The organism is Nocardioides lentus (assembly GCF_039529515.1).
In the GTDB taxonomy this organism is placed as follows: Bacteria; Actinomycetota; Actinomycetes; order Propionibacteriales; family Nocardioidaceae; genus Nocardioides; species Nocardioides lentus.
Window position 1 is genome coordinate 71,079 of sequence record NZ_BAAAMY010000004.1, and the last position, 57,671, is coordinate 128,749.

At 74.1% G+C, this 57,671-nt stretch carries 50 protein-coding genes and 1 tRNA gene (1 of these 51 only partly in view); 30 read left to right on the forward strand and 21 right to left on the reverse strand.

The features are described from left to right. The 3 genes from ABD158_RS07140 to ABD158_RS07150 all read left to right on the forward strand — a co-directional run. On the forward strand, positions 1-582 hold a 582-nt coding region (locus ABD158_RS07140), incomplete at its 5' end, for a sodium/proton-translocating pyrophosphatase (RefSeq protein ID WP_344005584.1). A gap of 31 nt (positions 583-613) precedes the next feature. Next, entirely contained in the window at positions 614-2,077 is a 1,464-nt protein-coding gene (locus ABD158_RS07145; protein WP_344005586.1) for a DUF7059 domain-containing protein, read from the forward strand. A gap of 31 nt (positions 2,078-2,108) precedes the next feature. Beyond that, positions 2,109-2,630, forward strand: coding sequence for a hypothetical protein (locus ABD158_RS07150; RefSeq protein ID WP_344005588.1), 522 nt, complete (start codon positions 2,109-2,111; stop codon positions 2,628-2,630). Between the two features lie 3 nt (positions 2,631-2,633). Here the strand turns inward: ABD158_RS07150 and ABD158_RS07155 are convergent, their stop codons facing one another. Further along, positions 2,634-3,380 carry a helix-hairpin-helix domain-containing protein gene (locus tag ABD158_RS07155; protein ID WP_344005590.1) on the reverse strand — a complete coding sequence of 249 codons (747 nt, stop codon included), beginning with the start codon at positions 3,378-3,380 and terminating at the stop codon, positions 2,634-2,636. A 156-nt stretch (positions 3,381-3,536) separates the two neighbouring features. On the opposite strand from ABD158_RS07155, the gene topA reads away from it, so the two are divergent. Next, complete coding sequence (topA, locus tag ABD158_RS07160; RefSeq protein ID WP_344005592.1) at positions 3,537-6,314, forward strand: type I DNA topoisomerase; 2,778 nt, start codon at positions 3,537-3,539, stop codon at positions 6,312-6,314. Between the two features lie 42 nt (positions 6,315-6,356). Here topA and ABD158_RS07165 read toward each other — a convergent pair whose 3' ends face one another. Beyond that, on the reverse strand, positions 6,357-7,361 hold the full coding sequence (locus ABD158_RS07165) for an aldo/keto reductase (protein ID WP_344005594.1): 1,005 nt from the start codon (positions 7,359-7,361) through the stop codon (positions 6,357-6,359). Between the two features lie 101 nt (positions 7,362-7,462). On the opposite strand from ABD158_RS07165, the gene tmk reads away from it, so the two are divergent. From tmk to ABD158_RS07180, 3 genes are all read left to right on the forward strand, one after another. Continuing rightward, on the forward strand, positions 7,463-8,104 hold the full coding sequence (gene tmk / locus ABD158_RS07170) for a dTMP kinase (protein WP_344005596.1): 642 nt from the start codon (positions 7,463-7,465) through the stop codon (positions 8,102-8,104). Continuing rightward, the gene (locus tag ABD158_RS07175) at positions 8,101-9,258 is read left to right on the forward strand and encodes a DNA polymerase III subunit delta' (protein ID WP_344005598.1); all 1,158 of its coding nucleotides are present in this window, start codon (positions 8,101-8,103) and stop codon (positions 9,256-9,258) included. The genes tmk and ABD158_RS07175 overlap by 4 nt, the downstream gene beginning before the upstream one ends. 64 nt (positions 9,259-9,322) lie before the next feature. Next, positions 9,323-10,924: an alpha/beta hydrolase gene (locus ABD158_RS07180; RefSeq protein ID WP_344005600.1), complete on the forward strand. Its 1,602-nt coding sequence runs from the start codon at positions 9,323-9,325 to the stop codon at positions 10,922-10,924. Between the two features lie 474 nt (positions 10,925-11,398). Here ABD158_RS07180 and ABD158_RS07185 read toward each other — a convergent pair whose 3' ends face one another. Continuing rightward, complete coding sequence (locus tag ABD158_RS07185) at positions 11,399-15,460, reverse strand: family 78 glycoside hydrolase catalytic domain (protein WP_344005602.1); 4,062 nt, start codon at positions 15,458-15,460, stop codon at positions 11,399-11,401. A 374-nt stretch (positions 15,461-15,834) separates the two neighbouring features. On the opposite strand from ABD158_RS07185, the gene ABD158_RS07190 reads away from it, so the two are divergent. After that, entirely contained in the window at positions 15,835-16,842 is a 1,008-nt protein-coding gene (locus tag ABD158_RS07190; RefSeq protein WP_344005604.1) for a hypothetical protein, read from the forward strand. A gap of 272 nt (positions 16,843-17,114) precedes the next feature. Here ABD158_RS07190 and ABD158_RS07195 read toward each other — a convergent pair whose 3' ends face one another. Next, positions 17,115-18,125 carry a LacI family DNA-binding transcriptional regulator gene (locus ABD158_RS07195; protein WP_344005606.1) on the reverse strand — a complete coding sequence of 337 codons (1,011 nt, stop codon included), beginning with the start codon at positions 18,123-18,125 and terminating at the stop codon, positions 17,115-17,117. A gap of 122 nt (positions 18,126-18,247) precedes the next feature. On the opposite strand from ABD158_RS07195, the gene ABD158_RS07200 reads away from it, so the two are divergent. The 10 genes from ABD158_RS07200 (at position 18,248) to ABD158_RS07245 (ending at position 29,983) form a co-directional block, all read left to right on the forward strand. Continuing rightward, positions 18,248-19,804, forward strand: coding sequence for a sugar ABC transporter ATP-binding protein (locus ABD158_RS07200; RefSeq protein WP_344005608.1), 1,557 nt, complete (start codon positions 18,248-18,250; stop codon positions 19,802-19,804). Further along, the gene (locus ABD158_RS07205; protein ID WP_344005610.1) at positions 19,801-20,841 is read left to right on the forward strand and encodes an ABC transporter permease; all 1,041 of its coding nucleotides are present in this window, start codon (positions 19,801-19,803) and stop codon (positions 20,839-20,841) included. Before ABD158_RS07200 ends, ABD158_RS07205 begins: the two co-directional genes overlap by 4 nt. Beyond that, a complete protein-coding gene (locus ABD158_RS07210; RefSeq protein ID WP_344005612.1) occupies positions 20,838-21,929 on the forward strand; it encodes an ABC transporter permease in 1,092 nt (363 codons plus the stop codon). The genes ABD158_RS07205 and ABD158_RS07210 overlap by 4 nt, the downstream gene beginning before the upstream one ends. Before the next feature lie 104 nt (positions 21,930-22,033). Next, a complete protein-coding gene (rhaS, locus tag ABD158_RS07215) occupies positions 22,034-23,095 on the forward strand; it encodes a rhamnose ABC transporter substrate-binding protein (RefSeq protein ID WP_344005614.1) in 1,062 nt (353 codons plus the stop codon). 206 nt (positions 23,096-23,301) lie between these two features. Then, positions 23,302-23,664 (forward strand): L-rhamnose mutarotase, encoded by a 363-nt coding sequence (locus tag ABD158_RS07220; RefSeq protein ID WP_344005616.1) that lies wholly within the window; start codon positions 23,302-23,304, stop codon positions 23,662-23,664. A gap of 11 nt (positions 23,665-23,675) precedes the next feature. Beyond that, on the forward strand, positions 23,676-24,866 hold the full coding sequence (gene rhaI, locus ABD158_RS07225; protein ID WP_344005618.1) for an L-rhamnose isomerase: 1,191 nt from the start codon (positions 23,676-23,678) through the stop codon (positions 24,864-24,866). Positions 24,867-24,935: 69 nt separating this feature from the next. After that, entirely contained in the window at positions 24,936-26,972 is a 2,037-nt protein-coding gene (locus tag ABD158_RS07230) for a bifunctional aldolase/short-chain dehydrogenase (RefSeq protein ID WP_344005620.1), read from the forward strand. A 2-nt stretch (positions 26,973-26,974) separates the two neighbouring features. Beyond that, a complete protein-coding gene (locus tag ABD158_RS07235; RefSeq protein ID WP_344005622.1) occupies positions 26,975-28,447 on the forward strand; it encodes a rhamnulokinase in 1,473 nt (490 codons plus the stop codon). Continuing rightward, positions 28,444-28,656, forward strand: coding sequence for a response regulator transcription factor (locus tag ABD158_RS07240; RefSeq protein WP_344005624.1), 213 nt, complete (start codon positions 28,444-28,446; stop codon positions 28,654-28,656). The genes ABD158_RS07235 and ABD158_RS07240 overlap by 4 nt, the downstream gene beginning before the upstream one ends. A 73-nt stretch (positions 28,657-28,729) precedes the next feature. Continuing rightward, positions 28,730-29,983: an alpha-hydroxy acid oxidase gene (locus tag ABD158_RS07245; protein WP_344005626.1), complete on the forward strand. Its 1,254-nt coding sequence runs from the start codon at positions 28,730-28,732 to the stop codon at positions 29,981-29,983. Positions 29,984-30,048: 65 nt separating this feature from the next. Here ABD158_RS07245 and ABD158_RS07250 read toward each other — a convergent pair whose 3' ends face one another. Both ABD158_RS07250 and ABD158_RS07255 read right to left on the reverse strand, forming a co-directional pair. After that, positions 30,049-31,392 carry an LLM class flavin-dependent oxidoreductase gene (locus ABD158_RS07250; RefSeq protein WP_344005628.1) on the reverse strand — a complete coding sequence of 448 codons (1,344 nt, stop codon included), beginning with the start codon at positions 31,390-31,392 and terminating at the stop codon, positions 30,049-30,051. Positions 31,393-31,485: 93 nt separating this feature from the next. Further along, the gene (locus tag ABD158_RS07255) at positions 31,486-32,403 is read right to left on the reverse strand and encodes a LysR family transcriptional regulator (RefSeq protein WP_344005630.1); all 918 of its coding nucleotides are present in this window, start codon (positions 32,401-32,403) and stop codon (positions 31,486-31,488) included. Between the two features lie 119 nt (positions 32,404-32,522). Between ABD158_RS07255 and ABD158_RS07260 the strand changes: the two genes are divergently transcribed. From ABD158_RS07260 to ABD158_RS07285, 6 genes are all read left to right on the forward strand, one after another. Next, on the forward strand, positions 32,523-32,729 hold the full coding sequence (locus tag ABD158_RS07260) for a hypothetical protein (RefSeq protein ID WP_344005632.1): 207 nt from the start codon (positions 32,523-32,525) through the stop codon (positions 32,727-32,729). Positions 32,730-32,811: 82 nt separating this feature from the next. Next, positions 32,812-32,884: transfer RNA gene (locus tag ABD158_RS07265), tRNA-Thr, on the forward strand. A 157-nt stretch (positions 32,885-33,041) separates the two neighbouring features. Beyond that, positions 33,042-33,689 carry a hypothetical protein gene (locus ABD158_RS07270; protein ID WP_344005634.1) on the forward strand — a complete coding sequence of 216 codons (648 nt, stop codon included), beginning with the start codon at positions 33,042-33,044 and terminating at the stop codon, positions 33,687-33,689. A gap of 34 nt (positions 33,690-33,723) precedes the next feature. Further along, positions 33,724-34,032 (forward strand): DUF3263 domain-containing protein, encoded by a 309-nt coding sequence (locus ABD158_RS07275; RefSeq protein WP_344005635.1) that lies wholly within the window; start codon positions 33,724-33,726, stop codon positions 34,030-34,032. A 20-nt stretch (positions 34,033-34,052) separates the two neighbouring features. Then, entirely contained in the window at positions 34,053-34,259 is a 207-nt protein-coding gene (locus ABD158_RS07280; RefSeq protein ID WP_344005637.1) for a hypothetical protein, read from the forward strand. Between the two features lie 271 nt (positions 34,260-34,530). Then, a complete protein-coding gene (locus ABD158_RS07285; RefSeq protein ID WP_344005639.1) occupies positions 34,531-34,701 on the forward strand; it encodes a hypothetical protein in 171 nt (56 codons plus the stop codon). A 251-nt stretch (positions 34,702-34,952) separates the two neighbouring features. Here ABD158_RS07285 and ABD158_RS07290 read toward each other — a convergent pair whose 3' ends face one another. Beyond that, on the reverse strand, positions 34,953-35,567 hold the full coding sequence (locus ABD158_RS07290) for a hypothetical protein (protein ID WP_344005641.1): 615 nt from the start codon (positions 35,565-35,567) through the stop codon (positions 34,953-34,955). 413 nt (positions 35,568-35,980) lie between these two features. Here ABD158_RS07290 and ABD158_RS07295 point away from each other — a divergent pair, with 413 nt between their 5' ends. Further along, positions 35,981-36,199: a hypothetical protein gene (locus ABD158_RS07295; protein ID WP_344005643.1), complete on the forward strand. Its 219-nt coding sequence runs from the start codon at positions 35,981-35,983 to the stop codon at positions 36,197-36,199. A 144-nt stretch (positions 36,200-36,343) separates the two neighbouring features. Here the strand turns inward: ABD158_RS07295 and ABD158_RS07300 are convergent, their stop codons facing one another. Next, a complete protein-coding gene (locus ABD158_RS07300; RefSeq protein WP_344005645.1) occupies positions 36,344-36,694 on the reverse strand; it encodes an FCD domain-containing protein in 351 nt (116 codons plus the stop codon). A gap of 59 nt (positions 36,695-36,753) precedes the next feature. On the opposite strand from ABD158_RS07300, the gene ABD158_RS07305 reads away from it, so the two are divergent. Continuing rightward, positions 36,754-37,881, forward strand: a complete 1,128-nt coding sequence (locus ABD158_RS07305) for a DUF1963 domain-containing protein (RefSeq protein ID WP_344005647.1) — start codon at positions 36,754-36,756, stop codon at positions 37,879-37,881. Here the strand turns inward: ABD158_RS07305 and ABD158_RS07310 are convergent. Continuing rightward, entirely contained in the window at positions 37,878-38,174 is a 297-nt protein-coding gene (locus ABD158_RS07310; protein WP_344005649.1) for a hypothetical protein, read from the reverse strand. The two genes, ABD158_RS07305 and ABD158_RS07310, sit on opposite strands and share 4 nt — an antisense overlap. A gap of 77 nt (positions 38,175-38,251) precedes the next feature. Between ABD158_RS07310 and ABD158_RS07315 the strand changes: the two genes are divergently transcribed. Further along, the gene (locus ABD158_RS07315) at positions 38,252-39,328 is read left to right on the forward strand and encodes an MBL fold metallo-hydrolase (RefSeq protein WP_344005651.1); all 1,077 of its coding nucleotides are present in this window, start codon (positions 38,252-38,254) and stop codon (positions 39,326-39,328) included. Positions 39,329-39,338: 10 nt separating this feature from the next. Here the strand turns inward: ABD158_RS07315 and ABD158_RS07320 are convergent, their stop codons facing one another. The 7 genes from ABD158_RS07320 to ABD158_RS07350 all read right to left on the reverse strand — a co-directional run bounded on the left by ABD158_RS07320 (position 39,339) and on the right by ABD158_RS07350 (position 46,336). Beyond that, a complete protein-coding gene (locus ABD158_RS07320; RefSeq protein ID WP_344005653.1) occupies positions 39,339-40,655 on the reverse strand; it encodes a cytochrome P450 in 1,317 nt (438 codons plus the stop codon). A 136-nt stretch (positions 40,656-40,791) separates the two neighbouring features. After that, positions 40,792-41,760, reverse strand: coding sequence for an MsnO8 family LLM class oxidoreductase (locus ABD158_RS07325; RefSeq protein ID WP_344005655.1), 969 nt, complete (start codon positions 41,758-41,760; stop codon positions 40,792-40,794). A gap of 110 nt (positions 41,761-41,870) precedes the next feature. After that, on the reverse strand, positions 41,871-43,127 hold the full coding sequence (locus ABD158_RS07330) for a GAF domain-containing sensor histidine kinase (RefSeq protein ID WP_344005657.1): 1,257 nt from the start codon (positions 43,125-43,127) through the stop codon (positions 41,871-41,873). A gap of 99 nt (positions 43,128-43,226) precedes the next feature. Beyond that, positions 43,227-43,586: a hypothetical protein gene (locus tag ABD158_RS07335; RefSeq protein WP_344005659.1), complete on the reverse strand. Its 360-nt coding sequence runs from the start codon at positions 43,584-43,586 to the stop codon at positions 43,227-43,229. Beyond that, complete coding sequence (locus ABD158_RS07340) at positions 43,586-44,698, reverse strand: glycosyltransferase family 2 protein (protein ID WP_344005661.1); 1,113 nt, start codon at positions 44,696-44,698, stop codon at positions 43,586-43,588. The genes ABD158_RS07335 and ABD158_RS07340 overlap by 1 nt, the downstream gene beginning before the upstream one ends. Before the next feature lie 82 nt (positions 44,699-44,780). Further along, positions 44,781-45,485 carry an NADPH-dependent F420 reductase gene (locus tag ABD158_RS07345; protein WP_344005663.1) on the reverse strand — a complete coding sequence of 235 codons (705 nt, stop codon included), beginning with the start codon at positions 45,483-45,485 and terminating at the stop codon, positions 44,781-44,783. Continuing rightward, on the reverse strand, positions 45,482-46,336 hold the full coding sequence (locus ABD158_RS07350) for an alpha/beta fold hydrolase (protein ID WP_344005665.1): 855 nt from the start codon (positions 46,334-46,336) through the stop codon (positions 45,482-45,484). Before ABD158_RS07350 ends, ABD158_RS07345 begins: the two co-directional genes overlap by 4 nt. 94 nt (positions 46,337-46,430) lie before the next feature. On the opposite strand from ABD158_RS07350, the gene ABD158_RS07355 reads away from it, so the two are divergent. Next, positions 46,431-46,904: a YdeI/OmpD-associated family protein gene (locus tag ABD158_RS07355; protein WP_344005667.1), complete on the forward strand. Its 474-nt coding sequence runs from the start codon at positions 46,431-46,433 to the stop codon at positions 46,902-46,904. Positions 46,905-46,925: 21 nt separating this feature from the next. Here ABD158_RS07355 and ABD158_RS07360 read toward each other — a convergent pair whose 3' ends face one another. Beyond that, positions 46,926-47,255 carry a hypothetical protein gene (locus tag ABD158_RS07360; RefSeq protein WP_344005669.1) on the reverse strand — a complete coding sequence of 110 codons (330 nt, stop codon included), beginning with the start codon at positions 47,253-47,255 and terminating at the stop codon, positions 46,926-46,928. Positions 47,256-47,583: 328 nt separating this feature from the next. On the opposite strand from ABD158_RS07360, the gene ABD158_RS07365 reads away from it, so the two are divergent. Together ABD158_RS07365 and ABD158_RS07370 are read left to right on the forward strand one after the other, a co-directional pair. Next, positions 47,584-48,291: a response regulator transcription factor gene (locus ABD158_RS07365; protein WP_344005671.1), complete on the forward strand. Its 708-nt coding sequence runs from the start codon at positions 47,584-47,586 to the stop codon at positions 48,289-48,291. A 74-nt stretch (positions 48,292-48,365) separates the two neighbouring features. Next, entirely contained in the window at positions 48,366-50,879 is a 2,514-nt protein-coding gene (locus ABD158_RS07370) for a sensor histidine kinase (RefSeq protein WP_344005673.1), read from the forward strand. On the opposite strand, the gene ABD158_RS07375 is transcribed toward ABD158_RS07370, so the two are convergent. From ABD158_RS07375 to ABD158_RS07390, 4 genes are all read right to left on the reverse strand, one after another. Then, entirely contained in the window at positions 50,804-51,178 is a 375-nt protein-coding gene (locus tag ABD158_RS07375) for a response regulator (protein ID WP_344005675.1), read from the reverse strand. The genes ABD158_RS07370 and ABD158_RS07375 overlap by 76 nt on opposite strands. Further along, on the reverse strand, positions 51,175-51,840 hold the full coding sequence (locus ABD158_RS07380) for a hypothetical protein (protein WP_344005677.1): 666 nt from the start codon (positions 51,838-51,840) through the stop codon (positions 51,175-51,177). Before ABD158_RS07380 ends, ABD158_RS07375 begins: the two co-directional genes overlap by 4 nt. A gap of 165 nt (positions 51,841-52,005) precedes the next feature. After that, positions 52,006-52,902: an AfsR/SARP family transcriptional regulator gene (locus ABD158_RS07385; protein WP_344005679.1), complete on the reverse strand. Its 897-nt coding sequence runs from the start codon at positions 52,900-52,902 to the stop codon at positions 52,006-52,008. Between the two features lie 132 nt (positions 52,903-53,034). Further along, positions 53,035-57,671, reverse strand: the 3' portion of a protein-coding gene (locus ABD158_RS07390; protein WP_344005681.1) for a peroxidase family protein. It continues 613 nt past the right edge of the window; 4,637 of the gene's 5,250 nt are visible here — the last part of the coding sequence; its start codon lies off the right edge, out of view; its stop codon occupies positions 53,035-53,037.

Genomic DNA, 57,671 nt, shown 5'->3' on the forward strand with positions numbered 1-57,671 from the left:
GTCGTCTACGAGGTGCGGCGGCAGTTCCGCGAGATCCCCGGGATCATGGAGGGCACCGGGCGCCCGGAGTACGGCAAGGTCGTCGACATCGTCACCCGCGACTCGCTGCGGGAGCTGGCCACGCCCGGCATCCTCGCGATCCTGTCGCCGATCGCGGTGGGCTTCGGCCTCGGCGTGGGTCCGCTGGCCGGGTTCCTCGCCGGCGCGATCGGCTCGGGCACGCTGATGGCGGTCTTCCTCGCCAACGCCGGCGGTGCCTGGGACAACGCCAAGAAGCTCGTCGAGGACGGCCACCACGGCGGCAAGGGCTCCCCGGCGCACGAAGCGACGATCATCGGCGACACGGTCGGGGACCCGTTCAAGGACACCGCGGGGCCCGCCATCAACCCGCTGCTGAAGGTGATGAACCTGGTCTCCCTGCTCGTGGTCGGCGCCGTCGTGTCGCTCACGCTCGGCGAGGACGCCAACCGCCCGGTCTCGATCGCGATCGCGCTGCTCGCGACCCTCGGCATCGCGGTGGCCGTGTTCCTGTCCAAGCGCCGCTCGGTCGTCATCGCCGACGAGGCGCCCGCGACCGTCTGAGCCCCGCGCGCGGTGCGGCAGGATCGACGCCATGAGCGACGACCTGCCGCACCGCCTGCGTGACGCCCTCGAGACCGCGGACTTCACCCACGACGCCGTCACCTCGCTGCTGGGCGTCGATGCGCACCGGGCGCTGGAGCGCAACCAGACCGTCCCCGCGCGCCGTCGTACGACGGGGGGCTCGCCGCTGGAGACCCTGACGAGGCTGTTCCTGCTCCAGCTCGCCGTGCCGCGCGAGCAGGCCGAGCGGGCCCTGCCCGGTCTCGTCGACGAGCTGGGCGTGGCCGGGCTGCTGGCCACGAGCGTCGGCGAGGTGGCCGCGCGCACCGACTGCCGGCCCTACGCCGTCACGGACCCCGACGGCACGCGCACCGACGGCTGGCTGGTCAGCGACCTCACGCCCGGCATGGACGGTCGTCCGCACCACGTCGGCACCGACCACGTCCTGGGCGTCAGCTCGGCCTCGACCTCCCTGGCGCAGCTGACGCTGCGTCACGACGTGACCGACGCCCTCGACCTCGGCACGGGCTGCGGCGTCCAGGCCTTCCACCTCGCCGGGCACGCCGACAGGGTCGTGGCCACCGACGTCAACCCCCGCGCGCTGTGGGCGGCCCGCTTCAACGCCGACCTCAACGACCTGCGGGGGGTCGAGGTCCGCGACGGCTCGTTCTTCGAGCCGGTGCGCGGCGAGCGGTTCGACCTGATCACCACCAACCCGCCGTTCGTGATCTCCCCGGCGACCGGCGAGCGCCTCGTCTACCGGGACTCCGGCATCCCGGGCGACCGGGTCGTGGAGGACATCGTGCGCCGCGCGCCGGACCACCTGCGCCCGGGCGGCTGGTGCCAGGTCCTGGCCAACTGGGCCCACCTCGACGGCGTCGGGTGGGACGAGCGGATCGCGGGCTGGCTCGCCCCCGGCACCGACGCGCTCGTCGTGCAGCGCGAGGTGCTCGACCCCGCGGCGTACGTCGAGCTCTGGCTCGCCGACGCCGGCGTCAGCGGCGCGACGGACGGCGCGGAGCGCGACCGTCGCTACGACACGTGGCTGTCGTGGTTCGACGAGCAGGGGATCACCGGCGTCGGCTTCGGGTGGATCAACCTCCGCACGGACGGCAGCGGGCGGCGCGAGCTGCTGGACTGGCCGTGGGACGTCGAGCAGCCGGTGGCCCCGGCGATCGCCGCCTGGGGCGCGGCGCGGGTCGGCGTGGGCCCCGACGACACGCTGCGGCTGGCCGCCGACGTGCAGCAGGAGACGGTCGGCCTGCCCGGCGCCGAGGACCCCGAGTCCGTCGTGCTGCGCCGGCGCACGGGCCTGCGCCGCGCGCGTCGGGTCGACACGGCGACCGCCGCCGTGGTCGGTGCCTGCGACGGCGACCTGCGCGTGGGCCAGATCCTCGATGCCGTGGCGCGGATCCTCGGCGAGGACGCCGACACGCTCGCCGCCCGCCTGCTGCCCGAGCTCGGCGAGCTGGCCGCGGAGGGCTACCTCCTCTGAGGATGTTGCGTAAGCGTGTAATGCTGTAATCATGATTACGACAGATACGCAGGACCGGGTCGCCGGCTGGTTCGCCGGCCGGCTGCCCGAGCAGTGGCAGGACGCTCCCGCCGAGGTCACCGTCGACCGCGAGGAGGTCGTCGTCCGGCTCTCGGTGCCGGACGTCGAGCTCGCCGCGGACGCCACCGACGCAGCCCGCGCCGAGGCGCGCGCCGGGCGCGCCAAGGCCTTCCGCGAGGACACCCGCGAGCAGCGGATGACGATCGCGACCGAGGCCGAGCACCGCTTCGAGACGAAGGTCAGCTGGGGCGTCACCGTCGGCGAGCACCGGGAGCTGTGGACCCACGTCGCGGCCCCCGTCATGACCCGGCTCCGCCAGCCCCAGCGCCTGGTGCTCGACACGCTCGTCGACTCCGGCGTGGCCCGCTCGCGCTCCGAGGCCCTCGCCTGGTGCGTCCGGCTCGTCGGCCAGCACGAGGGCGACTGGCTCGCCGAGCTGCGTGACGCGATGGGCGCCGTGGCCGACGTCCGCGGTCGTGGACCGGCCGCCTGAGGGCTAGCGCCCGAGCGCCGCGCGGAGCCGCTCGAGGGCGACCGGGCCCACCCCGTGCAGGGCGGCGAGGTCGTCGAGCGACCACGCCGCCGCCTGCTCGAGCGTCCTCACCCCGGCGGCCGTGAGGGCCCGCGAGGCGGGCGCGCCGACCTTCGGCAGCGGGGTGCCGCCCACCTCCGGGGGCGGCACGCCGAGCACGGCCGCGCCGCGCACGGAGAGGCGGTAGCCGATGTCGAGGGACTCGGTGAGGCCCTTCTCCTTGAGCTTGCGGACGTCGGTCTTGAACTCGGGCGTGGGGCGCCCGACGATCTCGGCGAGCTCGGGGGCGCGGCGCCCGGGGAACTCGTCGATGAGCGCGAGCGCCTGCCGCGTCCACGCGCCGTACGACGAGGCGCGGTCGAGGCGGTCGAGCCACGCGCGGAGCTCCACGACCTCCGCCTCGGTCGGCACGGTGGCGCGCAGCGCCTCGCGGGGGTCCGGGCCGGCGTGGGCCAGCCCGATCCGCCAGACCGGACCCGGGCGCCCCGCGAGCGCGTCGCGGAGCTCGGCCACCGAGGCGGCCCCGGCGCGGGCGGCGTCGGCGGCCGTCAGCGAGGACGCGGCGACCTGCTCCAGCGACGTGACCTCGACCAGGCCGACGGCCGTGCGCAGCCGCGTCCCCACCCTCACGCGGGGCCGCTCCCAGCGGCGGAAGGCGAGGTCGACCTCGCCGTCGCGGACCGCCGCGAGGACCGCGGGCCTGATCATCACGGGCCCGATTCTGCCCGAGCGGAGCGGGCGGTGCTGTGCACGGCCTGCACACTCGTAGGAGTACTCCGCGCTACGGTCACCCCGTGACCCGCCCGGGCCGTCCCCCTCCGGGCCCTCCGAGGCGTCACCCCCGACAGCAAGGCAGGAAGCAACGCAGTGGCACACAAGCTCGTCATCGTCGAGTCCCCCACGAAGGCCCAGAAGATCGGCGGGTTCCTCGGGTCGGGCTACGTCGTCGAGTCCTCGGTGGGCCACATCCGCGACCTCCCGCAGAGCGCCGCCGACACCCCGGCCAAGATCAAGGACAAGCCGTGGGGGCGGCTCGCCGTCGACGTCGACAACGGCTTCGTGCCCCACTACGTCGTGCCGGCGCGCCAGAAGGAGCAGGTCCGCAAGCTCAAGTCGCTGCTGAAGGACGCCGACGAGGTCTTCCTCGCCACCGACGAGGACCGCGAGGGCGAGGCCATCGCGTGGCACCTCCTCGACGAGCTGAAGCCGAAGGTCCCGGTCCGACGGATGGTCTTCCACGAGATCACCAAGCCCGCGATCCTGGCGGCCGCGGAGAACCCCCGCGAGCTCGACATGGACCTCGTCGAGGCCCAGGAGGCGCGCCGGATCCTCGACCGCCTCTACGGCTACGAGGTCTCGCCGGTGCTGTGGAAGAAGGTCATGTCCGGCCTCTCCGCCGGCCGGGTGCAGTCGGTCGCGACCCGGCTCGTGGTGGACCGCGAGCGCGAGCGGATGCGCTTCCGGATGGCGTCGTACTGGGACCTGGAGGGCACCTTCGACGCCGGGGAGCGCCACGACCCCCGCATGTTCCCGGCCCGCCTGCACTCCCTCGACGGGGTCCGGGTCGCCCGCGGCTCGGACTTCGGCACCGACGGACGGCTCAAGGAGAAGGCCGACGTCGTCCACGTCGACCAGGCCCGCGCCGACGCGCTGGTGGCCTCGCTCACCGAGACCGCGTTCGCCGTGCGCTCGGTGGAGTCCAAGCCCTACCGCCGCTCGCCGTACGCGCCGTTCCGCACGACCACGATGCAGCAGGAGGCCTCCCGCAAGCTCGGGATGAGCGCCTCGACCTCGATGTCGGTCGCGCAGCGGCTCTACGAGAACGGCTTCATCACCTACATGCGTACCGACTCCACGACGCTCTCGAGCGCCGCCGTGGGCGCGGCGCGCGACCAGGTCCGCGAGCTGTACGGCGCGGAGTACGTCCCCGACGCGCCGCGCACCTACGCCAGCAAGGTCAAGAACGCGCAGGAGGCCCACGAGGCGATCCGTCCCTCGGGCGACACCTTCCGCACGCCGGCCCAGACCGGGCTGACCGGCGACCAGTTCCGGCTCTACGAGCTGATCTGGACCCGCACCGTCGCCTCGCAGATGCGCGACGCCGTCGGCCAGAGCGTGACCGTGCGCCTCGGCGGGGCGACCGCGACCGGCGAGGACGTCGTCTTCAACGCCTCCGGCCGCGTGCTGACCTTCCACGGCTTCCTCAAGGCCTACGTCGAGTCCTCCGACGACGCCTCCGCGGCCCGCGACGACGCCGAGACCCGGCTGCCGGCGCTGGAGGAGGGCGAGACCGTGGTCGCGGCCGCGATGGCCGCCGACGGCCACGAGACGAAGCCGAAGGCCCGCTACACCGAGGCGTCGCTGATCAAGGAGCTGGAGGAGCGCGAGATCGGGCGGCCCTCGACGTACGCCGCGATCATCAAGACGATCGTCGACCGCGGCTACGTCTACAAGAAGGGCACCGCGCTCGTGCCCGCGTGGCTGGCCTTCTCGGTGATCCGGCTCCTCGAGGAGCACTTCGCGCGGCAGGTCTCCTACGAGTTCACCGCGCAGATGGAGGACGTGCTCGACGAGATCGCGGCCGGCAACAAGGACCGCAACGACGAGCTCGGCTCCTTCTACTTCGGCGACGACCAGGTCCACGGCCTGCAGCGCCTGGTCAACGAGCTCGGCGACATCGACGCCCGTGAGCTCGCGACCTTCCCCGTCACCGAGGACGACGGCACCGACGTCGGGATCCACCTCCGCGTCGGTCGCTACGGGCCCTACCTCGAGGGTCCCGACGACGAGGGCAACGCCTTCGCCAAGCGCGCCAACGTGCCCGACGACCTGCCGCCGGACGAGCTCAGCGTGGCGAAGGCCCGCGAGCTGCTCGCCAACCCCGCCGGCGAGGAGACCGAGCTGGGCCGTCACCCCGACACCGGCAACGTGGTGGTCGCCAAGAACGGTCGCTACGGCCCCTACGTCACCGAGGTCCTGCCCGAGGACGCGCCGAAGAACGCCAAGCCGCGCACCGGGTCGTTGTTCAAGTCGATGTCCCTCGACACCGTCACCCTCGACGACGCGGTGCGGCTGCTGTCGCTGCCGCGCGTGGTCGGCGTCGACACCGAGGGCCAGGAGATCACCGCCCAGAACGGCCGCTACGGGCCCTACCTCAAGCGCGGCACGGACTCCCGCTCGCTGACGAGCGAGGAGCAGCTGTTCAGCGTCACCCTCGACGAGGCGCTCGCGATCTACGCCCAGCCCAAGCAGCGGGGGCGCGCCGCGGCCGCGCCGCCGCTCAAGGAGCTCGGCAACGACCCCGTGTCGGGGGCGCCGATCGTGGTGAAGTCCGGCCGCTTCGGCGAGTACGTCACCGACGGCGAGTACAACGCGACCCTGCGCTCCGCCGACTCCGTCGAGTCGATCACCACCGAGCGCGCCGCCGAGCTGCTCGCCGACCGTCGTGCGCGCGGCCCGGCCAAGAAGGGCGCCAAGAAGGGCGCGAAGAAGACGACGACGAAGTCCGCCGCGAAGAAGACGGCCACGAAGAAGACCGCCACCAAGAAGACGGCCGCCAAGAAGACCGCAACCAAGAAGACGGCGGCCACGACGACCACCGCGAAGAAGGCGACGACGCGGAAGGCCGCGGCCGAGAAGTCCTGAGCCCCCCGCCCCCCGCCGGGGGACCGGGGGCGGGGCGGACGCTCAGGCCGTCCGCCGCCGGCGCAGGAACGGGTCGGTGAGCGCCTTCGGGGTGTAGCCCTCGTCGCCGGGCGAGACGTTGCGGCCCGGGGGCACGATCTCGTCGATGCGGTCGAGCACGTCGGTGCCGAGCCGGACGTCCATGGCGCCGAGCTGGCTCTCCAGCTGGCTCATCGTGCGGGGCCCGATGATCGGGGCGGTGACACCCGGGTGCTGCATGACGAACGCGAGCGCGAGGTGGACCATCGGGATCCCGGCGTCCTCGGCGAGCAGGTTGAGCTGCTCGACGGCCTCGAGCTTGGCGGGGTCGGAGAAGTAGCCGTCGAACATCTTCGAGCGGTTGGTCTCGGGGGCCTCCTGGCCCTTGCGCACCTTCCCGGTGAGCCACCCGCCGGCGAGCGGGCTCCACGGCAGGACCCCCATCCCGTGCTCCTGCGCGACCGGGAGCACGTCGGCCTCGATGCGGCGGTGGAGCAGCGAGTACGGCGGCTGCTCGGTGACGTAGCGACCCAGGCCGCGCCGCTCGGCGGTCCACTGCGCCGAGACCATGTGGTGGGCCGGGAAGGTGGAGGAGCCGAACGCGCGGATCTTGCCGGCGCGCTGCAGGTCGGTGAGCGCGGAGAGCGTCTCCTCGTCGGAGGTGAGGCCGTCGGGGCGGTGCACCTGGTAGAGGTCGATGTGGTCGGTGCGCAGGCGCCGGAGGCTCGCCTCGACCTCGCGCACGACCCAGCGCCGCGAGTTGCCCCAGCCGTTGGGGTCGCCCTGCTGGCCCATCGGCACGTCCATGGGGCCGTGGAACTTGGTGGCGAGGACGACCTGGTCGCGGCGGCCCTCGAGGGCCTTGCCGACGATCTCCTCGGACTCGCCCCGGGAGTAGACGTCGGCGGTGTCGACGACGTTGATCCCGGCGTCGAGCGCGGCGTGGATGATGCGGGTGCTCTCGGCGTGGTCGGGCTCGCCCCAGGCGCCGAACATCATGGCGCCGAGGCACAGCGGGCTGACCTCCATGCCGGTGGGTCCGAGGGGCGGTAGTCGGTGTGCGGGTCCATGCCGACCACGGTAGGTCGCCTCCCGGAGGCGGCGTCGGCGCCTGCGGCTAGGTTCGTCGCGTGAGCACCGAGGCCGCCCCGACCCGTGGGGTCTTCGTGTGCTTCGAGGGCGGCGAGGGCGCCGGCAAGTCGACCCAGTCGCGGCTGCTCGTCGACCGCCTCCGCGCCGACGGCCACGTCGTGCGGCCGACGTACGAGCCGGGTGACACGCCCGTCGGCGCCGAGCTGCGCCGGCTGCTCCTCGACCCCGCGACCGGCGACCTCGCGCCGCGCACGGAGGCGCTGATCTACGCCGCCGACAAGGCCGAGCACGTCGCCACCGTCGTCGAGCCCGCGCTCGCGCGCGGCGAGGTGGTCGTCACCGACCGCTACGTCGACTCGACCCTGGCCTACCAGGGGGCGGGCCGCACGCTGGCCACCGACGAGGTCGAGCGGGTGGCGCGCTGGGCCACCGGCGACCTGAGGCCCGACCTCACGGTGCTGCTCGACCTCGACCCGACCGCCGGCCTCGGACGGTTCTCCGGGCGCGACCGGATCGAGGGGGCGGGCGCCGAGTTCCACGACCGGGTGCGGGCCGGCTTCCTCGCCCTGGCCGCGACCGACCCGGCGACGTACCTCGTGCTCGACGCCCGCGCGCCGGTCGCGGAGCTCCACGAGTCGGTCCACGTCCGCGTGGCGGAGCTGCTGGGGGGCCGCCGGTGAGCGTCTGGGACCGGATGGTCGGCCAGCAGGCCACCGTGGAGGCGCTGCGTCCCGCGGTCGACGGGCACGGGATGACCCACGCCTGGCTCTTCACCGGGCCGCCCGGCTCGGGGCGCTCGGTCGCCGCGGTCGCCTTCGCGGCGGCGCTGCAGTGCGAGCGGGGGCCCGGCGAGCAGCGCGGCTGCGGGGAGTGCCCGGCGTGCCGGACGGTGCTCGCGGGCAGCCACCCCGACGTGACCCGGGTGCGGACCGCCAAGCTGTCGATCGGTGTCGACGAGGTCCGCGAGCTGGTCCGGCGCGCGGCGCTCACCCCGACCGGGCGCGGGTGGCAGGTGATCGTGGTCGAGGACGCCGACCGCCTGACCGAGCACGCCGTCAACGCGCTGCTCAAGGCGATCGAGGAGCCGGGGGTCAAGACGGTCTGGCTGCTCTGCACGCCCACCGTGGAGGACGTGCTGCCCACGATCCGCTCCCGCTGCCGGCTCGTGACGCTGACGACGCCGCCCGCCGCGGCGGTCGCCGCGCACCTGGTGGCGACCGAGGGCACCGACGAGACCACGGCGTCGCTCGCCGCCCGGGCCAGCCAGGGCCACATCGGCCGCGCGCGGGCGCTGGTGCGCGACGAGGCCACCCGCCAGCGCCGCGAGCAGGTGGTCGCGATCCCCGGCCTGCTGACGGGCCTGGGCGCGTGCCTGTCGATGGCCACGCGGCTCGCGGAGACCGCGAAGGCGGAGGCGGAGGCCATCACGAGCGAGATCGACGCACGCGAGCGCATCGACCTCGACGCGTCGTACGGCGTCGTCGAGCGGGGCCGGCGTCCCCGCGAGTACGCCCCGGCGCTCAACGCGCTCGAGAAGGACCAGCGTACCCGGGCCAAGCGCCAGCACCTCGACGTCGTCGACCGCGGGCTGACCGACCTCGTCTCGGTCTACCGCGACGCCCTGACCCTCGCGCTCGGCACCGGCACCGACCTCGTCAACGCCGACCGTCGCGCCGAGGTGCAGCGACTCGCGGACGCCGGGCCCCCGGAGCTGCTGCTGCGCCGCATCGACGCCGTCATGACCGCGCGCGAGCAGATGCTGGAGTTCAACGTGCCCGTGCAGCTGGCCCTGGAATCCCTGATGGTGTCCCTGTGGGTACCGCAGGTCCGCTGACCCACCCGACCGGCCGCCGCGACGCGGCCCCGGCCCCACCCCCACCCCCGGAAGGAGCGTGACGGTGCCGCGCAACCGCGTGATCGCCCTGATCGTCATCGGCTTCGTCGTCGTCGTCGGAGGCGCCCTGCTCGTCATCGGGCTGCTGCTCGGCGACGACACGGACCTGGAGCGCCAGCAGGACGACGTCGACCCCGCGCAGTCCTCGCAGATCCAGGAGCGCGAGCCCGACGCCGGGGCCACCGAGGCCCCCGAGGCGGCGCTGCAGCCGTTCTACTCCCAGCGCGTCGACTGGCAGCCGTGCGAGTCCGACGAGGGCTCCGAGTGCGGCACCCTCGAGGTGCCGCTGGACTACGCCGAGCCCGGCGGCGAGACCATCGACCTGGCCCTGCTGCGGGTGCCCGCCGAGGACCAGGCCGCGAAGGTCGGCTCCCTCGTGGTCAACCCGGGCGGGCCCGGTGCGCCGGGCACGGAGTACGCCGCCGCCGCGGACCTCGTCTTCCGCGAGCCGTTGACCGCGGCGTACGACGTGGTCGGCTTCGACCCGCGCGGCACCGGCGCCTCGGCGCCGGTGGACTGCCTCCCGGACGCCGAGCTGGACGCCTACTTCGAGGCCGACCCGACCCCGGACGACGCCGCCGAGCGGCGCGAGGCCGAGGCGCAGACGGTCGCGCTGGGGCAGGGCTGCCTCGCGGAGTCCGGGGCCGTCGCCGAGCACGTGTCGACCGAGGAGGCAGCCCGCGACATCGACGTGCTGCGCGCCGTGCTGGGCGAGTCGGAGCTCGCCTACTTCGGGGCGTCGTACGGGACCCGTCTGGGCTCGACCTACGCCGACCTGTTCCCCGAGCGCGTCGGGCGGATGGTCCTCGACGGCGGGCTCGACCCGTCGCTGGACAGCCGCGCCCTCGCGCTGGGCCAGGCCGGCGGGTTCCAGACCGCGCTCGAGGCCTACGTCGGCAGCTGCGTCGAGGACGGCGACTGCGTCCTGGGCGACAGCGTCGAGGAGGGTCTGGCCTCGATCACCGACCTGCTCGAGCGGATCGATGCCGAGCCCCTGCCCGCGGGCGACCGCGACCTCACCTCCGGTCTCGCCTTCTACGGCCTGGTCCAGCCGCTGTACGCCGAGCAGCTCTGGCCGCTGCTCGACCAGGCGCTGACCGCCGCGATCGACCAGGGCGACGGCACGGCCCTGCGCGCCTTCGCGGACACCTACGCCTCGCGGCTGCCGGACGGCACCTACACCAACAACTCCGCCGAGGCGATCTTCGCGATCAACTGCCTCGACGACCCGTACGCGCTGAGCCCCGCCGCCGCCCAGGCCGACGCCGCCGACTTCGAGGCCGCGTCCCCGACGTTCGGCGACGTCTTCGCCTACTCGCAGACCGCGTGCCTCGGCTTCCCGGGCGCCACCGACGAGCTGACCCCGTTCGCCGAGGGCCCCCTGGCCGACGGCGCCGCCCCGGTCGTGGTCGTCGGCACCACCCGCGACCCCGCCACGCCGTACGAGTGGTCCGTGGCGCTCGCCGACCAGCTGGCCTCCGGCGTCCTGGTCAGCCGCGACGGCGACGGCCACACCGGCTACAACCAGGGCAACGAGTGCGTCGACTCCGCCGTCGAGGCCTACCTCGTCGACGGCGACGTCCCCGGCGACGGCCTGGAGTGCTGAGCGCCTCGCGGCCCCGGCCCGGCGTACGGCGGTAGTCCCTGACGTTCGGGCCTCGGTCGGCGTTGTCCCTGACGTTCGGGCCTGGGTCGGGGTAGTCCGTGACGTTCTGGCCTGGGTCGGGGTAGTCCCTGACGTTCTGGCCTCGGTCGGGGTAGTCCCTGACCTTCGGGCCTCGGTCGGCGTTGTCCCTGACGTCCGGGCCTGGGTCGGGGTGGTCCCTGACGTTCGGGCCTGGGTCGGGGTGGTCCCTGACGTTCGGGCCTCGGTCGGGGTGGTCCCTGACGTTCGGGCCTCGGTTGGGGTAGTCCCTGACGTTCCGGCCCGTCCTCGGCCCGGATCGGGGTCGGAACGTCAGGGACTATCCCCGCCGAGCGAGCATGCCCTGCACCGAGCGACCCGCCGTACGCCGAGCGGCCCCGCCGAGCCGCCCGGGAGGACGGTCGGCGGGGCCGTGGTGTGCGCGGGCCCGGGGGCTCAGCGCACGGAGTAGCGCACCTGCTGCGAGGCCGGGGCGACGGCGTCGCTGCCGCGGTAGACCACGCGCACCTGCTGGTTGGCCGGCGTCGCGGGGGCTCGGGAGACCCAGCGGGCGCGGCCGGTGGCGTCGAGCAACCGGGTGGTGACGCGCTCACCGCCGCGGAAGAAGTCGACGCGGCCCGTCGGCCGCTCGCCCCGCGCGGTGACCCGCACGTCCACCGTCAGTTGGCGGCCCCGCACCGACGCCGCGGCGTCGATCACGGGCGTCACCCGGGCCGCGGAGACCGCGACCGGGGCGCTGGTGTTGCCCGCGAGGTCGGTCGCCCGCACCTCGACCCGTCGCACACCCGTGGGCAGGGCCACCGGGGCCGACCAGGTCGACCAGCCGTCGGTGCTCCCGGCCGCGCGCCACTCGAGGGCGGCGATGCCGGAGTCGGCGTCCGCTCCGGCGACCCAGAGGCGTCCGGCCTCGACACCGCCCTCGACGGTGGGCACGACGGAGTCGACCCGCACCGGCATCCGGCCGTCGGCCAGCAGCCCACCGTCGGGCGCGAGCAGCCGCCAGGCGACCTCGCCGGCGTCGTCGGCCAGGGGGACCGGGCCGTCGTACGCCGCCCACTCGCCCTCGTCGACGCGGACCTCGAGCGTCGAGCCCTCCGGCGCGTCGCCGGTGACGTCGAGGCTCAGGGCGGCGCCGGCGCCGTACCAGCCGTCGAGACCGGCCTCGCTGACCTCGGCGGCGACGCCGGGCCCGCTCACGGGCTCGGACTCGCAGACCCGGGTCAGCTCGGCGTCGGACGCCGGGTCGGTGTCGGCGTCGGTGGTGAAGGTGTGGCAGCCGGGGGAGACGCCGGCGACGACGAGGTCGCCGTCGACCGGGGTCACCGTGCGGCCGACGCCGTCGACGTAGAGCCGGACCTCGTCGGAGTCCGCGACGCCCGCGGGTGCGGGGAGCCTCACCGTCGCGCTCGTGCCGCCCGGGATCGACGTGACGAGTCGCAGGTCACCGGCGGCGTCGCGGTCGAAGGCCGTCCCGACGCTGCCCCGGACCGTGGGCGTGCTGATGCGCGCCCAGTCGAGGTCGCCGGGCTGCGGCGCGATCTCGAGGCTGCGGTAGCCGGGCTCGGTCGGGTTGATCCCGAACAGCCCCGAGGGGATCGAGAACGCCGGGGAGGCGGCCCACGGGTGGGAGTAGGTCAGGTTCGACTTCAGGCTCGGGTCCCAGGCCTCGGCTGTCGACCCGGCGCCGAGCAGGACCATGTTCATCCAGCTGCGGCGCTGGGTCGAGGTGAGGATGTCGAGCGCCGCCTGGTCCTCCCCGCCGTCGTACAGGCCGGGCACGAGCAGGCCCGCGCAGTAGACGCTGCACGCCATGCCGCGGGAGCCGACGTACTCGGCCACCCGACCGCGCTGGTCGGCCTCCGGCACCCCGAAGGCGAGCGAGAACGCGCTGGCGTGCTGCGAGCGGTGACCGGTGAGCTGGCCGTCGGGGCCCATGCCGTCGTCGTAGGCGCCGGCGGCGTCGTCGTAGAGGCGGTCGTTCATCGCGTCGCGGATGCCGGTGGCGACGTCGCTCCAGCGGGCGGCGTCCTCGTCCTTGCCGAGCGCGTCGGCCATGGCCGCCATGTCGGTGAAGGCGCGGAAGGAGACGGCGTTGATGACGGTGTTGTACTGGCGGAACTGGAAGTTGTCCCGCTCGCTGGTGGGCCAGTCGACGATGTCGCAGTCGGTCTGGGAGTTGCAGCCGTCGGCGCGAGAGGTCTTGCGGACGAGGCCCGTGGACTCCTCCACCCACTCGAGCGGGAGCTTGTCGACGAGGTTGTCGTAGTACGCCGCGGGCTGGGCGAGGTCGCCGGTCTGGCGCCACGCGTCGTGGACGGCGAGCACCACGTAGATCGGCCACTCGGTGGGCCAGGTGCGGTTGTCGCGGAAGTAGTTCATCGAGTAGCGGCCCAGCGAGAGGTCGTCCATCAGGTAGAGCGTCGACATCAGCTGCAGGTAGGCGTCGGCCTCGTAGTTGATGCGCTCGCGGGTCCAGGAGTCGGTGTAGAAGTTGACGTTGAGCGACTCGATCGAGTTCTTGCTCAGGCCGTAGACCTGCTCGAGGTTGCGGTCGGAGGCGGCGAACTCCGAGGCCTCGGCGTCGAACGGGTAGACCAGCGCCAGCGCCTTGAGGTTGTCCACCGTGACCGGCTCGGGGGCGCCGGTGACCTCGAGGTAGCGGAAGACCCGCATGCCCCAGGTCTCGATGCGCTGCGTGCCGTCGCGCAGGGTGACGACGTCGCGGTAGGAGTTGCCGGTGTTGAGGTTGAAGCGGACGTCGGTGTCGCCGCTCTGGCCCGGGCGACCGACGGTGACCTCGCCGAAGCGGAGGTCGACGGTGCTGCCCGCGGTGCCGTCCGCGACGTCGTAGGAGACGCCGCCGATCCAGGTGCGGCCGAAGTCGACGAAGTAGTGGCCGGGGCCCTTCTCGACGATCCGCACGGAGTCGTGCAGCTGCTCCTCGACCTTGTCGGTCGGGGTGGCGGTCGGCGTCGGGAGCGCGGGCTTCTCGATGGCGGCCGGCCACGCGGAGGCGTCGAAGCCGGGTTCGTCGAAGCCCCACGGCATGACGCGGGCGTCGAGGTTCTCCTTCGGCGCGGTGTAGTAGCTGGTGCCGATGCTGCCCGACTCCGGCCACACGTCACCGGCGGCGCGGGCCTGCCAGTCGGTGCCGGTCCCGAACGTCTCCCGGGTGCCGTCGACGTACTCGACGACGAGCTCGGCGGCGTACGCCTGGGTGCGGGTCGTGTAGGCGATGGCGCCGATCGTGTTCTCGCCGGCGCGCAGCTGCTCGGTGACGTCGAAGCCGTCGTACGGCGTCTCGCCGGCGATGGGCTGCGTCGGGCCGAGGCCGACGAACTCGCCGTTGAGGTAGGTCTTGTGCACGTACTGCTTGTGGCTGCGCGAGTCCGCGGCCGTCGCGTAGAGGGTGGCCCACGCGATCTCGGTGTCGGCGATGTCGACGTCGCCGCGGATCAGGGCCCAGTCGTCGGTGACGACCGGCTCGAGGCACAGGGTGCCGTTGGGGACGCGGAGGGCGCCGTCCGCCACCGTGCCGCAGGGCAGGGTGGGCTCGCCCGTGCCGAACCCGGTCTCGAGGAGCACCTCGCCGTCGGCGGCGGTGACGGAGAGGTCGTCGATGCGCCCGCTCTCGGTGAGGCCGGTGCGCACGCCCACCCGGCCCGCCGCGAGGACGGGGGTGGCGTCGGTGCGCTGGTCGACCTGCACTCCGTCGATGCGGGTGGTGATGGTGGTGCCCGCGGCGGTGATCTCCACGGTGAACGGCGTGCCGGCGACGATCGTCCCGGCGGGCAGGTTCACGGCGCTGCCGAGGGTGGTGAAGGTGCCGCCCAGCTGGCGGTGGGGGACGAGCCGGTTGGTGTCGGCGCGGAACTGCCACATGTAGGAGTTCTGGGCGTCGGCGGCGCGGAAGCGCAGGCCGAGGGCGACCTGGTCGACGGTCACCGTCGCCCGCAGCGTGTAGTCGCGGGCCGGGCTGCCGGCCGGGTCGGGCGCCCAGACCGGGGTCGAGTCGGCCCAGGCCGTGCCGGTGCCGAAGGTCGCGGGCTCGGCCCACGGCGAGGCGTCTCCTGCGGTGTCGGCGGTGCGGACCGACCAGAAGTAGCGCTCGGAGTCCACCAGCGCCGGACCGTCGTACGCGACGCCGGACTGCTGGTCGCCCTCGACACGGCCCGACGACCAGACGTCGCCGTCGCCGGCGGCCGCGCGGGCCGCGGTCGAGGACACCACGAGCTCGTAGGCGGTCTGGCCGGCGGAGCCGAGGTGCCAGCCGAACGTCGGCATCGTGTCGACGTCCACGGGCGCGGGCAGGCCGTTGACGCTCAGCGAGCGGGGGGCGTCACCCGCGGCGGCGACCGCGGCGAGAGCGGCCGGCGCCGTCACGGCGGCGCTGCCGGAGGAGGCCCCGACCGCGGCCACGGCGAGCGTGGACCCGGTCAGGGTGAGGGTGAGCGCGGCGCGCGTGAGGGCGCGCAGCGCTGGTCGGGCGGCGGTCATGGGGTGTCCCGTCGTCAGGGGTTGAATCGTTTCAACACAGGCTGGTCACAACGTATGACGCCCGTCACACCGGGTCAACGCACCGACGTGGCCGGATCCGGACACCTCCGCGGTCCCGCGCCGCCGGCCCGTCGTACGGGGGTAGTCCCCGACGTTCGGGCCCTGCTCGGGGTAGTCCCCGACGTTCGGGCCCTGCTCGGGGTAGTCCCCGACGTTCGGACTCCGCTCGCGCCGGGATGCGGGTCACGGCGTCAGGGACTACCCGACCGGACGGGCGCACGACCCCGGGCCCGATCACGTGCACATCCTGAGCACGCCGCCCCGGCTGTGGAGAGGGCCGGAGCGCCGTCGTCGATCGGGCCCAGGGTCGGAGGATGAGCGGAGCAACGAGTCGTACGCCGCGGGCGGCCGCGGTCCGCCCGCGCCGCCGGGCGCCGGGGGACCCGGAGGGGCCGTCGCGCGCGGACGTCCGCGCCGGGCGGTGGGTGCGGACGTCGCGCGGGCTGTACGTGCCGCGCGGGGTGGACCGCACCGCCCCCGTGCAGCGGATCCTCGAGGCCGGCGCCGTGCTGCCCGACAGCCCCAGCGCCGCCGTGACGGGGTGGGCGGCACTGCGCTGGCTGGGCGCCGAGTGGCTCGACGGTCTCGCGCCCGGCGGGGTCCTCGTCGAGGTGGACCTCGTGACCACGGTCCGCGACATCCGGCCCCGGCCGGGCGTGCGCCTGTCGGCGGAGCGGCTGGACCCCGCCGAGGTGGTCGTCGTCGACGGCCTGCCGGTCACCGTGGCGGCGCGCAGCGTGTGCTTCGTGCTGCGGCACGCCGTCGACGACCGAGCGGCCGTCGAGGTCGGGGAGACCGCCCTCCACGCGGGTCTGTGCTCGCTCGCCGAGGTGACGGCCTACGCCTCGATGCTGCCCGGGTGGACCGGCATCCCGCGGGCCCGGGAGCGCCTCGCACTGATGGCCGAGGGCAGCGCCTCGCCGGGCGAGACCGCGATGCGGCTCATCTGGGAGCTCGACGCGGGCCTCGGGCGGCCGCTGCGCAACGTCCCCGTCTTCACCCGGGACGCCCGCCACGTCGCCACCGTCGACCTGCTGGACCCGGTGGCCGGGCTCGTCGGCGAGTACGACGGGCGCGACCACCTGCGCCTCGACCGACGGCGTCGTGACCTGCGACGCGAGAGCGAGCTGCGGTCGCTGGGCCTCGAGTACGTGACCATGGTCGCGGGCGACCGTCACCGTCGACAGGCCATGGCGCAGCGCATCCTCGACGCCCACCGCCGCACCCGCCGGGTCCCGCCGGGCGACCGGCCGTGGACCCTCGAGCAGCCCGAGTGGTGGAAGCGGCGCGAGGCCCAGCGCCGAGCCCGCCGTACGGCCTGAGCTGCCGACGTACGGCGCACGACGGACGGCTGCCGCGCACGGCGGGGGCCGGTCCCCGGCTTGCGCCGGGGTAGTCCCTGACGTTGTGGCCCGGATCCGGGCCGATCCACGGTCGGAACGTCAGGGACTACCTGCCGAGGCCTGCCGCGACGGTCCGAACGTCAGGGACTATCCGCCAGGGCCTGCCGCGACGGCCAGAACGTCAGGGACTACCCGCCAGGGCCTGCCGCGACGGCCAGAACGTCAGGGACTACCCGTGACCGGGACGGACCTCAGGCGCCGGCGGTGGAGTCGCGGACGACCAGCTCGGGCTCGAGGACGGTGTGGGTCACGGAGGAGCCGGTGGGGTCGGCGATGATCTCGAGCAGGCGGGTGGTGGCGGCGCGGCCCATGTCGACGGCGGGCTGGCGCACGGACGAGAGCGGGACGGCGGCGGAGGCGGCGAAGTCGATGTCGTCGAAGCCCACGATGGCGATGTCGTCGGGCACGGCGACGCGGGCGCGGGTGAGGGCCTGCAGCACGCCCAGCGCGACGAGGTCGTTGGCGGCGAAGATCGCGTCGGGTCGCTCGGCGGCCGGCAGGGACAGCAGCTGCTCGGCGCCGGTGCGGCCGGCGGCGGCGTCCATGGTGGTGGTCTCGACGTAGCGGACCTCGCCGGAGCCGTGCGCGTCGACGGCCGCCCGGGCGGCCTCGAGGCGGTGGCGGACCTGGTTGAGCCGGACCGGGCCGCCGACGAAGGCGAGGCGTCGTCGCCCGAGCGCCAGCAGGTGCTCGGTGGCGAGTCGACCACCACGGCGGTCGTCCACGGTGACCGAGGAGAACTCCTTGACCCCGACGCGCCGGTCGACCAGGACGACGCACGTGCCGCGGTCGCGCAGGCGCCGCAGCCGGCCGAGGACGTCGCCGACGGGGGTGATCAGCAGCCCCGAGACGCGCTGCTCCTCGAAGAGGTCGAGGTAGGCCGACTCGCGGATCGGCTCCTGGCCGCTGTTGCCGAGGATCAGGGGTCGGCCCTGCTCGGCGAGCCCGTCCTCGACGCCGCGGGCCACGTCGGTGAAGAACGGGTTGGCGACGTCGAGCACGACCATCCCGACGGCGCGGTTGGTGCCGCGGCGCAGCTGGTGGGCCGCGGAGTTGCGCACGAAGCCGAGCTCGGCGATGGCGGCGTGCACGCGCTCCCGCGTGGCGGGGGAGACCTTGTCGGGATGGTTGAGCGCGTTGGACACGGTCGCGGGCGAGACGCCGGCGCGCGCGGCCACGTCGCGCACCTGCGCCTCTGGCATGCCGGGGACGTTAACACGATTCAAGGCCGATTCCGCCGGGGTCCTTGACGCCGTTGTGATCGCCGTCATAGATTCCCGCCACTGCGTTAAAACGATTCAATCGCCTGCTGATCGGAAGTGACATGCCCACGACTCCCGGGTCCACCGTCCCGGCCCTGCGCCTGGCGGAGGTGACGAAGTCCTTCGGCTCCGTCGTCGCCCTGCGCTCGGGCAGCCTCGCGGTCGACGCGGGCTCGATCCACGCGCTCGTCGGCGAGAACGGCGCCGGCAAGTCCACGATGGTGAAGATCATCGCGGGCCTGTACCGCCGCGACGGCGGCACGGTCGAGTTCCAGGGCCAGGAGGTCGACTTCCGGTCCACCGCCGAGGCCAAGGCCGCCGGCATCGCGGTGATCTACCAGGAGCCCACGCTCTTCCCCGACCTCTCGGTCACCGAGAACCTGTTCATGGGACGCCAGCCCACCAACCGCTGGGGCCGCATCGACCGGCGCGCCATGCGGGCCGAGGCCGAGGCCATCTTCACCCGCCTGGGCGTCGACATCGACCCCGACCGCCCCGCCGACGGGCTCTCGATCGCCGACCAGCAGATCATCGAGATCGCCAAGGCGCTCTCGCTCGACGCCCGCGTCCTCGTCATGGACGAGCCGACCGCGGCGCTGTCCGGCAACGAGGTCGACCGCCTGATGACGGTCGCCCGCACCCTGCGCGACGCCGGCTGCGCGGTCGTGTTCATCTCCCACCGCTTCGACGAGGTCTTCGACCTCTGCGACACGATCACCGTGATGCGGGACGGCGCCTACGTCTCGACCGACGCCGTCGCCGACGTCACCGTCGACGAGATCGTGCGGCGCCTCGTCGGTCGCGAGGTCTCCGACCTCTACCCCAAGCAGCACGCCGAGATCGGCGAGGTGCTGCTCGAGGTCACCGGCCTCACCCAGCCGGGGCTGTTCACCGACATCGACCTCACGGTCCGCGCCGGCGAGATCGTCGGGCTCGCCGGTCTCGTCGGCGCCGGTCGCAGCGAGGTCGCGCAGGCCGTCTTCGGCGTCGACCCGTACGCCGCGGGCGAGGTGCGGGTGGCCGGCGAGCGCGTCCCCCCGCGCGACCCCGTGACGGCCATGGACCTCGGCCTCGCGCTGGTCCCCGAGGACCGGCGCCGTCACGGCCTGGTGCTCGACGCCCCCATCGGCCGCAACATCACGCTGGCCACCCGCGGCCGGCTCTCGCGCGGCGGCCTGCTGACCAGCCGCCGCGAGAACGCCACCGCCAAGGAGTGGGCCGCCCGCCTCGAGGTGAAGGCCGCCGCGATGGACACCCTCGCCGGCACCCTGTCGGGCGGCAACCAGCAGAAGGTCGTCCTCGCCAAGTGGCTCTCGACCGCGCCGAAGGTGCTGATCATCGACGAGCCCACCCGCGGCATCGACGTCGGCACCAAGTCCGAGGTCCACCGCCTGCTGTCCTCCCTCGCCGCCGACGGCATGGGGATCCTGATGATCTCCTCCGAGCTGCCGGAGGTCCTCGGCATGGCCGACCGCGTCGTCGTGCTCTGCGAGGGCCGCAAGACCGCCGAGCTCAGCCGCGCCGAGGCCACCCCCGAGTCCGTGATGACCGCCGCGACGAGCACCGCCACCGGCGCCGGCTCCGGCCCCGGCTCGACCGAGATGGAGCACGCCTCGTGACCGCCCTCGACACCCCGCCCGCCGCCGGCGCGGCGTCCCCCTCCCGCGGCGGCAGCCGGCTGCGGAACGTCCTGAAGGCCCGCGAGACCGGCATCCTCCTCGCGCTGCTCGCCTTCCTCGCGGTCACCACCGCGATCAACCCGCGCTTCGTGTTCTCCACCGACGGGTTCCGCGACCTGTTCCTGACCCCGAGCATCCTCGTGGTCCTCGCGGTCGGCCAGGCGATGGTGATCATCACCCGCAACGTGGACCTGTCCGTCGGCTCGATCCTGGGCCTCACGGCGTACCTGGCCGGGCGGCTCTTCCTCGACACCGGGCTGCCGATCCTCGTCGTGGTCCTGGTCGCGGTCCTCGCCGGCGCCGTGCTCGGCCTGGTCAACGGCCTGCTCGTCGCCTTCGCCCGGGTGCCCGCCCTGGTGATCACGCTCGGCACGCTTTACGTCTACCGCGGCATCTACCTGCAGTGGGCGGGCAGCGACCGGATCAACGCATCCGACATCCCCGACGGCCTGCTCTCCTTCGGCACCTCCTCGCTGCTGGGCATCCCGCAGCTGGCGATCGTGTCCTTCGTCGTCCTGGCGCTGGCGGCGTACTGGATGCGCACCTCCCGCGGCGGCCGCGAGCTCTACGCCATCGGCTCCGACCCCGCCGCCGCCACGCTCTACGGGCTCAAGGACAAGCAGCGCATCCTCACCGCGTTCGCCGCCTCGGGCGCGCTCGCCGGGCTGGCCGGGATCCTCTACGTCTCCCGCTACGGCACCATCAGCTCCGGCGTCGGCCTCGGCATCGAGCTCGAGGCCGTCGGCGCCGCGGTCATCGGCGGCGTCGCGATCTTCGGCGGCAGCGGCACGGTCGTGGGCGCGGCCATCGGCGCCTACCTGCTGACCAGCATCGACCGCGGCCTGCCGATCCTCGGGATCCCCGACTTCTGGCAGCGAGCCGTCGTCGGCCTGCTCATCCTCGGCGCGATCGTCCTGGACAAGGTCCTCGCCGAGCGCCAGCACACCAAGCTCCTCGCAGAGAGGCACCGCTCATGAGCACGACCCTGTCCGGGCCGTCGACGGACGGCAGCGCCACCGCGCCCCGCACGTACGCCGACTCCGCCCGCTCGCCGATCGCGCGCCTGCTCGGCACCCGTGACGCCGCGGTCCTCGGGCTGCTGCTCGCCGTCGTGGTCTACGCCGTCGCGGTGGTGCCCAACTTCGACAGCGAGCTGACGGTCTACTTCCTCGTCCTCGACGTGGCGCCGATCCTGCTGATCGCGCTGCCGATGACCCTGGTCATCGTCACCGGCGAGATCGACCTGTCGGTGGCCAGCATCGTCGCGGTCACCAGCGTGCTCTTCGGCGTGCTGACCCGCGAGGGCGCCCCGATCGCCCTGGCCGCCGTCCTCGCGGTCCTCGCCGGCGCCCTGGCCGGGGCCGTCAACGGGCTGCTCGTCACCCGCCTCGGCCTGCCGTCGCTGGCCGTCACCATCGGCACGCTCGCGCTCTACCGCGGCATCGCGGTCGGCCTGCTCGGCACCACCGCGATCACCGACTGGCCCGAGACCTGGACCGACGCCGTGACCGCCACCTTCGGCGAGACGCAGATCCCGGTCATCGTCGTCCCGCTCGCGCTCGCCGTCGTCGCCTTCGGCCTGCTCCTGCACTTCACCTCGTTCGGGCGCGGCCTGTTCGCGATCGGCCTGTCCAGCGAGTCCGCCCGCTTCTCCGGCGTCGACGTGGAGCGCACCAAGCTCCTCGCGTTCGTGCTCACCGGGCTCGTCTCGGGTGTCGCCGGCGTCTACTTCACGCTGCGCTACGGCAGCAGCCGCGGTGACAACGCCACCGGCCTCGAGCTGCAGGTGATCGCGGCCGTGCTCCTCGGCGGGGTGTCGATCTTCGGCGGGCGCGGCGCCATCCCGGGCGTGCTCGGCGGCGTGCTGCTGATCGGCGTGATCGGCTCCGCGCTGCGCCTCGACGGCCAGAGCGCCAACGTCATCCAGATCGTGACCGGCGTGCTGCTCGTGCTCTCGGTCGTCTCGGCCGCGCTGCTCGGCTGGCTCTCCCGCCGCGTACGACGGCGCCCTCCCACGGCCGCCGAGGCCGCGCCGCCCGCCGTCCCGACCGCCGGCGGGATGTAGCCCCACCAGCTCTCGGACCCCGTCTCGGACCCCGTCTCGGACCCCGTCTCGGACCCACCCCGCCCGACCCCGGCTCCACCCACCACCCACAGGAGAAACACCCCATGTCCTTCACCCTCACGCGCCGCTCGCGGTCCGGCCTCACCGTCGTCGCCACGCTCACCGCGCTGGCCCTCACCGCCACCGCCTGCGGCTCCGACGGCGGGTCCGACTCCGGCTCCGGCTCCGGCTCGGGCGACGGCGGTGGCGGCGAGGATCTCGCCATCACGTTCATCCCGAAGAACCTCGGCAACCCCTACTTCGACGCCTCCCAGGTCGGTGGCGAGAGCGCCGCCGAGGAGTTCGGCGGCACCTTCGAGCAGGTCGGCCCGACCGAGGCCACCCCCGACAGCCAGGTGAGCTTCATCAACACCGCCACCCAGCAGCAGGCCGGCGCGCTCGTCGTGTCCGCCAACGACCCGGAGGCCATCGGCTCCGCGCTCGAGCAGGCCCGCGACATCGACATCCCCGTCGTGACCATGGACTCCGACACCAACCCGGAGTACCGCGACGTCTTCGTCGCGCAGGCCGACGCCGAGGGCATCGCGCAGGCCCAGGTCGACCTGGTCGCCGAGCAGATCGGCGACGAGGGCGAGGTCGCCATCCTGTCCGCGGCCGCCAACGCGACCAACCAGAACGAGTGGATCGAGCTGATGGAGGCCGAGCTCGAGGAGAACCACCCCGACATCGAGCTCGTCGACGTCGTCTACGGCGACGACGACGACCAGAAGTCGTTCGACGAGACCGCCGCGCTGCTGCAGTCCAACCCGGACCTCGCCGGCATCATCTCGCCGACCACCGTCGGCATCGCCGCCGCGGCGCGCTACCTGTCGACCTCGGAGTTCCAGGGCGAGGTCGCGCTGACCGGCCTGGGCACCCCCAACCAGATGCGCGAGTACATCGAGGACGGCACCGTCGAGGCCTTCGCCCTGTGGAACCCCGAGGAGCTCGGCTACCTCTCCGCGTACGCCGCCTCCGCGCTGGCGGCCGGCGACATCAGCGGCGAGGAGGGCGACACCTTCACCGCGGGCGACCTCGGTGAGTACACCGTCGGCGCCGACGGCGTCGTCGTCCTCGGCGAGCCCACCGTCTTCGACGAGTCCAACATCGACGACTTCGACTTCTGAGCGCAGACGCGCCAGCGGATGCGCTGATGGTGGTCGAGCGAGCCGCGCGGCTGAGGAACGAAGCCGCGACCGGCGTGTCGAGACCCCGTGAGCCGCGCAGTCGTCACCACCGACCGGCCGCCGGGCGCCCGCCTGCACCCCCGTACGGGCGGGCGCCCGGCTCACCACCCACCACCGCTCACCACCCACCTGAGGAGGACGGGTCCATGACGCGCGCGTGCTTCACGCTCCAGGTACGACCCGACCGCCTCGGCGAGTACGCCGACCGCCACGCCGCGGTGTGGCCGGACATGCTCGCCGCCCTCGCCGCCACCGGGTGGCGCAACTACTCGCTGCACCTGCGGGCCGACGGCCTGCTGGTCGGCTACGTCGAGACCGACGACCTCGACGCCGCCCAGGCCGCCATGGACGCCACCGAGGTCAACGCCCGCTGGCAGGCCGAGATGGCCCCGTTCTTCGTCGGTCTCGACGGGGGCGCCCCCGACCAGGGCTTCGTGCGCCTCGAGGAGGTCTTCCACCTGGAGACCCAGCTCGCCGACACCGCCGCCCCTCCCACCACCGATCTGTGAGGCACCGCACCATGAGCACTTCCGCCGACTCCTTCGCCAGGATCGCGCCCCAGCTGGAGGGCCAGGCCATCGAGCTGCCCTCGTGGGCCTTCGGCAACTCCGGCACCCGCTTCAAGGTCTTCGGGAGCCCGGGCACCGCCCGCACCGTGGAGGAGAAGGTCGCCGACGCCGCGACCGTGCACCGCTTCACGGGCCTGGCCCCGAGCGTCGCGCTCCACATCCCGTGGGACCTCGTCGACGACTTCGGCGCCCTGCGCCGCCACGCCGAGGACCTCGGGGTCTCGCTGGGGACCATCAACTCCAACACGTTCCAGGACGACGACTACAAGCTCGGCGCCCTGACCCACACCGACCCCAAGATCCGCCAGAAGGCGATCGACCACCACTTCGAGTGCCTCGACGTGATGGACGCGACCGGGTCGCGCGACCTCAAGATCTGGCTGGCCGAGGGCAGCAACTACCCGGGCCAGGCCGACCTGCGCGGCCGCCAGGACCGGCTCGCCGAGTCCCTCGCCACCATCTACGACCGCGTCGGCCCCGAGCAGCGCCTCGTGCTGGAGTACAAGTTCTTCGAGCCGGCGTTCTACCACACCGACGTGCCGGACTGGGGCACGTCGTACGCCCAGGTCAGCGCGCTCGGCGAGCGCGCCGTGGTGTGCCTCGACACCGGTCACCACGCGCCCGGCACCAACATCGAGTTCGTCGTCATGCAGCTGCTGCGCCTGGGCAAGCTCGGCTCGTTCGACTTCAACTCCCGCTTCTACGCCGACGACGACCTGATCGTCGGGGCGGCCGACCCGTTCCAGCTGTTCCGGATCCTCTTCGAGGTCATCCGGGGCGGCGGCTACGGCCCCGCCAACCCCGACGGCACCTCCGAGGTCGCGTTCATGCTCGACCAGTGCCACAACATCGAGCAGAAGATCCCCGGCCAGATCCGCTCGGTGCTCAACGTGCAGGAGATGACCGCCCGCGCGCTGCTCGTCGACCGTGACGCCCTGCTCGCCGCGCAGGAGGCCGGCGACGTCCTCGGCGCCCACGAGGTGTTCATGGACGCCTTCTCCACCGACGTCCGCGCCGACCTCGCCGCCTGGCGCGAGAGCCGCGGCCTGCCGGCCCACCCGATGCGGGCGTACGCCGGGTCCGGTCACCAGGCCGAGCTCGAGACGACCCGCGTCGGCGGCACCCAGATGTCCTGGACCTGAGCCGCCGCACCCCCCCGCTCGTCCCACGGCGTCCACGCCGTCCCCACCCGCTCCGAACCGGAAGGCACCATGACCAACCCGACAGCCGCCGAGCTGATCGCCCGCTCCAACCGCCTGGGCGCCGACGCCAAGAACACCAACTACGCCGGCGGCAACACCTCCGCCAAGGGCACCGACCGCGACCCGGTCACCGGCGAGGACGTCGAGCTCGTGTGGGTCAAGGGGTCGGGGGGCGACCTCGGCACCCTCACCGAGAAGGGCCTGGCCGCGCTGCGCCTGGACCGGATGCGCGCGCTCGTCGGCGTCTACCCCGGCGTCGAGCGCGAGGACGAGATGGTCGCCGCCTTCGACTACTGCCTGCACGGCAAGGGCGGCGCCGCCCCGTCGATCGACACCGCCATGCACGGCCTCGTCGACGCCGCGCACGTCGACCACCTCCACCCCGACTCCGGCATCGCGATCGCCACCGCCGCCGACGGCGAGGCGCTGACGCAGAAGGTCTTCGGCGAGAAGGTGGTGTGGGTGCCGTGGCGCCGGCCCGGCTTCCAGCTCGGTCTCGACATCGCCGAGATCAAGGAGCGCCACCCGCAGGCGGTCGGCTGCATCCTCGGCGGCCACGGGATCACCGCGTGGGGCGACACCTCGGAGGAGTCCGAGCGCAACTCGCTGTGGATCATCGACACCGCCGCGGCCTACATCGCGGAGCACAGCAGGCCGGAGCCGTTCGGTCCCGCCCTCGACGGGTACGGCGCGCTGGACGAGCCCGAGCGCCGCGCCCGCGCCGCCGCCCTCGCGCCCACCATCCGCGGCATCGCCGGCGCGGACCGGCCGATGGTCGGCCACTTCACCGACTCGCCGGAGGTCCTCGACTTCCTCGCCGCCGCCGAGCACCCCCGGCTGGCGGCGCTCGGCACGTCGTGCCCCGACCACTTCCTGCGCACCAAGGTCAAGCCGCTCGTGCTCGACCTGCCGCCGACGGCCTCGGTCGAGGACTGCCTGACGCGGCTGCGCGAGCTGGCCGTCGCCTACCGCGAGGACTACCAGGGCTACTACGACCGCCACGCCACCGAGGACTCGCCCGCGATCCGCGGCAAGGACCCGCTGATCGTCCTGGTGCCGGGCGTCGGCATGTTCAGCTTCGGCAAGGACAAGCAGACCGCCCGCGTTGCCGGCGAGTTCTACGTCAACGCCATCAACGTGATGCGCGGCGCCGAGGGCCTCTCGACGTACGCCCCGATCGACGAGGCCGAGAAGTTCCGCATCGAGTACTGGGCGCTCGAGGAGGCCAAGCTGCAGCGGATGCCGCAGCCCAAGCCGCTCGCCACCCGCGTCGCCCTCGTGACCGGCGCCGCGTCGGGCATCGGCCTCGCGACCGCGCAGAAGCTCGCCGCCGAGGGCGCGTGCGTCGTCATCGCCGACCTCGACCTCGCGAAGGCCCAGGCCTCGGCCGCCGAGATCGGCAGCACCGACGTCGCCGTCGGGGTGCGAGTGGACGTCTCCGACGCCGCCGCGGTGCAGGCGATGGTCGACTCCGCGGTGCTCGCGTTCGGCGGTGTCGACCTGGTCGTCAACAACGCCGGGCTGTCGCTGTCGCGCTCCCTGCTCGAGACCACCGAGGCCGACTGGGACCTGCAGCACGACGTCATGGCCAAGGGCTCCTTCCTCGTCGCGCAGGCCGCGGCGAAGGCGATGATCGCCCAGGGGATGGGCGGCGACATCGTCTACATCTCCTCCAAGAACTCGGTCTTCGCCGGGCCCAACAACGTCGCGTACGGCGCCGCCAAGGCCGACCAGGCCCACCAGGTGCGGCTGCTCGCCGCCGAGCTCGGTGCCCACCAGATCAAGGTCAACGGCGTGAACCCCGACGGCGTCGTCGCCGGCTCCGGCATCTTCGCCGGCGGCTGGGGCGCCAACCGGGCCGCGGTCTACGGGGTGGAGGAGAAGGACCTGGGCGCGTTCTACGCCCAGCGCACGATCCTCAAGCGCGAGGTCCTGCCGGCCCACATCGCCAACGCGGTGTTCGTGCTCTGCGGTCCCGACATGACCCACACCACCGGCCTCCACGTGCCCGTCGACGCCGGCGTCGCCGCGGCGTTCCTGCGCTGATCGTGGGCACGTCCTCGGGCGTCACCGTCGCCGCGGTCGACCTCGGCGCGTCCAGCGGGCGCGTCGTGGTCGGCCGGGTCGGCGGCGCCGACGGCGGGGGCGTCGGGCTGGAGGTGGTGCACCGCTTCGCCAACGACCCGGTGCGGCTGCCCGACGGCCTGCACTGGGACCTGCTGGGGCTGTTCTCCGAGGTGCTCGTCGGCCTGCGGCTCGCCGCGGCCCACGCGCCCGCCTCGGTGGGCATCGACTCCTGGGCGGTCGACTACGGCCTGCTGCGCGGCGGGCGGCTGCTCGGCGCGCCGTACACCTACCGCGACTCCCGGACGGCGCGCGGTGTGGCCGCGGTCCACGCCCGGGTGGGCCGCGAGGAGCTGTACGCCCGCAACGGCCTGCAGCACCTCGACTTCAACACCCTCTTCCAGCTCGCCACCGAGGGTCCGCTGCTGGGGGTGGCCGACACCGCGCTGCTGGTGCCCGACCTGCTGGGCCACTGGCTCGGCGGGGTGCGGGTCGCCGAGCGGACCAACGCCTCGACGACCGGGCTGCTCGGCCTCGCCGACGGCGAGTGGGACACCGCGCTGTGCACGCGGCTCGGCCTCCCCGCCGGGGTGCTCCCGCCGCTGGTCGACCCGGGCGAGAGGCTCGGTCCCCTGCTGGGCCACGTCCGGTCCGCGACGGGCCTCGAGGACGCGGTCGACCTGGTCGCCGTCGGCTCCCACGACACCGCCTCCGCGGTGGCCGGGACCCCTCTGTCGGCGGAGGGCGCGGCGTACCTCTCGCTGGGGACGTGGGGCCTGGTCGGCGTCGAGACCACCGGCCCGGCGCCCCTCGAGGCGGCGCGTGCGGCCAACCTGACCCACGAGCGGGGCGTCGACGGCACCTTCCGGGTGCTGCGCAACGTCATGGGCACCTGGATCCTCTCGCGGCTGCTCGACTCCTGGCGCCGCGCGGGCCGCGACGTCGACCTCGCCGACGTGCTCGGCGCGGCGGCCGCCCTGCCCGAGCGGGTCGCCGCCGACCTGCCGGCCCTCGACGTCGACGACCCGTCGTTCACCGCCCCCGACGACATGGCCGGCGCCGTCGCGGCCTGGCTCACCGCCCGCGGCGAGCGGGTGCCGACCGAGCCGGCCGCGACCGTGCGGATGGTCTGCGAGGGGCTCGCCGCGGCGTACACCCGGGTGCTGGGGGACCTGGCGCGGGTGACCGGGCGCGACGTGCCCGTCGTGCACGTCGTCGGCGGCGGGGCCCGCAACGCCCTGGTGTGCGACCTGCTCGCCGCGCGGGCCGGCGTCCCCGTCGTGGCCGGGCCCGTCGAGGCGACCGCGACCGGCAACGTGCTGGTCCAGGCGCGGGCGCTCGGCGCCTTCGGGCCCGACGCCGACCTGGCGACGATGCGGGCCGCCGTCCGCGGGACGGAGCCGCTGCGCACCCACCACCCGCCCGTTCGGTCGGCCGCGCGCTCCCGGGGGCGATGACCCGGCCCGCGGGGCTGGCCCGGCTCGACGCCGACGACGTCGACCTGCTGCGCCTGTACGCCGACGGGCGCACCGCCCCGGAGATCGCGCGGCGCCTGCACGTGTCCGAGCGCACGGTGCGGCGCCGGCTGCGCTCGATCTGCGACGTCCTCGACGTGGGGACGGTCATCGAGGCCGTCGTGCTCGCCGCCCGCCACGACCTGATCTGACCCCCTCCCGCCCACCCCCGACCCCGACCGGGTGCGGGTACCGTCGCGAGACCGACCCCGAGGAGCCGACACCATGCCGGACAGCCCCAAGATCCAGCGACAGCTGCCCAAGCGTCACGACCTGGCGCCGCTGCTGAAGTTCAAGCAGCCCGTCTGGTCCGCGACCGAGCGCCGTCTCGCCCGCGCCCTGACGATCGAGGACCTGCGCACGATCGCGAAGCGCCGCACGCCGAAGGCCGCGTTCGACTACACCGACGGTGCCGCGGAGAGCGAGGTCTCGCTCGCACGCGCCCGGCAGGCGTTCGCCGACGTCGAGTTCCACCCCTCGGTGCTCCACGACGTCTCCGAGGTCGACACCTCCCGCGAGGTGCTCGGCGCGCGCGTCGCCATGCCCTTCGGCATCGCGCCGACCGGATTCACCCGGATGATGCAGACCGAGGGCGAGAAGGCCGGGGCGCGCGTCGCCCAGCAGGCGGGCATCCCGTTCGCGTTGTCGACCATGGGCACCACCTCCATCGAGGACGTCGCCGCGGCGGCACCCGGCGGGCGGCACTTCTTCCAGCTCTACATGTGGAAGGACCGCGACCGCTCGATGGCGCTGGTCGACCGCGCCGCGAAGGCCGGCTACGACACGCTGCTGGTCACCGTCGACGTGCCCGTCGCCGGCGCCCGGCTGCGCGACGTGCGCAACGGCATGACCATCCCGCCCACCCTGACGCCGCGCACGGTCGCCAACGCCGTGCCGCGCCCGGCGTGGTGGATCAACTTCCTCACCACCGAGCCGCTGGCCTTCGCCTCGCTCGACTCCTGGTCCGGCACGGTGGCCGAGCTGCTGGACACGATGTTCGACCCCACGGTGAGCATCGAGGACCTGGCCTGGATCAAGTCGCAGTGGCCCGGGAAGGTCGTCGTGAAGGGCGTGCAGACCGTCCACGACGCGCGACGGGTCGCCGACGTCGGGGTCGACGGGCTGATCCTGTCCAACCACGGCGGTCGCCAGCTCGACCGGGCGCCCGTGCCGTTCCACCTGCTGCCCGAGGTCGTGAAGGAGGTCGGCTCCGAGCTCGAGGTCTGGATCGACGGCGGCATCATGTCGGGCCAGGACATCGTGGCCGCCCTCGCCCACGGCGCCCACTTCACCGAGGTCGGCCGCGCCTACCTCTACGGCCTCATGGCGGGCGGTGAGGCCGGGGTCCGTCGTACGGTCGAGATCCTGTCGGGCCAGATCGAGCGCACGATGCGCCTGCTCGGCGTCACCAGCCTCGACGAGCTCGAGCCCGGCCACGTGACCCAGCTGGAGCGTCTCCAGCCCCGGGTCCGGGGCTGAGCGACCCGCCGACCCGTGACCCGACGTCGCCCGCCGGACCCCCACGGTCCGGCGGGCGACGTGCGTCAGGCCCGCGCGTACGCCGGCTCGCCGGCGGCGTCGAGCCCGAGGTGCTCGCGCAGGGTGCGGCCGGCGTACTCGGTGCGGAAGAGACCGCGGCGCTGCAGCTCCGGCACGACCTGGTCGACGACGTCCTCGAAGGTGCCCGGTGAGGTGGCGCACGACAGCATGAAGCCGTCGGCCTCGCCGCCCAGGAAGGACTCCTCGAGCTGGTCGGCGACCTGCGAGGCCGTGCCGACGACCTGCGGCAGCAGCACGCCCTGCGCGTAGAGCCTCCCGATGTCGCGCAGCGTGAGCGAGTCGCGTCGACTGAGCCGTCGGGCGACGTCGAACAGCCCCTGGGTGCCGCTGACCTCGAGGTCCTCGACGGGCGAGTCGAGGTCGTGCTGGCTGAAGTCGTGGTTGGTGTGGACCGACAGCGTCATCAGCCCGGAGATCGGGTCGGCGAGCTCGTGGTGGACCGCCTGCTTCTCGCGCGCGATCGACTCGGTCTCGCCGACGAAGGGCAGCACGGCGGGGAGGATCTTGACCTGGCGCGGGTCGCGGCCGTGGTCGCTGACGCGGTCCTTGACGTCGTCGTAGTAGGCGCGGCGGCCCTCGGGTGTGGGGTCGATCTCGAAGATCGCCTCGGCCCACCGCGCGGCGAAGTCCTTGCCCTTCTCCGAGGACCCGGCCTGGATCAGCACCGGCCGGCCCTGGGGTGACCGCGGGGTGGGCAGCGGACCGGCGGTCTTGAAGAACAGCCCGTCGTGGTGGAGCGCGCGCACCTTGTCGGGGTCGGCGAACAGGCCGGAGGCCTTGTCCTGCACCAGCGCGTCGGCGTCCCAGGAGTCCCACAGGGCGACGGCGGTCTCGACGAACTCCTGCGCGCGGTCGTAGCGGAGGTCGTGGTCGAGCACCTTCTCCAGGCCGAAGTTGCGGGCCTCCGCCTCGCTGAGGGAGGTGACGATGTTCCAGGCGGCGCGGCCGTTGCTGAGGTGGTCGAGCGTCGCGAGGATGCGCGCCAGCTCGAAGGGGTGGAAGTAGGTCGTGGACTTGGTGATCGCGACGCCGAGGCGGTCGGTGACCGCCGCGATGCTGCTCGCGACCAGTGACGGGTCGAGGGTCGCGGCGGCCTGGGTGCCGCGCCGCAGCGCCTCGTCGGGGCTGCCGCCGTAGTTGGTGGGCACCGCGAGGAGGTCGGCGAAGAAGACGAAGTCGAACTTGCCGCGCTCCAGCGTCCGCCCGATCCGCTGGTAGTAGGCGGCGTCGAGGAAGTCGGGCTGCGTGCCGGGCTGGCGCCAGGCGGCGTGGGAGTGCGTGACGTTGGAGGCGATCATGAAGCCGCCGAGGTGCATCTGGTCGGGCACGGGTCTCTCCTTGCCGAGTAACTGGACTGGGTTAATCGACAATAGGCCACCAGTGTGTCCTCGCCGCCGACCGCCACGATGCGGTCCTCGGGCTCAGTACTTCTCGGTCAGCGCGACGATCCGGGCGGTGGCCAGCTCGATCATGAGCCGGGCCGCGGGGGAGAGGGTCGCGCCGGCGCGGTGGACGATGGCGAGCGTGTCGTACTGGCGCGGGCGCAGCGACACCCAGCCCGCCGCGGGGGCGAGGCGGGGGAGCAGCTGGTCGACGACGCCGCGCGGCACGATCGAGTCGGCCAGCCCGCGCCCGACGAGCTCGACGGCGGTCTCGACGTCCTCGACCTCGATGCGCGAGACCGGGTTGCGGCCGGTCTCCTGCAGCATCCGGCGCAGCACGATCCGGGTCGAGTCCTCCGCGGCCCACGTCGCCTCGGCCATGACCAGCGAGGCCCGCGACAGCCGCTGGGCGGTCACCGGGGAGGCGACGTGCTCGGGGTCGGCGGAGATGTAGACCAGCTCGTCGCGCGCGACCGGGGTGACGGCCATGGCGTCGGTGCTCACCGACGGCACGGCGATCATCGCGGCCTCCAGCCGTCCGCGGCGCAGCTCGTCGAAGACCTCGGAGGAGTTCTGCCCGACCAGCTCCACGCGGACCCCGGGGTGGCGCTCCAGCACGTCGGCGACGAGGTCGGCCCCGGCGTACAACCGCGCGGTGCCGAACATCCCGAACCGGATGGTGCCGGTCTCCAGCCGCGCCGCGGACCGTACGGCGCGCAGCGCGTCGTCGGCCGCGGCCAGCGTGCGCTCCGCGTGGGGCCGCAGCTCGTCGGCCACCGTCGTCGGCACGACGCCGCGCCCGACGCGGCGGAACAGCTGCGCCCCGACCGAGCGCTCGAGGGAGCGGATCTGCTCCGACACCGACGGCTGGGCGTAGCCGAGCGCGTCCGCGGCGCCGGTGAGGGAGCCGTGCTCGTAGGTCGAGAGGAAGCACCGCAGCTGATGCAGCGAGAGCACGGTCACACTCCTAGGCAGATCCTGGGGCTCGTCAAGGAAAGTGAGGCTACCCCTATGGGATGCGATCGGGCAGATTGAATGCTGTACGAGTAACCGATCAGACCCAGGGAGGTCCGCCGATGTTCACCCACCACTGCTCCGCCTGCTCGCGCCGGCAGCTCATGTTCTTCAGCCAGGTCGCCCGGTCGACCGAGGTCGCCGACGGCATCGAGGTGTCCTTCACCTGCTGGTGCGGCGAGGACCAGACCGCGCTGCTCGCCGACGTGACGGCCACCCGGACGACGGCCGACATCGCCGCCGGGGACCGGGGCCTCGTCGCCGCCTGAGCCGGTTTCACCCCGCGCCCGGGGTGTCCGTATAGTTCCCCGCGTCGCAGCGCGCCCGGCCACCCGCCGTACGCCTGGACGCGCCGCCTTAGCTCAGTCGGTAGAGCGTCTCACTCGTAATGAGAAGGTCGTCGGTTCGATTCCGACAGGCGGCTCTCACACCACACCGGCCCTGACCTGCAGCGACTCGCAGATCAGGGCCGTTGCCGTTCCCCGGCAACCGTCGGCCCGGTGGCCTTCCTGGGCGCCTTGTGCTCGCTGAGCCCCGCGTACCGGCCTACGATCCTGGTCCCAAGACCACATGGGGGAACGATGAAGACGACGCGCCTCAGTGCACTTGCGGCAGTTGCGCTCCTGCTCGCCGGCTGCGGAGGCGACACCGACGGTCAGGCCGAGGAGCGGCCCGCGACGTCGCCGATGGAGCCGAGCGACTCGGCCAGCAGCGCCGAGGCGGAGGAGGACCCGTTCGCGCCGAACGTCGGCGATCGGGCGTTGTCGTTCGGCGAGACGCGCGACGGCATGTCGATCGACATGACGCTCGAGAAGGTCCGCTACCCCTACCCACCGGCCGCCTACCGCGAGCCGTTCACCCCGGGGAACGTCTACGTGGGCCTGCGGCTCGAGCAGTGCATGACCGAGGACACCCCCGACGCCTACTCGTCGTACAGCGGGGAGTGGTCGGTCGTGACCCCGGGCGGGCAGGAGTACGGCGGTTCCGGCTCGAGCTACGACGACTTCCCGACCCCGAAGTTCCCGGAAAACGTCACGCTGACGACCGACCGGTGCCTCAAGGGCTGGATCGTCACCGAGGTGCCGGAAGGCACCAAGATCGCGAGCATCGTCTACCGGCCGCTCGGCGAGACCGTCGCAGAGTGGCTGCCGCCGGAGCGCGGCGACGGTGGCGCGAGCAGGACGAGCGCGGGGCTGGCTTCCTCAGCGGAGCGTGGCGACATCGGCTGACCGGCTCTCGGCGGCCGGTCGTAGCGTCGCGGCCATGAGCACGAAGACGGACGTGGGGACGTTGACGGACCAGCAGATCGCGGTCCTCGAGTTCGAGCGGCAGCCGTTCGGGGCGCCCCGGTCGCTCGGCCAGGCGTCGGCGGTGCTGAACAGCCGCGAGCGGGCGCTCTACGGGTCAGGGAAGCCGGCCGCGATCCGGCAGCTGTTCGGGTTGTCCGAGATCCGGTACGCCCAGATCCTCGCCGAGCTCCTCGAATCGCCCGCGGCTGAGGTGAACGACGCGCAGCTGGTGAGGCGGCTGCGGCGGATCCGTGACACGCGTCGAGGTGTCCGACGCTCCTGAGCGTCGCTACGGTCACGGCTGTGGCCGTCATTCTGCCCGCGCACGTCTGGTACTACCGGGACCAGTCGATCACCCACCCGCAGCCGCCGCTGATCGGGCTGCTGCTCGAGTGGCCCCGCGTCGAGGACCGGCGAGGGAAGCCCCGGTGGGAGGGCCTGGTCGCGTTCGCGCACACCGGCGGCGTCGAGACGACGTGGATCCGTGCGGCGATGCTCCGCTCGGCCTAGGGTGCTGTCGCATGGGAGTGACCGTCCGCCGCGGTTTCGGGTTCTTGGTGCTCTCGGGACTGTGTGTGTTGCCCGGGATAGCGGCCGCTGCTCTAGCCGGGCCCACGCCGTCGACGGCGAACTTGGTCGTCATGGTCGCTTCCACCTCGCTCACCACGGTCTGCTTCGTGGTGGGCCTCGCGATGCTGGCGTGGGCTCTCTTGCGTGGGTGACGGCGAGGGTGGGTGACGCAGGTCGAGGCCGCCCGACTGCTTGGCTGCTCGACAGGGAGGTGAAGGCCCTGCTCGACGCCGGCGATCTGACGCGGCGACCGCAGCCGAGGGACCGGGGCACCCCCTCGGTCAGCGCTGCGTCGGTGGCCCGGATGGTGCCCTTGCTCGCCCAGCAGGCCCGCCAGGCCGAAGCTCGTTCGGACAACAAGCCGTCCGCGTCGAAGGCCTGACGTCCGTCCGGCGTCAGACCTTTCAATTCCAGCGACCGGGCCCGCAATCTGATGGGGTGAGCTTCAGCAGGATCGCGCGCATGACCGCGGCGAAATGACGGCATGCGTGAATTGACGGGTGCGTGGTCCGTCATCGAACAAGGTCTTCAGCAGGAAGACCTGCGCCTCGCCGTTCTCTCGCGCAGTCAGGCGTCCCTCCACCGGAACTCCCACTCGTCTTCTAGATCGAGCAAGTACTTCGCATGCTCACTTCAACGGTAGGTGCAGACCACGCATGTTCCAGCGGTGTGGCCGTACCCGAAGCCATCACTGCCGGTGGGCGCCAGCGTCTGGTGACCACACACGGGGCAGTCCTGCATCTGACGAGGGTCGTCGTAGTCGGGCCTGTAGCGCTCGGCCGCCCCGACTCGCGCCTTGATGTCGTCGTCGTCGAGCAAACTCAAGATCTCGAGAGCTCGGTCCATCTCGACGTCGTTGTCGATGTCGCCGCGCGTCCAGGCCTGGTCGTTCTGGCGGTCGCCAAGGGATCGAAGGGCCGGGTGGGCGTCGAGTTCGGAAAGCGCTTGAAGGTCAGCGTCCGTGAGCTGTTCGCCCGGGCCGCTTCCGTGACGGGCCAGCTGGGTTCGCTCTAGCGCCTCGCGGAGATGGTCGACGTTGATCGCGATCTTGAGCTCGTGGCCGAGGCCGACAAGCATCCCGAGGTGGTTGAGGTCGTGTGCCTCCTCGCCGGTCGGCACCTCCGCTACGCCTGAGATCGCACCGAACTCGTCGACCAAATCGTCGAGTATCTTGCTCGCCGACGGCATGAACCCGGTGGTGTTCGCCGATATATGCCCGGGGATCGCGGCCGACGCGATGGCGAGCAACCCGTTGGTGACCGCTGCGTCGAAGGTGCCCTCGCCCTGCGGGTCGGTCGGTGACTAGACGGACCCGCGTTTCCCTAGGTCAAAGCCTTGTCGAGCACGAGTGCCGTGATTCGGCTTGGTGGGGCTTGCCGACACCCGCGATGAGAAGGTCGTCGATTCGATTCCGACAGGCGGCTCCACCACGGCCCTTGACCTGCTGCGATGCGGTCGGCGCCGTTCTCGTCCGTGGCCGGGACAGATCTGCACGTGAGGGCCCGATGCCGCCGGACCGTTCCGAGCCCGTACGGGTCCCGCCGGGCTCCTGCTCGCTCCCCTGGGCCACCCCAGGACGCGCAGGTCCGACGCTCGCGCGGACGGCCCGCGCCGGCCCTCGCGGTCCGCACCGCGCGGACACGCCGACGTAGGGTGCACGGATGGCTGAACGCTGGCGCTCCTCCGCTGCCCGGGACCTGGTGAAGAAGATCAACCGGGCCGGGGGTGAGGTCGAGCGCGCCGGCCCCGGGAAGATGAAGGTCACGGGCCCCGAGGGCTCGGCGACCATCGCCGAGCCGCTGTCCGACTCCCGCAAGGACGTGGCCCGCAACAGCGCCGCCCGGTTGATCCTGCAGAAGACCGGCCTGGACATCTCGTAGTGGCCGGTGGGGGCCCGGCGCGGCACCCCGACGACCGCGTCGCCACCACGGCGGCCCGGCCGATCCGGACCTGTGCAGCGCCCGGCTGCTGGGCGGAGGGTGCCGAGCGCCAGTGCGCCGACCTGCGCGGTCCCCCGCGTCCCGTCAGCCGCCGGCGTAGACCCGCGCAGCGACGTCCATGTGCCGCTCGACGGTGAGCACGACGGCTGCCTCGTCGTCGCCGGCGATGCCGTCCGCGATCACCGCGTGCCGCTCACGCGACATGATCGCGGGGAGGCGGTCGGCGTCGTGGCTCATGATCGCGACGCGGATCCGTCCCTCGAGGTGCTGCCACGACTCGACGAGCATCGGGTTGCCCGACAGACGGCAGAGCAGCAGGTGGAACGCCAGGTCGGCCTCGACGCGCTCGGTGAAGGCCAGGTCGGGGTCGTCGAGCCGCGCGGCAGCGGCGTGGAGATCGCTCACGGCCGACTCAGGCCCATGACCTGCTGCCATGCGGCCGTTCCCCTCGACGCGGGGCCCGTGTGGGCAGCCGGATCGAGCAGGATGTCGCCGTGACCTCGAGCCTGGTGACGCAGTGGCAGGACCTGGTCGCCCGGGCGCCGTCGGCGGGTGCGCGCCGGCTCGACCGCGACGCCGAGCGCCTGTACGCCGCCACCCGTCGCGCGCTGGCCGAGGACCCCGTCGTACGACGGGAGCTCGTGCTGGCCTTCGCGGCCGCCGGGGACGCCCCGCTGGCGCGGTGGTTGGCGGGCGCGGTCCTGCCGCCGGGGTTGGGTGCCTCGACCGACCCGGAGGGTTTCCGCGCGCACCCCGAGGTCCGGCTCTCCGCGACGGAGCTGCCGATCGCCGTGGGGCTGGCGCTGTCGACGGACCACGAGCTGGTCGCGGACCCGGCGTTCCGTGCCGACCCGCTCGGCTGGACCGGGTCGTGGATCGGGGGGACGCCGAGCGTCCCGCGACGAGCCCCGGACGCGTGGGGACCGCCCGTCGGGTCGGACGGTCGGGCCCTGCACTTCGTCCTGCAGGTCGATCTCGCCACGGAGGCCGTCAACCAGGGTCTCGACCGCTGGCCGTCGACCGGGCTGCCGGACACCGGCGTGCTCCAGGTGTTCCACGACCTGCGCTCGGACGGGTGGGACGACGCCTCCGCCGGCGCCTGGCTGGTGCGGCTCGTGGACGACGTCGACGACATGGTCCTGGCGGACGCCGCGGCCGTGGACCGGATCACCCCGCTGAACCCCCAGCTCGTGGCGACCTGCCCGAGCCCCGCGGGATCGCGCCTGGCGGGCGAGCGCGCGGAGCGCCACGCGCGGGCCGCGCGCTGGCTCGACCTCGTGGCTGTTCGCGCCAACGCGACCGACCCCGACGTGCACGCCCTCACCCCGTGGCACGAGGCGTACGAGCCGGTCGCGCCGGTCCCGCGGCTGCGCGGCTTCGGCCGTGCGCGCGGCGACCACCCGGAGCTGCTCGCGACGCTCGCGCTCCGGCTCCCGCTCGCCCCGGGCGACCGCCACGTGCTCCTGCTCGACGCCGACCTCGACCTCGGCCCGCTCCCGCCCGGGGCTGGAGGGGCCGGCGCCGAGGCCCGACGGCGGCACCTCGAGGTCTGGATGCGGGCGAGGGATCTCACGGCCGGCCGCTTCGCTTCGACCTGGGCGGTGGTGCGGACCGGCGCCTAGCCCCGACGCGCGTGCAGGCGCTCCTGGGCGGCGGGGAGGTAGGCCAGGCAGGGTGCCTCGGCGTCCGGGTGCTGCTCGACGAGGTGGAAGGTCCAGCGGTCCATCGCGGCCATGAAGCCGTTGTCGTCGCCGGGGCGGTACGCCGACCACGGTCGGTCCTTCTTCGTCGTGCAGGCGGTGCAGGTGATCTTGTAGACGAACTGCTGCTCGGCGTCGAGGTCGATCCGCACCCGGGCCAGCGGTCCGGCCTCGGCGGCGGCCCTGCGCTCGCGGGCCGCGCGGCTGGCGGTCACGTCGTTCCTCGGCTGTCCATGGCGTGAGCAGCGTAGTGGGGAGCGGACGTCGTCCGCGCCGGTGCGAGTATCGGTCGGTGCCTGCCCCGTCGACCGCGCGCGCGGTCTCACCCGACTCCGGCGCCCCGTGGAGCGAGCCAGGCGCGTGGCCGGCCGCCCCGGGGGTGCACCGGATCCCGCTGCCGCTGCCGAACGACGCCCTGCGCGCGGTCAACGTCTACGTGCTCGAGTCCGAGGAGGGCCTGGTGCTGGTCGACGGCGGCTGGGCCGTCGAGGCCGCCCGCCGGCAGCTCGAGGCGGGCCTCACGGCGCTCGGCGCCGGGATTCGCGACGTCACCCGCTTCCTGGTGACCCACGTGCACCGCGACCACTACACGCTCGCGACGGTCCTCGCCCGCGAGGTCGGCGCCGCGGTCGCCCTCGGGGCGGGGGAGCGGCCCAACCTCGACGCGATCCGCGGCGTCGCCGGCGGCGAGGTGCCGGCGGGTGGGGGGACGGTGGCCGTGCTCGGCCGGTGCGGGGCGCCCGCGCTCGCGCGGGAGTGGGGTCGTCGCAGCGAGCACCTCCGGCTCGACCTCGCCGAGTGGGGCCACCCGGACACCTGGCTCGACGACGGGCAGACCGTGGGGGTCGGCAGCCGCGAGCTCGACGTCGTCCCGACCCCGGGCCACACCCGCGGGCACGTCGTGTTCGCCGACCGGGGCGCCGGCCTGCTGTTCGCCGGGGACCACGTGCTGCCCACCATCACCCCGTCGATCGGCTTCGAGCCCGCCCCGGTCGCGAACCCGCTCGGTGACTTCCTGACCTCCCTCGCCCGCGTGAGGCACCTGCCCGACCTGCGGCTGCTCCCGGCCCACGGTCCCGTGACCGACTCCAGCCACGCCCGGGTCGACGAGCTGCTGGCCCACCACGAGCAGCGGCTGGTGGCCTGCGCGGCGGCGGTCCCCGGTCGGGGTGCGCCCGGCAGCACGGCGTACGACGTGGCCGCGGTGCTGCCGTGGACCCGCCACGAGCGCGCGCTGGCGGAGCTCGACACCTTCGACGCCGGGCTGGCGACGATGGAGACCCGCGCCCACCTCGAGCTGCTCGCCGCGCGCGGCGACCTCGTGCGGGACGACGCCGACGGGGTCGCCGTCTACTCGCGACCGCGCTGAGGCCGGGCGCTCAGCCGACGCGCTCGCGCAGCACGAGCGGCATGCCGCCGCGGGGGTGGATCGCAGCGCCGATCTCGTACGGCGGGCGCACCCAGCCGGGCGGCACCTCGACCCGGAAGCGGCTCAGCAGTCGCGCCAGGACCACGACCATCTCGCCCAGCGCGAGCTCGCGTCCGATGCACAGCCGCGGGCCGTCGCCGAAGGGCACGTACGCCGGGTGGCGCGTCGAGCGACCGAGGAAGCGGCTCGGGTCGAACCGCAGCGGGTCGGGCCAGTGCTGCGGGCGCCGCTGGAGCACGTAGGGGCTGATGATGACGAGCGTGCCGGCACCGAACTCCCGCCCGGCGAGGGTGACGGGCTCCCGGGCGCGACGCGACAGCACCCAGGCCGGCGGGTACAGGCGCAGGGCCTCGTCGATCGCGGCCCGCGTCCACGGGAGGGCCTGCGCGCCGCCGATCAGCGGGGGCGGCCCCGGCAGCGCGGCGACCTCGGTCGCCACCTGCTCCTGGACCTCGGGGTGCTCGGCCAGCAGCATCAGGGTCCACGTCAGGGCGGCCGCGACGGTCTCGTGGCCGGCGACGACCATGGTCGCCAGCTCGTCGCCGACCTCGGAGTCGGTCAGCCCGGCGTCGAGCAGCAGCCCCAGCAGGTCCTCGCCGTACGACGGGCCGCCGCGCGCGTCGGTGGCCGCGCGACGCTCGTCGATGATCGTCGCCGTGGTCGCGGTGAGCCGGCGGCGCGCGCCGCGGAGCCGGAGGTGGGCGGGCGTCGGCACCCACCGGGGGAGCGGGACCATGGACTGCCCGTAGCGGACGATGGCGTCGGAGCCGGCGCTGGAGGCCCGCAGGACGGACCGCGCGTGGCCCGAGAGGTCCTGGGAGAACAGCAGGCGGCCCACGACGTCGAGCCCGATCCGGTGGGTGAGCGCGGCGACGTCGACGGTCTCCCCGGCCGCGACCCGTGGGTCGTCGGCGCCCAGGTGGGTTGCGATCGCGTCGTCCGCCGCAGCGGCGACGTCGGCACCGAGCGCCTGGAGGCGCTCGTGGTGGAAGGCCGGGGCGGCCGCGCGTCGGCGCGTGATCCAGGCGGGCTGGTCGGAGGCCAGCAGGCCCGGACCGACGACCTCGGTCAGCGCGGCCCACTGGCGGGTGTCCTTCGTCCACGAGCGGGACGCCGTGCGCAGCACGCGGGTGACGTCCTCGGGGTCGTTGAGCAGGAGCGCGGGCGGCCCCGGCACCGGGAAGGCGACGACGTCGCCGTGGCGGTCGGTGACCCGGGTGAGGAACGCGATCGGGTCACGACGGATCCCCGCCACGGCGCGGAGCATGTCCCCGCCGCTCGGACCGGGGACCGCCGGCCTCGCCGGGGGCGGGGCTGTGCGACTCATCAGACCTCCGCACGATCCGGGTGGTGGAGCCACCCAGTCTCGCCCACGACCGGGGACGCGTCGGCCCTGGGTGGCCTCAGGCCACCAGGTCGCGCAGCATCCGGTCGGAGGCGCGCAGCGCGTCGACGTCGTACGTCGAGGTGCTGGCCAGCAGCTCGTCGGCGCCGGTGCGCTCCACCAGCTGCTCGAGCCGGCGCCGCACGAGCGCCGGACCTCCGGCGAGGGCCCGGTCGAGCGACCGCTCCACGCGGGCGCGCACCTGAGCGGGCCACGGCTGGTCGCGGATGGTCGCCACCGGCTGCAGCGGGCCGAACTCCCCGGTCCGGCGCGCCTGGGCCGCCGCCCACGCCTCCGGCAGGGCGAGCTCGCGGGCGCCGGCGTCGTCGTCGGCCACGGTGACGTCGAGGGAGATCGTCACCGACGGCGCACTGCCCTCCCACGGCCGGAACGTGCGGCGGTAGTCCGCCAGCGACCGGGCCGTCTCCTCGGAGGCGAGGTCCGGGCCGCCGAGAACCACCGGCAGGCCCAGCCGGGCCGCGACCTCGACGCCGTGCCGCACGGCGAGCACGTGCATCGGCACGCCGCCCGCCACGGCCGGCCGCGCCGTGACCTCGCCGGTGCCGGCCAGCAGGCCGCGCAGCTCGACCAGGTCGGTCTCGAAGTCGGACGCCTCCTGGTCCTCGCGGCGCAGGGCCCGTCGTACCGGCGGGGTGAAGCCGAGCGAGCGGCCCAGGCCGAGGTCGACCCGGCCCGGGTGGAGGGCCTCGAGCAGCAGGAACTGCTCGGCCACCACCAGGGGCTGGTGGAGCGGCAGCATCACGCCGCCGGAGCCGATCCGCAGGCGGCTCGTGCGCGCCCCGACCGCCGCCAGCAGCACGGGCGGGGCGCCGGATGCGATGCCCGGCACCGCGTGGTGCTCCGCCACCCAGAAGCGGTCGTACCCCGCCGCCTCGGCGTGCACGGCCCGGTCGACGGTCGCGGCGACGGCCGCCGCGTCGGACTCCCCGGCACGGGTGCGGGTGCGGTCGAGCAGGGACAGCCTCACGCCCCCGTCAACGACGGTCGGCCACGCGACCTTCCCCGGTGGCCGCGCGCTTCACCGGCCGGTGCGGGCTCACCACGTGGCTGTGCCGACCTGCCGACGGTCACCGGGGGTCACGGGTCGGGCAGGCAGACCGCGAAGGTCGCGCCGCCGCCGGGGGTCTCCCGCAGCTCGAGACGACCGCCCATCTCGGTGACCAGGCGGTGGCTGGTGGCGAGTCCGAGCCCGCGACCGCCGTCGTGGGCCACGGTGGCCCCGGCACCGGTGTGGACGCCGGGTCCGCCCCGCTCGCGGGGCGCGAAGATGCGGTGCCGGTCCGCGGGGGCCACGCCGGGGCCGTGGTCCACCACCAGGACCTCCCCGTGCCCGCCGGCCTGCTGCCACCGCAGCTCGATGCGGGGGTCGGTGGGCCCGGCGTACCGGGCGGCGTTGGCGAGCAGGTTCTGCAGCACGAGGCGCAGCCCCACCGGTCGGCAGCAGACGAGGGCGTCGGTCGGGTCCACCCGGACCTCGAGGGCGTCCAGCTCGTGCCCCAGGTCCTCCACGGCCTCGGCGGCCACCGGGCGCCAGGACGTGGCGCGCAGCTCCTCGCCGCCGGTCAGCCGGGGCTCGGCGAGCAGGTGCGAGATGGTCGCGGTCATGCGCTCGGCCGAACGGCGGGCCCGGCCGAGGAGGTCGCGCGTGCCGAACGCCTCGCCCGTCGAAGCGGGGAAGAGGGCCTCCTGCTGCTCCTCGAGCATCTCGAGGGCCATCCGCACCGTGGCCAGCGGGCCACGCAGGTCGTGGCTGACCGTCGCGGTGAAGTCGACGAGCCGGGCGTTCGCCTCCTCCAGCCGGCGCGCGGAGGCCCGCCACCGCCGCGACTGCAGCTCGAGCTCGAGCACGTCGGTCACATGGTCGGCGAGCAGCGTCAGCAGGACGCGGTGCTGGTCCAGCAGCTCGCGCGGGCTGTCGTCGAACAGGCACAGGGTCCCGATCGCGACGTTCCCGGGGGTGGTCAGCTGGAAGCTGGCGTAGAACCGCACCGCGGTGGGACCGGTCACCCAGACGTTGTCGGCGAACCGGGCGTCGGTACGGGCGTCGGCGAGGACGACCGGCTCCGGCTCGTCCACCACCAGGGCGCACATCGACTCCGAGCGCGGCGAGACCCCGCCGGTGAAGCCGACGGCCTCCACCTGGTGCTGCTCGTCCTCAGTGAGGAGGTTGATGACCGCCATCGGCACCCCCGACGCCGTGGCGGCCAGGGCGACCAGCCCTCGGATCTCGGCACGCGAGGGGTGGTGCTCGTCGAGCAGGTCGTAGGTGCGCAGGGCGCGCTGGCGCCGCGCCTCGCCCTCGTCCCGGCCGGTGTCGTCCACCTCGCCCACCACGCGTCCCCCATGCCTGCCCTCGACGTGCCCGAGGAGCACGACCTCGCAGTGCCCGCGGCCACTGTAGGCGAGCGCGCGGCACCGCGGCTCCCGGTGAGGTCAGGCGTCGCCGGCGGACGCAGCCGCGGGCACGGGCCCGTGGCGGTGCCGGGCCCAGGCCCCCCACACCCCGACCACCGCCGCGAGCGCGGCGAGCACCCCCAGCGCGACCAGCGGGGCGAGCAGCGCGACGGCCCCGGCCCCGGCGGCGCCCGGCACGACCCGCTGGGCGCCGAGGACCACGGCCACGGTCGCGGCGACCACGCCCAGGGCGATGCTCGCCTGGGTCAGGGCGAGCCGCCACCGCTCACGGCTGCTGCGGCCCTGCACGGTGCGGACGACCTCGAGCAGCGGCATGGACAGCGCCAGCACCACGTAGAACAGGCCGCCGAGGCCGGTGCCCGGCATCCCGGCGTTCATCAGTGCCCCTTCTCGTAGACCTGCAGCGGCCGGCGCAGGAGCACCTCGGTGACCAGCGCCTCCAGCATGGCGACGCCGTTGACGATCCGCAGCACCAGGAACGCCGGGATCGACAGCAACGCGCGCCCGACCTCGCCGCGGCGTCGGGCGGCGAGGAGCACCGGCACGAGCACGGCCGGCACGTCGACGACGTAGGCGAGCAGGACCCAGGGGGTCACGAGGACGGCCAGCAACGGCAGCACCACCAGGTAGACCAGCGATGCCACCACGGCGTCGACCATCGCGACCGCCACCGCGGTGCCGAGGAACGGCAGCCGCACGACGCCCTGCCAGTGCAGCGCGACGTTCTGCACGAAGCCGTGGGACCACCGCTTCAGCTGCGTGCGCATGAAGGCGAGGTCGTGGGGCTCGATCGGGTAGCAGACCGCCTCCGGCACGAACCGCACCCGCTGACCGGCCTGGTGGAAGGTCCAGGTCAGGTCCATGTCCTCGGCGCGGGTGCGCTCCGACCAGCCGCCCGCGGCGCGCAGGGCGTCGGTGCGGTAGGCCGAGAAGCAGCCCGAGGAGATCAGCGGCGCGCCGAAGTGGTCCTGCGTCGGCTTGTAGAAGGTGAACGACAGCAGGTACTCGACGTAGCGGCCGCGCTCCCACGTGCTGCGCACGTGGCGCGGCACCACGAACCCGCACGCGGCGACCACGGACTCGTCGGCCGCGAGCGGCGCCATCAGGAGCTCGACGGCGTCCGGCGCGAGGGTGGTGTCGGCGTCGATGGCCATGACGTAGCGGGTCTCGACGAGCGCCAGCGCGACGTTCTGCGCGCCGGCCTTCGAGCCCGTGTTGGCGTCGGGACGCAGCACCTGGGCGCCCGCGGCGCGCGCGAGGTCACCGGTGCCGTCGGTGGAGAAGTCGTCCACGACGACCACCCGCGCCGGGGGCGTGCTCTGCCCCAGGATGCTGCGGACGGTGTCGGCGATGGACTCGGCCTCGTCGTAGGCCGGCACGATCACGGTCAGGTCGTCGGCCGGCGTCGCGCGGCGGTGCGCGGGCGTCGGTCGCGGCGCGGTCGCGGCGGTCGGTTCCGGCGCGGTCGCGACCTGCTGGTCGGGCGTCACCCGGTGGCTCCCCTCGGTCGGCGGTCGGTCGAGGGGCCGCGGCGCGACCCCGGGACGGACCTGCCGCGTGGGGGACGATCCGTTACGTCGGGAGCGACCGACGCGCCACGAGGACCTCGCGACCGCGCGCGGAGTCGGCGAAGCGCTCGATCATCGCGCGCAGCTCGTCGGAGGGGACGCTCGCGCCGAACGGCTCGGTCCCGGGCTCGAGGCGGACCCCGTCGGCGAGGCGCCCGGCCTCGACGGGGTCGAAGCCGAGGTCGTCGACGAGCCGCGCGACGACGGCGACGTCCTCCGGGTCGTCCCCGGCGACGGCGATGGCCTTGCGGTCGGGCGCGCCGGAGGGGCGGGGGCTCTCGTCGAGGTCGTGGTAGCCCATGTGGTTGAAGGCCTTGACCACGCGCGAGCCCGACAGGTGGCGCTGGACGATCTCGCTGGACGACGTGCGGGGGTCGCGGAGGTCGTCCCGCTCGCCGTCGACCTCCCACCAGAAGTTCATGGCGTCGACGACCAGCAGCCCCTCGAGGCTCTCGGCGGGGACGCTCGTGTGCTTGCCCAGCGGCAGGGCCAGCACCACCACGTCGCTGCCCGCGGCCACCTCCTCGCCGGAGACCGCCCGGGCGCCGGGCGCGAGGACCTCGATCGTCAGCGCGATCCTCTCGGCCGGTCCGGAGCCGGCGACCAGGACGTCGTACCCCGCAGCGGCCGCGAGGCGCGCGAGCACGGTGCCGACCTTGCCGGCCCCCAGGATCCCCAGCCGCGTCCGCGCGGTGTCGGTGTCGTTCACGCGGGAACGGTAGCCGCGCCCAGGTGCGCGCGGACGGCGGACGCCATCTCGGGCGCGGCCTCGAGCGGCGTGAAGTGGCCCACGCCGTCGAGCACCCGCACGTCGGCAGCCGGCAGCAGCTCGCTCGCCGAGTCGGCGTGCTCCGGCGGGAAGAGCGGGTCCTCCGCACCCCACAGGACGGTCGCCGGCACCTCGACCGGCGTCGGCGCGGGCCCACCCTCGGCCAGCGCGAGCGCGGCGTACAGGGTCGAGGAGCCGGAGCGGTACCAGCCCAGCGAGGTCCTGAACGCCCCCGGACGGGCGAAGTCCTCGACGAGCGCGTCCTCGAGGGCGGCCTCGGGCCGTGAGCCCCAGTGCGACCAGAAGTGCTCCAGGTAGGTGCGCACCGCGGCGGGGTCGCCGTCGACCAGCCGCGCGCTCAGCTCGAGCTGGTGGAAGTCCTGGTACCAGTACTCCGCCCGGCGACGCGGGTCGAGCACGGCCGGCGCGAGCGCCGAGGGACCGAGCAGGTTGCCCGTGACGACCGCCCGGACGCGGTCCGGCACGGCGCGGGCCAGCGCGACGGCCGTGGTCACGCCCACGTCGTAGCCGACGACGACGACCGGGTCGAGCGAGAGCCCGTCGAGGACCTCGACGAGCGCGGCCACCAGGTGGTCGCGGTCGAAGTCGGAGGCCGGCCGCGCGGCGTCCTCCGGCGAGAAGGACCGGCCGAAACCCGGCAGGTGCGGCACCACCACGTCGGCGACGTCGGTCAGCAGCGGCGTCAGCAGCCGGTAGTCCGAGGCGCCACCCGGCCAGCCGTGCAGGCACAGCACGGGACCTCCCGACCCGCTCCGCTCGAGTGCCAGCATCGGTCCTCCTGGTGTCGGGCGTGGTGTCGGGCGCCCGGTCGGCGACGTCGCGTCCAGCCTAGGAGGACGTGGGCCGCCGTGGTCTCCTGGTGCGGTGAGCGAGGGACCCGGGGAGCTCGTGGAGTACGACGCCCCGCTGGAGCTGCTGGTGTGGGGCCGCCACGTCTACACGGTCCTCTACCTCGACGACCTGCTCGTGGACGCCGTCGCGCGGGAGCGGACCCGCCGCGTGGAGGGCCACCTCGACGACGTCCCGGTCAACCTGGGCGTCAACCGTGCCGACGTCGTCGACCGGCCCTTCCTGTACGCCGGGGTCGCGCTGCGGCGCCGGCTCGGAGCGGGGGCCGGGCACGTGGTCGCGTGCCGCTTGCGTCCCGCGGACCCCGACCACGTGCCGGTGCCCGACGACGTCAGGACCGCCCTCGAGGCCACCGGCCGTCTCCATGACTTCGAGGGTCAGCGCCCCGCAGCCCGCCGGCGCCTGCTGCAGCCCGTCGAGGACGCGGTCCAGGACGCGACGCGCGCACGGAGGATCGCGGCGCTCGTGCGCTCGGTCGCATCCCCGTAGTGAGGCCGCGAGGGCGGCGCTCTACCTCGCCTCGGACGGCTCGGCCATGGTCACGTCGGTGACCTTCTCCGTCGACGGCGGCCTCGCCGGCTGAGACCCCCGTAGGTCGACGTCCAGCACGCCGACGAGGTTGCCGAAGCCCGCGGCGACCACGTCGGCGTGACGAGCGGGGCAGCGGAACAGCGCGGTGAAGACCTGCCCGGCGACGTCCAGGTCGAGCTCGAGGAGGGCCACGCGCCGGCGGTGCAGGAGCGAGACCGTCCGCAGCGGCAGCGCCCGGTCGTCGTCCGGAGCCGGCCGCGCGAGTCGGTGGCACGGCAGGTCGGCCTGGTCGGCGGGTGCGACGTGCACGGGGGACTCCTCCAGGGATGGGCGTCCCGGGCTCCGGCAACGGAGAACCCCCGGACGCCGGAGCGTGACCGGGGGTGCGCAGGCCGCGGGGCGGCCCGCGCTGGACGATGATGATCGGGGTCGGGGCGGTGATCACGGCCCCGACGATCCGCGATCGGCCGCGCACGGGCGGGGCGCCGGGTGGCCGGGCAGGGTGCCGCGCCGGGGCCCCGGCGGCGGCGAGTCCTCCGTCAGCGCCGTGGAAGGTTGCGTGGTCGGGGCGTACGGTGAGGCCGTCTCGTCGTGGGGCGGGGTGGTGGACTTCTCGGGCAGGGGCTGGGGAGGCGCTGTGCAGCAGGATCCGCCGACACGTGTCGCCGTCATCGACGACCACGTCCTCTTCGCCGAGGCGCTGCGGCTCGCGCTCCAGGTCGCGGGTCTCGACGTCGTCCACCTCGGGGCCGGGACCGACGGCCCGGGGCTGCCGGCCCTGGTCGTCGAGGTGACCCGGGCGCGACCGGACGTCCTCATGCTCGACCTGGACCTGGGCGACGGTGGCGACGGAGCCCGGCTCGTCGGCCCCTTCACCGCGGCCGGGGTGTCGGTCCTGGTGGTCACCGCCACGGAGAACCGCGAGCGCTGGGGGCAGTGCCTCCACCTCGGTGCGGTCGGCGTGCTGGTCAAGACCAGCCCCCTGCAGGCGATCGTCGCCGCCGTCGACGACGTGCGCCGCGGGCGACCCGTGCTGGCCGAGGCCGAGCGGCTCGAGCTGATGCGGACCTGGCGCGAGGCGACGGAGCGGCGTCGTCGTCGGCTGGGGGACTTCGCGCGGCTGACGCGGCGCGAGCGCGAGGTCCTCCTCGAGCTCGCTCACGGCCGACGGATCCAGCAGATCGCGGCGAGCGCGGTCGTCGCCGAGTCGACCGTGCGGTCGCAGGTGAAGTCGATCCTGGCCAAGCTGGGCGTCACGTCGCAGCTGGCGGCCGTGAGCCTGGCGCACGAGACGGGGTGGGCGGAGTCCGCCGCGTCGGATCCGACGGGACGGCCGCCGCGGTGAGCGCGTCCCCCGGATGGGGGAACTTCCCCCCGCCGGGGCAGACAGCGGCGGTCGGGCGCGCGCACCATGGGCGGATGCCGCTCGCGTGGGGCCCGGGGGCCCCCTCGTCGTTCCCGTCGTTGCGCCCGCGGGCCCGGACGTCGCTCCTCCTGGTGGGCGTGGTGGGCTGCTTCGCCCTGGGGGTCGTGGCGGTCGCCTTCGCCCCGGCGGACAGCGACGTGGCGAGCTGGTGGCCCGCCGCCGGCGTGGCCACGGGCGTGCTGCTGCTGGGCCGGCGGTGGACGGCCCTGGTCGGGGCGATCGGCCTGGCGACGACGGCGGCCAACCTGGTCGCGGGCCGCGAGCTGCCTGTGGCCGTCGCCTTCGGCGTGGCCAACGCCGCCGAGGCCCTCCTCGTCGCCTGGATCCTGACCCGGGGACGCCGCGAGCCCGCTCGACTCGAGGACCTGCACGACGCCCTGCGGCTGCTCGTGGCGACCGCGGCCGGGGCCGTGCTGCTGGGCGGGCTGGCCGGGCTCATCGTGCGGTTCCTCCTCGACGGTCCCTTCGTGGCGACCGTGCGGTCGACCATGGCGTCGCACTCGGCCTCGCAGCTGGTCCTCCTGCCGGTCCTCCTCCTGCTGCCCACGGTCGCGGCTCGTGTGCGCACCGCTCCCGGGAGCCTCCCCGAGGGGGTCGCGCAGTGCGGGCTCCTGGCGGTCTCCGTCGGGGTCGTGTTCGCCCCCGGTCAGACGTGGCCCACGGCGTTCACCGTGTTCCCGCTGCTGGCGTGGGCCGCGCTGCGGCTGCCGCCCGTGGTGGCGGCCGTCGAGGTGCTCGGGTGCGCGGTCGCGGTCTCGGTGCTGACCGCCGAGGGCGCCGGGCCGTTCGGCGCCGAGCTCGTCCGCGGCAGCTCCCCGGCCGAGGTCGGTGCCCTGGTCCAGGCGTTCCTGACCGCCATGGCCCTGGTGGCGCTCCCGCTGGCGCTCTCGGCGGACCAGCGCCGGCGGTCGGCGGCGGCGCTGGCCGATCAGTCGCGCCTGACGGACGCGGTGCTCGACAGCGAGGCCGCACAGGTCGTCGTCCTGGACGGTGAGCTCCGGGTCGAACGGGCGAACGCGGCGGCCGTCGCCGCCGCGGGGGAGGGGTGCCGACCCGGCAGGTCCCTCTGGGAGTGCGGCCTGCTCGGACGGACCGTCGAGGAGACCCGCGACCTGCTCGAGCGGTGCTGCGGGGCGCCCGGCGGCCTGGAGCACACGACCCGCGACGCCGGCACCTTCCGGACCGTGCTCTGGTCAGGGCGCCGCATGGTCGTCCCGGGACGCGGGGTGGGCTACGTGCTGACGGGCCTGGACGTGACCGGCCACCGGACGTCGCAGAGCTTCCTCGGCCAGGTGCTCGAGGCCACCCGGGGGACGCTGCTGGCCGGTGTCGACACCGGGGGCCGCGTGACCTACTGGAACGCCGGCGCGCAGCACCTGCTCGGGCACCGCGCGGAGACGGTCATCGGGCGGCCGCTGGCGGACCTCGTCGTGCCCCTCCCCGCGGGCGGCCCGCGTCCCGCCGGCGCCTCCCCGCACTCGTTCGAGGCGGATCGGCTGGGACCCGAGGGGCGCGTCGACTGGCAGATGCTCGCGGCCGACGGGACGACGCGTGTCGTGTCGGTGACCGTCGACGTGATGACCGCGCCCGACGGGCAGCCGATGGGGTACGTCGCGGTCGGCAAGGACGTGTCCGGACGGCGGCTCGAGGAGCAGCGACTGGCGGCCGCGCTGGAGCGCGAGCGGCAGTCGACCGAGCGGCTCGCGGAGGTCAGCGCGATCAAGAGCGACCTGATCGCCTCCGTCAGCCACGAGCTGCGGACACCGCTGACGAACGTGCTGGGCTTCGCCGAGCTGCTGGTCCGTGACGACGCGCTGGACGCTCCGCACCGGCACTGGGTCGAGCGGATCCGGCAGAACGGCCTCGACCTGCGCAGCCTGATCGAGGACCTCCTGCTCATGTCGCGCGTCGAGTCGGAGGCACCCGCGGCCGCCCACGGGTCCGTCGACCTCACGTCGCTGGTCGAGAGGGTGGTTGCGCGCGCCCGGCAGCAGGTCGTCGAGGACTGCCGGGTGGCGGGCCGTGCGGTGTCGGCGGTCGTGGCGGTGTCGAGGACGGCGGGCCCGCTCCCGGTGCTGGGCGATGCGACCCAGCTCGAGCGCGCGCTGTGGAACGTCGTCACGAACGCGGTCAAGTACTCCCCGGAGGGCGGTGTGGTCGACGTGCGGTGCGAGCGGGTCGGCGACGAGGTGGTGGTGACGGTCCGGGACCAGGGGATCGGGATGGCGCCCGGGGAGCTCGAGCGCGCCTTCGAACCCTTCTTCCGCGGCCACCGGGCGCGTGAGTCGGGCATCGGCGGCTCCGGGCTGGGCCTCGGCATCGTCCGCTCGGTCGTCGAGGCGCACGGGGGCCGCGCCGCCGCCGCCGCCCGACCGGGCGGGGGCCTGGTCGTGACCCTCGGGCTGCCCGCGGCGTGGGTGCGGGAGGCGTCTCAGGAGGAGCGCCGACGCAGCGACACGGCCACCGCGTCGAGCAGGGCCGTGGCGCTGAACGGCTTGACGAGGTAGTCGTCGGCCCCGGCGGCCCGTCCCGCGGCGACGTCGTCGGGGTGTGCGCGGGCGGTGAGCAGGACGATCGGCACGGCCTCGGTCGCCGGGGTCCGGCGCAGCGTGCGGGCGACGTCGAGGCCGTCGAGGTCGGGCAGGGCGACGTCGAGCAGGACCAGGTCGGGCACCGCCTCGGCGCACCGGCGCAGCGCCGTCCGGCCGTCGTGACCGACCTCCACGTCGTACCCCTCGGAGGTGAGGAGCACGGTCACGATCTCGCAGATGTCGCGGTTGTCGTCGACGACGAGGACGGTGGTCATCCCACCGCACCGGGCTCGAGCTCGGGTCGGCGAGCGACGTCGACGAGGCCGTCGAGCTGCGTGAGGATCCCCGCGGCCTGACCGACCTCGTCGTCGATGCGCCGGCACAGCTCCGGCACGCCGAGTCCGGGGGCCGCGTCGCTGACGGGTCCGGCGACCCGTCCCACCACGGACGCGGTGAGCCGGATCGCGGCCAGGACGTTGCCGAGCTCGTGCAGCAGCGCCCGGGCCTCGCGGGCGGGGAGGCTGAGCGGGCGCGGACGGCGATCGATCAGCGCGAGTCGGACGCGGAGGTCGTGCGGCCTGATCGGGCGGAGGAGCAGGTCGTCGACGCCGAGCCGGAGGGTCTGGCTCGCCCGGTCGAACCGTGACCCGTCGCTCAGGTCGTCCGGGTGGAGGAGCAGCAGCAGGCGGGCGGGGGCGAGCTCGGCCACACGGGACGCCTGGCGGAGGGCGCCGGCCGGCAGGTCGTCGAGCGAGAGGACGGCGACGTCGCGCTGCCCGGGGGGGTCCGCGTCCGCCGTGCCCGGCGGCGGCAGCGGCGCGAGCTGCCAGCCCTCCGCGAGCCCGGCGGCCTCGGCCGCCCACCAGAGGGCGGGTTCGGCGGCGAGGAACAGCCGCAGGAGTCGAGGTGCGCCTGCGGTGGAGGGCCCAGCGGTCACGGTCACTCCTCGGGGGGTCTGGTGCGCGGGCGCCGCCGGCACCGGGACGGCCACGGTACTCCGGCCAGGGCCACGACCGGCCCCGCTCGCAGCGCATCGGGGGGGGGCTGCTGCGGGTCCACCATGGGGATGGACGGCGGGGCCGGCCGGGCCGTCTCGGTCACGTCATGCGACGTGGTGCGCGGTGCGGCTGTGCCTCACCGGACGGGTGGGTTCCGCGCGGTGGGGGGCGAGGAAGCCGGCCCTGATCCGCGCGCCGGGGCCGAGGAGGTCCTCGGTGCTCTGCTGCAGCAGGCGTCGCAGGAGGCGGCGCTCCGTCTCGGTGGCGACGCCGGAGCCCGTCCGGGACAGCACGTCGAGGTAGACCCCGGCGGTCTCCGGGCCGGGCTCGACGCCGAGCTCGTCCCGGATCCGCTCGCGGAAGTCGGCGTAGACCTGGAGCGCCCGCCCGCGGTCCCCCCCGGCCGCGTGCGCCCGCAGCAGCGCGCGGCACGCCCGCTCCGACAGCGGGGTGCACGCCAGCGCCCGCTCGGCGAGACGCGCCGCCTCGTGGTGACGGTCCCGCTCGAGCGCCGACTCGGCCGCGGCCGCACAGCTCTCGGTGAGCCGGTGGGCGAGCTCGTCGGCGGCCGCCCGGGCCCACGGGGCGTACGGCGAGCTGGCGAGCAGCGGTTCGGAGGTGATGGCCAGGACCTTGGTCATGCGGGCCACGACGTCCTCCGTCCGCGGCGGGCCCATCAGTCGGCGCGCGGTGTCGACGTCGACGACGAGGCGCTCGGAGAGCCGGTAGGCGTCATGCTCCGTGACCAGGAGGTCGCGGGGCAGGCCGACGGCCACCATCTCGCGGCGCACGACGCACACGTGGCTCTCGAGGGTCCGCAGCGCGGTGACCGGGGGTCGGCCCTCCCAGAGCGCGTCGGCCAGCCGGTCCTTGCTCACCGGGCTCGGGTGGTGCCAGGCCAGGACCTCGAGCAGCTGCCGCTGCTTGGTCCCCGACCACGGGGTGACCGTGCCGCTCGCCGTCTCGACCCGGGTCCGACCGAAGATGTTCAGGACCGTCATGGTGGCTCCTCCCTCGTCACCCCCGAGTCTTCCCACGCGCGCGTCGGCGGGCATCTGCCGACCGGGGGAGACGCGGCCGCTCCCCGTCCCCCACGTGGGGGACGGGGAGCGACACCGGCGGTACGACGTGGCTCAGCGCGTCGTCAGGACCACCGTCCGGTCCGTCAGCGGGTTGCCGGCGGCGTCGTGGATCGCGTCCCCCCCTCCGGTCAGCACCAGCCGGTACTGCGTGGTCGGCAGCAGCGGCGGCACGGGGTCGACCAGCAGGGATCGCCGGTTGGCGGAGAGGGTCAACGTGGTGGGCGTCTCGACCCCCGCCGCCGTCACCAGCCGCACCGAGGTCGGGGACACGCCGTCGACGGCCTCGCTGAAGGTCACCCGTGGCGACGCGCCACGCGAGACGCCGACCGTGCCGTCGACGGGGCTGGTGGCGGTGACCGTCGGCGGCGTGGTGTCGGCGGGCGTCACGGGCCCCGTCATCGCGGAGAACGGGCTGGTGCCGGAGCCGCTCACGGCGTACGCCTGGAAGGTGTAGGCCGTGCCGTTCACGAGGCTTCTCACGACGACGTCGGAGCCGAGGTCGGTGTAGCCCAGGGCGGTGCGCTGGTAGACGCCCCCCACGTAGACCCGCACGCGGTACTCGGTGGTCGGTGCGGCGTCGGGTCGCGAGGCCCCCGCGGCGAGCCGCAGGGTGGCGAGACGGTCGCCGGCGGTGACCGAGGTGATGCTCGGCGCGGCCGGCAGCGGGGCCAGCGGTAGCACCGGGCCCACGGTGTTCGAGGTCGAGCTCGTCCCGAACGCACTGCGCGCGACCATCCGGAACGACACCGGCACCCCGGCGGTCAGCGCCGTGACCCGCACCGAGGTGGCGGTCAACGGGACCCGTCTCACCGTGCGGAGCACCGACCCGTCCGCGGCGAGGACCTCCAGGTCCAGCACGGACGTCGCGGGGTCGACACCGGTGAAGGCGACGGCGACCCGTTCGGGCCCCGGCGTGGTCGCGCCGAGGACCGGGGCGGCCGGGGGCGCGATCAGCACGGTCTGGTCCGCGAACCGCAGCCGCTCCATCCCGCGCAGCGTGTCCGTGCCGGTCCCGACACCGGGACCGGTGTCGGCGACGGTCACGGTCGAGCCGTCGGCGCCGACGGTCACCGTGTACTGCGCACGCGGACCGGGGTACACCGCGGTGTCGGTCTCCGACCCGTGGGGGGTCGTCGAGATCTCCCGGACGCTGACCACGCGGCCCGGGTCGACGTCGCCGTCCATGATCGCCTTCTGCAGCGTCTCGCCGCTGGTCTGGGGCCCGAAGCCCCCGCTCAGGGCCCGGCCCTCGATCCGGTCGGTGGTGCCGATCTCGGTGGCCGGGTCCGCGGGGTCGGTCCGCACGCTCAGCCGGACCTGCAGGTGGCGGTCGCCGTCGATGACGTCGTCACCCCCCCGGCCCTCGATGAGGTCGCTGCCGGCGCCGCCGAGCAGGATGTCGCCCTCGCCCCACACGGGCCCGCTCAGGGGGCACGCCCCCGCGGCGCTGCCGGCCACCACCGGCGCGAGGTCCTGGGTCAGGGGCGGCAGTAGCGGGTCGAGGCCGGCGATCCTGTCCACCCCGGCCCGGTCGAGCGCGTTGCACCCGGTGAAGCCACCACCGCCGACCTCGCGGTGGACGTCCTCGGTGCCGCGGATCGTGTCGTCGAAGGCCGAGCCCGAGTCACCCTCCACCTCCTGCCAGCGGTCGCGGTTGACGACCACCGGCTGCGGCAGACCGTCGAGGAAGTTGTTGACGCTCATGTCGTCGTCGGCCCCGACCGTGTCGTACTGGTGGATGGCCCAGTCGAAACCGCCGGCGCCCGCGTTGCGGTCGACCGCGGCGTTCTGGGCCATGACGTCGTCGCCGCCCTCGGCGTCGTAGTCGTTCTCCCCGGCCTGGCCGAGGAAGACGTCGTGGCCGGGGGTCGGCTCGCCCGGGTCGTCGAAGAAGGGCGCCCCGTGGTCGCCGATGAGCAGGTCCTGGCCGGTACCGCCCTGGATCCAGTCGTCACCCGCGTCGCCGAAGGCGACGTCGCCACCGGTGCCGGCCATGATCAGGTCGTCTCCGTTGCCGCCGAACTCCTCGTTGTCGTTGGTGCCGCCGCTGAGGAGGTCCTGGCCGTCGCCGCCCATCACGATGTCGTCACCGGGTCCGGCCTCGACGGCGTCGTCGCCCGGACCGCCCTTCGGCACGTCGGCCCCGCCGACGTCGGTGATGACGTCGTCGCCGTCGCCCCCGAGGGCGACGTCGTCACCGCCGCCGCCGTCGACGCGGTCGGCGCCGTCGTCGCCCCAGACGGTGTCGTTGTCGTTGCCGCCGTACACGCGGTCGACGCCGGGCGTCCCCTGGTAGACGGCCTGGCCGTTGATGCCGGGCGGGTCGACGGCGTTGGTCGAGCGGTACTGCAGCGTGCCGTCGGGGCGGCGCAGCAGCAGGGCGTTCTCGTCGCACTGCGAACCCGGGTCGTCGGTGACGCTCGCGCCGGAGGAGGCGTAGCCGGCGGGGGTGCCGGCCAGGTTGCCGAGGGCGAACCGACAGTCGGCCGTGGCGAACACGTCGGACTTGAGGGCCGTCGTGCCCTCGGTGTTCCGCTGGATGAGCTCGGCGAACGAGTTGCCCTCGAGCTGGGCCCGCAGGTTCAGGCCGGGCGTCCGGTGCAGGTAGTAGAAGCGGTCGGCGTCCTGCAGCAGCTCCATCTGCGTCTGGAAGACGTGGTTGAAGGTGCTGCCCAGCAGACCACCGAACACGTTGGTGTTCTCGGCCAGGCCGCCGACCCACAGGTCGACGTCGTCGAGCCCGGTGCTCGGCCGTCCCCCGACGTCCGACCAGTCACGACAGCCCGCGTCCGGCGCGTCGCAGCCGACCAGGTCGCGCCCGTCGGTCCCGAACAGGAACGCCGCGGCGTCGGCGGGCACGGCGGTCGGGTCGGTGGTGGGCTCCGCGGTCGGGTCGACCAGGGCCTTGGCCGCGGTCCGCCGACCGGAGACCGAGGACGCCGCGAGGATGCTCGGGTGGCGTCCGTAGGCCGCGACCAGGTTGACCAGGGTCTCGGGGTGCCTCAGGGCCTGTCCGAGCTCGGCCCAGCTCCCGTACGGCGTGAGCTGGGAGTCCCCGGTCTCCGCGTGCACGGTCCGCCGGAACTGGTTCAGCGACGGCACCCCGGCGTCGCGGGCGCGGGCGATGTTGAGTGTCGCGAGGTCGAGCGGGAGGCCCACCAGGTTGTTGCGGAGGGTCTCCGTGACGAACTCGTCGATCTCGTTGCCGACCTGGTCCGACGAGCCGAGGAAGATGCTGCCGGCGGCCTCCTCGGGGGTCAGGATGCCCGCGCTGCCGCCCTCCTGGTAGGCGATCGGGTTGAGGAACGCCGTGAGCAGGGGCAGCGAGCTGTCCGAGCCGTCGGCGTTGCGTCGGGCGACGTCGTCGTCGAGCATCGAGTGCCCGAACCGGTAGACGGCGTGCGCGAACTCCGCCACGGTCGCCGGGTCCACGTCGGGGGTGTAGACGCGGAACGGGTGGATGGCCGGCTGCACCTTGCGGCCGAACTCCTCGAAGACCAGGTGCTGGTACTCCATCTCGTTGACGAACCGGGCGGCCTGGAACAGCCGGTCGCCGTAGGTGAAGGTGCGCTGGGAGGGGTCGGACGCGGTCGGGTCGACCGCGTGGAAGGCGGTCGAGAGCGCGGCGTTGCCCGACTGGGCCAGCGTGCGCTCGATGTCGGCGACCAGGCGGTCGTGCTCGGAGTGGAAGACCTGGTGGACGGCCGAGAGGGCGATGTTCTCGTTCACCCGACCGTCGCCCGCGGCGAAGTGGGCGTCGAGCATCTCGTCGTCGTAGGTGCCGGCGGGTTGCCCCGACCCGGTCGACGACGGGGTGTCGTCGGGGTCGGGTGTCGGGGCGACCGCCGGCGTGCTCGGGTCGCGGTCGACGTCGCGCGGGGACGGGTCGGCGTGGTGGGCGATGTCGGTCAGGAACGGGACGTGGAAGCGCTCGACGTCGGTCGGCGGCGCGACCGGGTCGGCCAGGTCGCCCTCGACGAGGCTGCCGTCGGCCCGGACGTACTGGGGGAGGCCGTTCGGGCCGGGGACGAACTGGCCGTAGGGGTCGGTGGCCAGCAGCGGCACGTCGGTCGCGTCGGCGTCGGAGAGCCGCAGGCCGAGGACCTCGGCCGCCTGCTTCTTGGTGGACGCCCACGTCGCCAGACCGGAGCGGCCGTCCGGGCTGCCCGGGTAGGTCTCCCCGGAGCCGAGCCCGCCGAGCAGCCGCCCCGTGGCCACCGGGTGGTCGCCGTCGAGGCGGTACTCACGCAGGAAGACCTGGTGGGAGGGGTGCGAGGTGTAGGTCTGGCTCTGGTCGACCCACGGCGAGTCCGTGTTCTCGGCGTCCGTCACGTCGTCCGCCGACTCGTCGGCCTCCGTGGTGAGGTCGTCGCCGACCACGCCGTCCGGCCCGGGCTGGTTCAGGGCACGGTCCAGGACCATGAAGGCCCGCGAGGCGGGCACCTCGTCACCGGTGCCGGGCTTGCGGTCGGGACCGACCGTGCGCAGCGGGTCGTCGGCCGCGAGCGGCACGACGACCGTGCCGCCGCCCTTGACCGTCTGGTCGACGCCGTGGTCGAAGAACTGGCCGAAGAAGGTGAACACGGAGTTGAACGGCGGGGACAGCCCCACGTCGGTGGTGACGTTGGGGATCGGGAGGGTCTGGTTCGACGGGACGCAGCCGGCGGGGACACCGACGACGGGGTCGG

Excerpts from the sequence above, each read along its gene's own strand:
- ABD158_RS07145 (WP_344005586.1), top strand. The coding sequence starts at position 614 with ATGAGCGACGACCTGCCGCACCGCCTGCGTGACGCCCTCGAGACCGCG.
- ABD158_RS07150 (WP_344005588.1), top strand. The coding sequence starts at position 2,109 with ATGATTACGACAGATACGCAGGACCGGGTCGCCGGCTGGTTCGCCGGC.
- ABD158_RS07165 (WP_344005594.1), bottom strand. The coding sequence starts at position 7,361 with ATGGAGGTCAGCCCGCTGTGCCTCGGCGCCATGATGTTCGGCGCCTGG.
- ABD158_RS07185 (WP_344005602.1), bottom strand. The coding sequence starts at position 15,460 with ATGACCGCCGCCCGACCAGCGCTGCGCGCCCTCACGCGCGCCGCGCTC.
- ABD158_RS07190 (WP_344005604.1), top strand. The coding sequence starts at position 15,835 with ATGAGCGGAGCAACGAGTCGTACGCCGCGGGCGGCCGCGGTCCGCCCG.
- ABD158_RS07195 (WP_344005606.1), bottom strand. The coding sequence starts at position 18,125 with ATGCCAGAGGCGCAGGTGCGCGACGTGGCCGCGCGCGCCGGCGTCTCG.
- ABD158_RS07200 (WP_344005608.1), top strand. The coding sequence starts at position 18,248 with ATGCCCACGACTCCCGGGTCCACCGTCCCGGCCCTGCGCCTGGCGGAG.
- ABD158_RS07210 (WP_344005612.1), top strand. The coding sequence starts at position 20,838 with ATGAGCACGACCCTGTCCGGGCCGTCGACGGACGGCAGCGCCACCGCG.
- rhaS (WP_344005614.1), top strand. The coding sequence starts at position 22,034 with ATGTCCTTCACCCTCACGCGCCGCTCGCGGTCCGGCCTCACCGTCGTC.
- ABD158_RS07220 (WP_344005616.1), top strand. The coding sequence starts at position 23,302 with ATGACGCGCGCGTGCTTCACGCTCCAGGTACGACCCGACCGCCTCGGC.
- rhaI (WP_344005618.1), top strand. The coding sequence starts at position 23,676 with ATGAGCACTTCCGCCGACTCCTTCGCCAGGATCGCGCCCCAGCTGGAG.
- ABD158_RS07230 (WP_344005620.1), top strand. The coding sequence starts at position 24,936 with ATGACCAACCCGACAGCCGCCGAGCTGATCGCCCGCTCCAACCGCCTG.
- ABD158_RS07240 (WP_344005624.1), top strand. The coding sequence starts at position 28,444 with ATGACCCGGCCCGCGGGGCTGGCCCGGCTCGACGCCGACGACGTCGAC.
- ABD158_RS07245 (WP_344005626.1), top strand. The coding sequence starts at position 28,730 with ATGCCGGACAGCCCCAAGATCCAGCGACAGCTGCCCAAGCGTCACGAC.
- ABD158_RS07260 (WP_344005632.1), top strand. The coding sequence starts at position 32,523 with ATGTTCACCCACCACTGCTCCGCCTGCTCGCGCCGGCAGCTCATGTTC.
- ABD158_RS07270 (WP_344005634.1), top strand. The coding sequence starts at position 33,042 with ATGAAGACGACGCGCCTCAGTGCACTTGCGGCAGTTGCGCTCCTGCTC.
- ABD158_RS07275 (WP_344005635.1), top strand. The coding sequence starts at position 33,724 with ATGAGCACGAAGACGGACGTGGGGACGTTGACGGACCAGCAGATCGCG.
- ABD158_RS07295 (WP_344005643.1), top strand. The coding sequence starts at position 35,981 with ATGGCTGAACGCTGGCGCTCCTCCGCTGCCCGGGACCTGGTGAAGAAG.
- ABD158_RS07300 (WP_344005645.1), bottom strand. The coding sequence starts at position 36,694 with ATGGCAGCAGGTCATGGGCCTGAGTCGGCCGTGAGCGATCTCCACGCC.
- ABD158_RS07320 (WP_344005653.1), bottom strand. The coding sequence starts at position 40,655 with ATGCTCCGCGCCGTGGCGGGGATCCGTCGTGACCCGATCGCGTTCCTC.
- ABD158_RS07335 (WP_344005659.1), bottom strand. The coding sequence starts at position 43,586 with ATGAACGCCGGGATGCCGGGCACCGGCCTCGGCGGCCTGTTCTACGTG.
- ABD158_RS07350 (WP_344005665.1), bottom strand. The coding sequence starts at position 46,336 with ATGCTGGCACTCGAGCGGAGCGGGTCGGGAGGTCCCGTGCTGTGCCTG.
- ABD158_RS07370 (WP_344005673.1), top strand. The coding sequence starts at position 48,366 with ATGCCGCTCGCGTGGGGCCCGGGGGCCCCCTCGTCGTTCCCGTCGTTG.
- ABD158_RS07375 (WP_344005675.1), bottom strand. The coding sequence starts at position 51,178 with ATGACCACCGTCCTCGTCGTCGACGACAACCGCGACATCTGCGAGATC.
- ABD158_RS07385 (WP_344005679.1), bottom strand. The coding sequence starts at position 52,902 with ATGACGGTCCTGAACATCTTCGGTCGGACCCGGGTCGAGACGGCGAGC.